Below are 56038 nucleotides of genomic sequence, written 5' to 3' on the forward strand. Positions count from 1 at the left end.
CCGCATCGGGTCCGGCGGGGGCTGGCTTAACCGCCGCAACCCTGGGGGAGCGTCCTGTGACCCGGGACTCGCGGAGGATCGCTCACCCGCTGATCCGGGGGGCCGGGCCTTGTGGCCGCCGACCAAGCCTGCCCCTCTCAAACAGGGGCGGATGCTTTCGGCCTGCGTCCATCGCTGGACTTGCGCCGAGGGACAACCGAGCAATTCCGGCTGGGCGCCGGGGAATTTTTACCGGAGAAACTGTGACCGGGTTGTTGGTACTTCTGAAGATGTGCGCGCAACTCTATTAGTACCAAATTCCCAGATTCTTGTAAAGAACAAAATAGGAACATTTGCATGGAGGAAGCGGCGGGCGATCGCCCGCCCGCCGCCCCCATTTCACCGCCTCGCGTGCCGCCGGAAGAGCGTCCGCAGTTCCAGCGCGGTTGCTTCAAGGTCGGCGGCGACATCGAGATAGGCGCCAGGTGTGCTTGCGCGTCTCGCGAGATCCGTCGCGACCTCGGCTACCAAGTCACGGAGGGCCTGACGAATTTCCGCCTGATTGATGGGGCCACCCAAATGTTCGTTCATGTCGATCCCCTTGAATGCCGGCAACGGGCCGGCGCCACCGTCCGCACGTGCGGGCGGTGGTAAATCGTGGGACGACAACCGGAATAACGGATTGGTTAGTTGCGCGGCGGGGTTGGGTCGGCATTCGCATTCATCGTCGCGACAAATGCCTCAGCCTCGGCAATCGCGGCCATGAGATGCGGCATCCGCTCCAGAATGCCCCCCCATTCCTTCTCGCTTGCCAAGCGTTCCACTTCCTCGCTGTGGCGCACAAGTTCGCGGCCGCCGACGGTCCGCGCCGCGCCTTTCATCCGATGGGCGAACAGCTCTGCTGCTTCCGCGTCCCTTTGGTCCACCGCGCTGTGGATGCCGGCGAAATCCGACTTCAGGCTTTCCACATACATCGACAAGGTCTGGCGGATCGTTACCGGATCGTCGCCGCAGAATTCGGCAATCAGGGCAGGATCCAAAGCGGACTTCCTATCCTGTTCTCCACCGCGACCAGGCGCCGATGGCAAGACGGGTGGCGGCCCCGCACTGCTTGACGGCGACAGCCATCTTTCAATCCGGTCACGCAGCACGCGAAGCTCGACAGGTTTTGAGAGGTAATCATCCATGCCGGCTGCGATACATCGCTGATCCTCGCCTTCCAGCGCATTGGCCGTCAGGGCAATGACCGGCAGATGCGCATGGGGTTTTTCCGCCCGGCGAATGTTCTCCACAAGCTTGAAGCCATCCATCACCGGCATGTTGCAGTCGGTGAGAAGCAGTCCGTACGCGTTCTTTGCCAGTGCCGCCAACGCCTGAGCCCCATCTTCGACGGCATCTGCCGAATAGCCCAGGAAACGGAGCTGGCGAAGAATGACTTCGCGATTGACCGGATGATCCTCCGCCAGCAGGATCAATCTGCCATCCCGGATGGCCTGATCCCGGGATGGCGCCACGGCAGCACCCTGCCTACCATCCAATCCATGCGACATCTCGATTTCTGGGCTTTGCCGCCCGGCCGCAATGGCCACCGCCGTCACGATGCGCGCCCGGGACAGCGCCGTCGTCAAGATCGCATCGCCCGCTTGGAGCTGATCGGCGGCAAGGTCTTCGTGCGTGTAGAAGACGTAGCGCAGGCCCTCGCCCTTCCCCCATTCGCTCGACCCCTCGCCCAAGGCCCCCGCCTCGGTGGCGACTGACGCAGGTGCGAGGACAATGCACAGCGACCCATTCGCCCAATGGCGAAGCCGTTCCTGATCCCTGGGCAAGTCAGAGACGTCGGCGCCCCAATGCGCCAGATAGGCGGTCAAGTAGTTGCGCTCCAGCGCATCGTCGATCATGACGCCAACCTTGATGTCCTGGAGATCGATGTTTGGTTCATCGAGCTCTGCGCGCAGCCGCTTGGCCGGCAGGGTCAAGGCGACTTCAGTCCCGACCCCCTCGGCGCTCTGGAGCTCGATCTTGCCTTCCATCAGATGTGCCAGACGACGGCAGATCGACAGACCCAGGCCAGCCCCGCCGAACTTTCTGGCCGTCGACCCGTCGGCTTGCGTGAATGGCTGGAAGAGCCGAGCCTGTGCCTCCTTGGAGATTCCTATTCCCGTATCGGCCACCGACAGGCGCAGCGATGTCGATCCGTCCCCATCTGGAACGGTATCGGCGATGATCGTGACGCTCCCCCGCGGTGTGAACTTGATCGCATTGCTGACCAGGTTGCTGAGAATCTGCCGCAACCGGACCGGATCGGTGAAATAGGGTCCGCGCACTGTCGGCGAGGTGAAACAGCGAACCGTGATGCCCTTTGCCGCGGCCGCGCCGAGGAAGAGCCGCGCTGTCGTTTCCACGACCTCCGTCACGTCGACCTCGATTTGCTCGATCTTCAGCTGGCCGGCCTCGATCTTGGAGAAGTCGAGGATGTCGTTGATGATTTCCAGCAAGGATTGGGCCGAGCTGTCGATCGTTTGCAGCATCCGCAGCTGATCGGCATCCAAAGCGGTATGGCCGAGAAGTTCGAGCATGCCGATGACGCCGTTCATGGGCGTTCGTATCTCGTGACTCATATTGGCGAGGAATTGGCTCTTGGCCTGGTTTGCCTCCTGCGCCAAGGCCAGCGCATCGGTGAGTTTGCTGTTCAGCGCGCGCAGGCCATCCTCCGCCAGCTGCTGCGCCGTAATGTCGATCGCCAACACAAAGAAGCCGATCACCTCATCGTTCTTGATATCTGGAATATAGTGAACCGACAGATAGCCGGTTTCGCCATTCGGCTTCGCCACCTCCCGCACGAAGTATTGCGGTTCACCACGCAGCACGGCGTCTCTTTGCGACAGCCCTCGTTCCAAATTCTCGGCGCTGGCAATTTCCGGCATCGTGCGGCCGATCAAATCCTCCGGCGCCATGCCGAACCAGGAGATATAGCCCCGATTGGCAAAGCGGCAGCGCAGATCTCGGTCCCAGTAACTGACGATTCCCGGAATATTGTCGGTGACGGCGGTTATCAGCTTCTCACGTTCGAGCAGCTGTGCGGCCGTCTCGGCAATCTTGGCCGTGCGCTGTTCCACCAGCATCTCGAGCTGTTCCTGGTGGCGCAGCAATTCCGCGTGCAGGCGTTTTGCCTCGGAAATATCGCGGACGATCTTTGATGCACCGACGATTCTTTCCGCCGCATCCCTGATCGGCGACACGGTCAATGAGACGTCGATCTGATGGCCGTCCTTGTGATGCCGGACCGTTTCGTAGTGATTGACCGGGATGCCACTTTGAACGCGCGCGATGATATCGGTCTCTTCGAGCAATCTCTCGACGGGGATCAACATCCGTATGTTCTGGCCGATCGCTTCCGATGCGGAATAACCGAACAGCTCCTCGGCCCCGGCATTCCAACTGGTGATCGTGCCGTCCAGTTCCTTGCTGATGATGGCGTCCTGGGAGAACGCGACGATCGCCGCGAGGCGCGCTTGCGTGATCTGGATTTGCTCCAGGGCCGCAACGCGGGCCGACCGTTCCGCGGCGACCGCATCCGCGCGCAAGCGCGATTCACGCGCCTCGCGCTCGCGATAGGATCGGATGGCGACCAGCCAACTCAACGCCGCCAGAATGGCAATGGCGGTTCCGGCGACGGCAACAGTCGGCAGCCAGATTCCCCTTTTCAGCGCGGTCAGGGCCTGTTCGGGGAGACGGGATATGACGATCCAGTGCGGCAGGTTCGGCTGACTGGTTTTGCCGGGGAGGATTTCCTGGAGTGAAACCTCCTGCCACGACCAAAGGCCGCCATCGTCGATATGTTGTCCATTGGGAGCCTGGACGATCTGCTGCCAGATTGCCGGGTCACGCGCCTGCATCGTCACCGGGCGATCGAACATGAAGCCCCATTCGTCCTCCGGAACAGAACTCGACAGCCAATACCCGTCCGCGTTGACCAGCGAAACAAGACGGCCGCTGCCGCTCGTGACTTTGCGGAACCGGTCCAGCAAACCGGCCGCGAGATAATTCACGATCAGAATGCCCCGAGGTTGCCCGGCACTGTCGGCGATGGGCGTCGCAAATCGGATCGTCGGCCTGTAGGGAACGCTGATCTTGCCGTTGTCGATGTTGAGATCGATCTTTGAGATATAGATTTCGCCGAGGGGAAGCTTGACGGATTCCTTGAAGAAATATCGGTCGGATTTGTCTTGCAGCTCTGGCTGCGGAATGACCCGAACGCGCTCTTCATTCTGGCTGCGATCGACACGCACGCGTTCCATGCCGCGTTCGTCGATCCAGCGCGCCTGATCATACTCCGGATTCCGCTGCAGCAGGGTTGAGAGCGATTCCGCCATTCGGTCGATGTCCGCGCCGGATTGCGTATCGATCGCGCGTCGGACGGCCTTTTCACTGCGCAGGGAGTTGAGATGCGCTGGAACCTTCGTCAGATCGCGCAGCAGTTCTTCCGACCCCAGCTCGACACTGGTCGCCTCCCGCACACGAAGATTGTCTATGCCGCTCTCCGTCTCCGATCGCGCGATGAGAAGTGCCGTCGCTGTGGCAAGGGCGGCCAATGGCACGAATACCAGCAGGAAATGCCGCGCCGGTGCCCCTTTGTGCCACGCCAATCGCATGCAGGCCTCCCCTGTCGCGTGCTGGCCGCCCGGCTTTACTCAGCCGGCCTGCCACTCCGCTTGCCCAGCCATGCTCCATACCAAGGCGCCAGTTCTTCCGCCGGCATCGGCTTGGCGATGAAGTAACCTTGGGCAATGTCGCATCCGAGTTGCGCGACAATGTTCCAGTCTTCGTTGGACTCAATGCCTTCCGCCACCGTTTTCAGACCCAATCGGTGGGCCATGCCGATCGTCGTCTCGAGCAAGGCGGCGAGAATGGTTCCCTCCGCCGCGCCGGTCACAAAGACCTGATCGATCTTAAGTTCGCTGAGCGGCAGGCGGGTCAATTGCTGCATCGACGAAAAGCCCGTGCCGTAATCATCGACCGACAGTTCGAAGCCTTTCATGCGGCAGCGGGCCAGGGTTTCGAGCGAATGTCCGACATCGGTCATGGCAACCGTCTCGGTCACCTCGATCGTCAGGCAATTGGGCCTCAGGCCCTCGGCACTGGTCATCGCCTCCAACCGGTCCGGCAGACTGGTGTCGCGCAGGGATTCGACCGAGACATTGATCGCCACCGGGACCGACAGCCCGGCGCTCTGCCATGCCCGGATCTGGGCCAGCACCGTTTTGATCAAATCGAATGTGACCTCGGCGATGAGATGGTTTCTTTCCATAAGGGGAATGAAGGATGCCGGGGGTATGAAGCCGCGTTCCGGGTGGCGCCACCGCATCAGGGCCTCGGCGCCGACCAGCATGCCGGTCTTCACGTCGATCTTCGGCTGATAAAAGGGAAGGAACTGTCGCGCGGCAATGCCGGCGGCAATTTCGGTGAGCGGCATCTGCTCGGCCGCCGCATGCGGCCGGCTGATCTGTCGGGTGAAGTGGCGCAGCAGAAGCGGCATCAGCTTGGCGCGGGAGACCGGCTTGTCGATGGCGCCGACCATGCGAATGCCGTAGCTCTTGGCCATGATCTCGGCGGCGCGCATGATCGATGCATCGACGGCGCTCGCCAGAATGACCGAGCTTGCGCAACCGTGCTCCGCGATATGGCGCAAAAAGGCGAGCCCATCCATGCCCGGCATCTTGAGATCGCAGAGCAACACGTCCGCTGGTGTTGGCGAAGAGCAGACATAGTCGAGCGCCGCGGCACCGTCAGCCGCTTCGTAAACCTCGGTCGCACCACAACTGCGCAAGACCTGGGCACCGACCCGTCGCTGGAAATCGTGATCTTCCAGAATGAGCGCCCGGAATGCCGGCATTTCCACATTTACCATGCTTCACCATGGGTAGAGGAGCGCACACGAAAGCAGCGTAAAAGGCGAGGCATGAAGAATTCGTTTAGCGGGCAGCGGTTTGCAAAGAGGAACCGGATAGGACGGCAATCAATCCTCACTCATTCAGAATGGGAATTCACGCTCGGCTGATGACTGATAGTTGAACAGCGTTGCGCCCAATTTGTTCCACACCCGTGACGGCAAGGACATTTGGGGTGGGGGATTCGCTCTTGCTGGGCACCATCGGTCTCAGGAGCGGGCGGTTGCAAAATGCAACGGCAACCAGAATGATAGGGAGATGGACGGCGCACCTGCCGTCCTCGCCTCGCCCCCCTCAAATGGAATCGCCCACATGTCGCCAAGGATGAAACGCCGCTGGTTGTGGCTGGGGCTCGCCGCGTTGCTGTCCTACGGCGCCGCCTTCGCTGGAATCGCGCTCGACCCCTATTGGGACGATAACGGCGTCACCGCGTTCATCCCGTGGGGCGAGCGCTGGCGCTGGGCCGCGCTCTTCGCACCGGCATTCCTGATCGTGATCGGCCCGGTCCTCTACGCAGTACGCCGACTGATTACACCCGCGCCTGATGCCAGGAGTCGGTGAAGGACGGGCGGCAGGATAGTGTCGGTCCGCAGTCGGCCGGGCGCGCTGCTTGCTGGATCGTTGGCCAAGTGATGACTTGTCGCCTCAGCGGTCGCCAAAACAATCCGCCGCGCTGCCAGCAGATCGGTCGCTTTAGCGGACGCTTGGTGTCATTTGGTAAAAGGAAGAGTCTGCCCCCGATTTATCGAGCATCCAGAATCGGCCGTCAAATAATGACTACTCGGTAGAATGAAGAGCGTTCAGAGCCGCTTCAGCATCTATCGAGCGTGCAACTGAGCGAGACACTTCCCGCAAGACCTCCTGCGTCTTTTCATCGTAAATCATTCCCTTCTTCAAGCGCGGATCGGCCAGTGCCAACAAGACAAGGAGATCGATTTCGGATGGGCTAGTCATGGCAGATTTGATGTCAAAGAGCGTCGGTGACACCGAATAAGTCTCGCTTTCCTGAAAGCCCAGGAGCCCAAAGAGCATCCGATTGGTACAGTTCACCAGCTTTTCGTCCGGTTGTGCGATATTTATGAATGCGAAGGCATACCCGATTTCATAGGGGCCTGACGGTAGTCCCCCCATCGCACAGTCATTTCTCTTTGAAAAGGCGCGCCAAGCGAGCTTGAACTGGAGATCGTATCCGGCAATTGAAGGGTCCAGCACCTTGTAGACCTTCTCCGGCTCGTCCTTGCCGGCGGTAAAGAACACCATTCTCACATTCGCATCAGACACATTGTCGACAACCGACATGTCGTGCCCGAGCGCCGATATCGTTGCTGCGAGTTCGGTTATGTCGTCGGCCACGACCGACCGAGTGCGGTCCATCCCGGCAAGGTTCGTCGCTATGGCGATCGGCGCACCCCAACGAACGATCGGATAGTTTTGTTCGATTTCAGCGGTTGCGCCGACATGTGAAAAATACGTCTCGATAAAGTGAATATATATGGCCTTTGCAAGTCGCTCCGTTGCATCAGCGGCCGCCGAGTTTGGAAATGTTGCCAGTAAAGCCGCGAAGGCAAGGCTGACAAGGCATGTCAGCGAGGCAGACAGCAATCCCTTTGCCCACGGCATCCCCTTAAAGTCTCCCTGCTTCTTCACCAGAATTCGATCAAAGGACATCTATCGCGCAGGACCAGCAGAAAACACACATCTCCGCGGCGAGAATCCGGCGCGGGGTCCGAGTTAAACACAACTTATGATTTCAGGTGGAGAAGGAAAATGGTCGGAGCGACAGGATTTGAACCTGCGACCCCTAGACCCCCAGTCTAGTGCGCTACCAGGCTGCGCCACGCTCCGACGCTGATCGCGGGGTTCCCGCTGGAAGGGGAAGGCCCGGGCATTGGACGATGGGCGGGGATTGCTCCCCGGTCCCCAAGGGGGTGCCGAATGCGCGCCCTATATAGCGGGCGGTTCCTGCCCGTGCAACGTAAAGAAGGCCTGAGGCGGGGAAATAGTTAACGGGACTAGGGTCGCGCCCCAATCCAACGAATTGAGCCCGACAACGAAAAAGCCCGGCCCAGAATGAATCGGGGGCCGGGCTTTCCTATTCAGAACCGAGCGTGGCTGCGTTTCAGCCCAGAACTTTCTTCAGCCGGTCGCGGAGTTCCTCGAGTTCGGCGGTGATCGCCTTCACTTCGCGGATCTGGCGTTCGTCCAGGGACGCGGCCTTGAAGAGCGGCAGGTCGAGCATGGCGCTCGCCTGCCCGAGCTTCGCAGCCAGGGCCGGGTCGGCGATGGTCTCGGCCGGCATTTCGGCCTCGGCGGCATGGCCGTTGGCCCCGTCGGGGGCTAGACCCAGGGCCTCGACCTCCGAAAGGTCGGCGCCGAGGCGCAGGGCGCCCTCGCGGATCAGCTTTTGGACGCCTTTGATCGTATAGCCCTGGTCATAGAGCAGGCCGCGGATGGCGCGCAGCAGATCGACATCCTCCGGGCGGTAATAGCGGCGACCGCCGCCCCGCTTCATCGGCTTGATCTGCGGGAACTTGGTTTCCCAGAAGCGCAGCACATGCTGCGGCACTTCGAGGTCATCCGCCACTTCCGAGATGGTCCGGAAAGCGCCCGCTGCCTTTTCGACGCGGCGCGCATTCGCCCGGCGCTGCGCAGCATCCTGCTTGGCGCTGGTACGGTCCGAACCCGCGACGCGCTCGGCGGCGGGAATGCGTTCAGCGGTCGAGCTCATGATTGCTTGTCAGCCACCAGTTGCTTTTCCATGCCCTTGTTGACGCGGTCCTTGAGGACATGCGAGGCGCGGAAGACGAGGACGCGGCGCGGCTTGATCGGCACTTCTTCGCCGGTCTTCGGATTGCGACCGACGCGCTCGCCCTTCAAGCGCACGAGGAAGCTGCCGAAGGAGGAGATCTTCACGCTCTCGCCGCGCACCAGCGCATGCGAGACTTCGTCGAGCACGGTGTCGACCAGTTCGGCGGATTCGTTTCGCGACAGACCGACTTCCTGATAGACGGCTTCGGCCAGATGCGCACGCGTGATGGTGTTGCCCTTCATCTCCCCCGCCCTTCCTTCAATCAATGCCCGCAAGCTTCAGTATTGCGCTGCGGGCTTCGGCTGTTGAAGGGTGAGCGTATCGTTTACTCTGAAATCAGTCAATTAGAGAGCGACATTGATCTTCGCTCATATGTGTGGGGATTGGTTCAGCAATATCACCAAAGATTCAGTAGCGAATCAGGGCTGAACCCCAGGTGAAGCCACCACCCATAGCTTCCATGAGGACCAATTGGCCGCGCTGGATTCGGCCGTCATTGACCGCCTCGGCCAGGGCCAGGGGAATCGATGCAGCCGATGTATTGGCATGACGGTCGATGGTGACGACGACCTTCTCCGGCGGCAGTTTCAGCTTCTGCCCCATGCTGTCGATGATACGCCGATTCGCCTGGTGCGGGACCAGCCAGTCGACATCCTCGGCCGTGATGCCGGCCGAAGCGATCGCGGCATCCACCGCCGCCGCCAGATTGACGACGGCATGGCGGAAGACTTCCTTGCCTTCCATGTGAACGAAGCCGGTGGTCTGCGTCGCCGACGGGCCACCATCGACATAGAGCTTGTCGTAATAGGCGCCGTCCGAGAAGAGATGGGTGCAGAGGATGCCCCGATCCTTCGCATTGCCCTCGCCCTCACCCGACTCAAGCACCACGGCACCGGCACCGTCGCCGAAGAGGACGCAGGTGTTGCGGTCCTTCCAGTCGAGGATGCGCGAGAAGGTCTCGGCACCGATGACGAGGGCGCGATGCGCCTGGCCGCAGCGGATGAAATTGTCGGCGGTCGCCAGCGCGTAGACAAAGCCGGAGCAGACGGCCTGCACGTCCATCGCGAAACCGCCCTTCATGCCGAGGCGCTGCTGCACCTTGGTGGCGGTCGCCGGAAAGGTATGGTCGGGGGTCGTCGTGGCGACGACCAGCATGTCGATATCGGCCCCGCGGAGCCCTGCATGGTGGAGGGCCTGCTCGGCGGCATGAACGGCCAAGTCCGAGGTCAGCTCGCCGGGGGCGGCGATATGGCGCTGTTTGATCCCGGTGCGCTGGGCGATCCACTCGTCGGAGGTTTCCACCCGCTTGGCGAGTTCTTCATTGGTCAGGATCTCCTTGGGGAGATAGCTGCCGGCGGAGAGGAGGAGTGATCTGCGGACCATTGGAATCTTTGAGAAAAAGTGATCTGGGCGCCGCCAGGAAGAGGTCTTCAGAGAGCCGCGGCGACGGCCTCCGCACCGGGTATCGCCATGAGCTGGGCGAAGTCCTGCTTCATCCGCTCCATAGCGTCGTTCTGCACCATGTTTACCGCAACCCCGATGGCATTGGCAAAGCCATAGGAATCTGTGCCGCCGTGGCTTTTGACGCAGATGCCGTTGAGGCCCATCAGGATCGCGCCATTGTAGCGGCGCGGATCGACCTGGGCCTTCAAGCCGTTGAGCGCCGGCCGGGCGAAGAGGTAGGCGATCTTGGAAAAGAACGAGCTGGTGAAGGTCTGGCGCAGCCAATGGCCATAGAGCTTCACCGTGCCTTCGATCGCCTTCAAGGCGATGTTGCCGGTGAAACCGTCGGTCACAATGACGTCGACAGTGCCCTTGGCGATGTCGTCGCCTTCGACGAAGCCGATGAATTTTCCAGGCAGCGGCACCTCGCGCAGGATCGAGGCCGCGACCTTGACCGCGTCATGACCTTTCAGCTCCTCGGCGCCGACATTGAGGATGCCGGTCGAAGGCTGCTGCACGCCGAGGACAAGGCGCGCGAACACGTTCCCCATCACCGCGAACTGGACCAGATTGTTGGCGTCGCACTGCACGTTGGCGCCGAGATCGAGCATGACGCTTTCCGAACGCATGGTCGGAAAGAAGGACGCAATCGCCGGCCGGTCGATGCCGGGCATCGTCTTCAGCACGAACTTCGCCATCGCCATGAGGGCGCCGGTATTGCCGGCCGAGACGCAGGCCAAAGCATCGCCGTTGTGGACGGCATCGATGGCCAAGCGCATCGAGGATTGCCGGCCGGCACGCAGGGCCTGGCTGGGCTTGTCGTCCATGAGGACGACGGAGTCGGTGTGGTGAATGGTGCTGACTTTGGCGAGCTCCGGCAAAGCATCAAGCATGGGCTTGAGCTTCGCCTCGTCGCCGAACATCAGGAAATGGACGTTGGGAAAACGCTTGCGCGCGATATCGGCGCCCCTGACCACCATGTCAGGCGCGTTGTCGCCACCCATCGCATCCAAAGATATAGCCAGGCTGGTGTTCGCCACCCCGTTACTCCTTCCCGGCCATCATAGCAGCGGGTTCGGAGTTACGCTGCGTCCGCCTCGGTACCCTGCGCGACGACCTCACGGCCATCATAATGACCGCAGGAGCCGCACACATGGTGCGGGCGCTTCAGCTCGCCGCAATTCGGGCACTCGGCCGAAGCCGAAACCGTCAGCGCGTGATGGCTGCGACGCATGTCACGGCGCGACTTGCTGACCTTTTTCTTGGGGACTGCCATGATCCACTCTCTTCACAAAAAAATAGCGGCGGCATACGCCGCCAATGGGCGGGTAGATATCGAAAATCCCCAGCCAACGCAAGTAGGGCAAACGCATGTTGGGGCCTTGGGGCGCCGACTTTGGCCCGGCGCGCCCGGCGGCGGTGCCACCAATAGCGCTATTTCTTCAATTTATCCAGACCGGCGAAGGGCTTACGCGTCGCCGCCGCACCGATCTCAGTGACTTCACCCAATTTAGGCTCATATTCCTGCGGCAGAACCGCCCCTTCCTTGCGCGGATAGGGGTCGAGACCCAGCGACAGCTCCTCCGCCACCACTTGGCCCAAGTCGATCTGCCCATGTTCGATCGGCTCAGGCGGGTCCGAATCGCCGAAATCGATGTCGATCTCCCCCAGCACCGGCTCCGGCTCGACATCGCCGAAGGTCCAGCGGAAGGATTCATGGACCTCGGCCGGGACCGGTTCCAGGGTGACGACACAGCGCTGCACCAGCTTGGCGTCGAGCTCGCCCTTCACCTCGATGAGGCCCGAGGCGAGACGGCGCAAACTGAGCGTCGCCGTCAGCGTGTCGAGCGAGATGAGGTCCAGTACCTCGGCCAGCTGGGCCCGTTCTTCCGCATTGGCCTCGATCTGCCGAGCAGCCGCGCGCGCGGTGACGGTCGATGCCTCGAAGGGCCTCGAAAAAACCGTAATATCAATATCTTGATCTGACATCTTTATTCCAAACCGAAACTCTGTGACCCCCGCGACGGGGCCGGCGGAAACTCGAAAATACCACGCAGGATGCGGTCGACCGGCTGGCTGTCGGCCAGTTCCTTGCCCCGGCGCAGATAGGCTGCAACAGTCCGCACCGCCTCCATGTCGGGGTCGGTGGTGCCGTAAAGATTGCGCCGCAAGGCGCCCTCGAGATCGAGCTGGTTACCGGCCAAAGCGGCTTCATAGGCCCTCACCCGGCCCTGCAGCGCCTCGGTCATGACCCGGATCCGCTTCCCGACGCCGACATCCCCCGCGCCCAATTGCCGGAGCGAGGCCTCGAAATCGTTAATAAGCGTGTCGTAGAGCGCTTGGGAGAGGCTCGCCGCCAGGTCGCCCTGACCGCGCAGGCGCTGGAAAATGAGGAAGGTATGTAGCGCCACCATGTCAAAGCGCCCGTCGACCGTGTCCGGCACCCCCAGCTGCTCATAAAAGACCCGCTGCCGCGCCTGGGCGACGAGACGGTCGAACAGCTTGGCCGCGACCTCCTTCACCGCGCCGGGTCCCTGCAGGATCCTTGCGATCAGACTGCCCAATGGTGATTCAGCCACGCCATTCGCCTTTCATCGACATCCACAACCCTTGAGATCCGCCCCGAAAACTTGACGGCGCCAGCACCCAGTGCGAATTTGCACGCCGCGCGCCGCGCCGTCTCATGCCGGGCCGCCCATCTCGGCGGACCGTACTTTCGGGTCGGAACCAGCGCAACATGTTTGGCACAATACCGGATCCGGCCCATGGCTCGTCTTTTCCACCCCACCCGCTCCCGCCGCGCCGGCTTCGCGGGCGCGATTGCCCTGGGATTGCTGCTGGGCGCCTGCACGCCCAAGATCCTCCAGCACGGCAATGTCCCGGACGAGGAACAGGTTGTCCAGATCCAGCCTGGACAGGATGACAAGACGCGGGTCGAGCAGCTCCTCGGCTCACCCTCGACCACGGGTACCTTCGGCGACGACGTCTGGTATTACGTCTCCAAACGCACCGCCCAGACCGCCTTCTTCGAGCCCGACATCGTCGACCAGGGGGTTCTGGCCATCTCCTTCGATGCCCAGGGCATTGTCCAGGACCTCAAGGTCTACGACAAGGACGACGGGCGCCTGGTGGCGATGGTCGACCGGGTGACACCCACCCACGGCAACGAGCTGACGATCATCCAGCAGATGCTGGGCAATCTCGGCCGCTTCAGCCCGGATGAGAAGGGCCCGAAATCGGGCACGAGCGGCGCCCCTGGCGGCGTCTGATCACCCTTACCTGACGATTCTAAGTACCCTTTTCTTCCCCGCCGCGCCGGGCGCGGACGGTCAGGGTCGTCCCAACTGAAGCCAGAACGACAAGGCCGATCGCCAGCCATTGGCTGGCCGGCAGCATCTCGCGCAGGATGACGAGACCCGAGAGGGCACCGATCGCCGGCTCCATGCTGGTGAGCGTGCCGTAGGCCTGCGGTGGCAAATGGCGCAGCGAGACCATCTCGAAGGCAAAGGGAACGGCGCTGGAGAGGGCGGCGACCGCCAGCGCCAGCAGCAACAGGTGGATATCGGCAAAGACCGTCACCGCTTGCACAGCCCCCAGCGGCAGCGTCACCAGGGCGGCAACGATCATCCCGACCGCCGGCGCCGGCGTCCCGAAGGCGTGGCCGGCCCGCCGGCCCGTGAAGATATAAAGCGCCCAGCCCAACCCGGCGCCCAGCGCATAGATGACACCGAGCGGGTCGAGCGAACTCCCCAATCCTTCGACCGGCAGCAGCAGCGCGATGCCGGCCAGGGCCAAGGCCGCCCACAGCAGATCGAGCTTCGAGCGCGAGGCGAAGATGGCGACAGCGAGCGGCCCAGTGAATTCAAGAGCCGCCGCGATCCCGACCGGGATACGGGCGACGGCCAGGTAATAGAGGAAGTTCATGGCGCCGAGATTGACGCCGTAGATAAGAGCGAGATGCCAATTGCTGCGCCCGATCCGAACCCGCCAGACGCGCAACGCCAGGCCCAGCATCAATGCCGCCAATGAGAGGCGCAGCACCACGGTGCCTTCGGCCCCGATGATCGGAAAGAGCGTTTTGGCAAAGGCGGCACCCGCCTGCACCGAGATCATGGCAATGATCAGGGCGCCGATCGCCCATAGAAGCGATTTCGAAGACGGCATCGGTGCACGCATCGGAATATCCAGCAAAGAGAAACCCCGGCCGGTTTCCCGGCCGGGGTCTTAGGCGCAGGCCCTTTGGGGGCCTTCTTGCTTAGTGGGCGAGTGCCGCGAGGAGCAGCAGCGCCACGATGTTGGTGATCTTGATCATCGGGTTGACGGCCGGACCGGCGGTATCCTTGTAGGGATCGCCGACCGTGTCACCGGTCACCGCGGCCTTGTGGGCATCCGAGCCCTTGCCGCCGTGATGGCCGTCTTCGATGTACTTCTTGGCATTGTCCCAGGCGCCACCACCCGAAGTCATCTGGATGGCGACGAAGAGACCCGTGACGATGGTGCCGAGCAGCATCGCACCCAGCGCGATGAAGCCTTCAGCCTGACCCGCGACGATCGACACCACGAAGTAGAGGACGATCGGCGCCGCGACGGGCAGCAAGGACGGAATGATCATTTCCTTGATCGCCGCGGAGGTCAGGAGGGCGACCGCCTTGCCGTATTCGGGCTTGGCCTTGCCTTCCATGATGCCGGCGATTTCCTTGAACTGACGACGCACTTCGATGACGACCGAACCCGCCGCACGACCCACCGCCATCATGCCCATGGCACCGAACAGGAACGGCAACGCGCCGCCGATGAACAGGCCGATGACCACATAGGGGTTGTTGAGCTCGAACTTGATCGTCTCAACCAGCTGCGGGAAGTAGTGCTTCAGATCCTCGGTATAGGCCGCGAACAGCACCAGTGCCGCGAGGGCCGCCGAACCGATGGCATAGCCCTTGGTCACGGCCTTGGTGGTGTTGCCGACCGCGTCCAGGGCGTCCGTCACCTTGCGCACTTCCGGCGGCAGCTCCGCCATTTCGGCGATGCCACCGGCATTGTCGGTGACCGGACCATAGGCGTCGAGGGCGACGACGATGCCGGCCAGCGACAGCATGGTCGTGGCGGCGATCGAGATGCCGTAGAGACCGCCCAGGCTGAAGGCGGCGACGATGGCGGCCGAGATCACCAACACCGGGAGCGCGCAGGCTTCCATCGAAACCGCGAGACCCTGGATGATGTTGGTGGCATGGCCCGTGGTCGACGCCTGAGCCACCGACTTCACCGGACGGTAGGCCGTCGAGGTGTAGTATTCGGTGATCCAGACCAGGAGGCCGGTCACGGCCAAGCCGATGACGGCGCACCACAGCACGTTCATGCCGGTGAGCGTGCCTTCGATCATGCCGAAGCCGACCACCTGATTGACCAGCACGGCGATGATGACGATCGAAATGACGCTCGCCGCGATGAGGCCCTTGTAAAGGGCGCCCATGATGTTGTTGCTCGATCCCAGCTTGATGAAGAACATGCCGACGACCGAACCGATGACGCTGGCGCCGCAGATGAGAAGCGGCAGCAGCATCAGCTGTTCCTGCGCGGGGCCGGTGAAGAAGATCGAGGCCAGCAGCATGGTGGCGACCACCGTGACCGCGAAGGTCTCGAAGAGGTCGGCGGCCATGCCGGCGCAGTCGCCCACATTGTCACCGACATTGTCGGCGATGACGGCGGGGTTGCGGGGATCATCTTCCGGAATACCGGCTTCGATCTTGCCGACGAGGTCGGCACCCACATCCGCACCCTTGGTGAAGATGCCGCCGCCCAGACGCGCGAAGATCGAAATGAGCGAAGCGCCGAAGGAGAGGCCAACGAGGGCTTCCAGCATGGCGCGCATTTCGACGCCCATGGATTTGAGGAAGATGTAGTAGCCGGCGACGCCGAGGAGGCCGAGGCCCACCACCAGCATGCCGGTGATGCCGCCCGACTTGGCCGCGACCGCGAGCGCCGGGGCAAGGCCCTTGCGCGCCGCTTCCGCGGTGCGGACGTTGGCGCGCACCGAGACGTTCATGCCGACATAGCCGGTGAGGCCCGACAAGACGGCGCCGATGACGAAGCCGAGGGCCGAAAGGCCGGAGAGGAAGAAGAACAGGATGACAGCGACCACGACGCCGACGATGCCGATCGCCGTGTACTGCTTGTTGAGATAGGCGCCGGCGCCTTCCTGTACGGCTGCCGCGATTTCCTGCATGCGGGCCGTGCCGGCGCTTTCAGCGAGGACCGACTTGGTCGCCCACGCGCCGTAGAGCAGCGCCAGGACGCCGCTCGCAATTACTGCCCAAAGCCACGAATCCATTCTTGCATCCCCTAATTTGTGAATCGAGTTCGGCTTGTCGCCGCTTGGGGTTGCTCGATGGGCCGATTGCGGACCTCGAGGTCACCTGCGGCGATCATTTAGAAGTGCCGGGAACATAATGGAATAGGTATGTCCTTGCAACCAAGGGACCCGCTTGCGGCCGGAATTCCGGCTTTCGGGGCGGGGCCCAAGCGCCCGTTTTGCCTGGAAAAATCGACTCGGGCTGCGTTGCTGCGCCGCAGCGAAAAATCAGGCAGCGGGCTTCCGTGCCCAAATCTGCGCCGGGCGCAGTTCGCCCTTGTCGAGGACAACGGTGAGCGACCGCCAATCCTCGATGAAGTGCGCGTTCCCCGCCTCGCCCAGCTCGGCCAGCATCATGCCCTTGAGCTCGCCCTGCATGCGCGCGAGTTCCTCATGGGCATCCCGGCGATACTTGTCGGTGATGTCCTTGAGCGAGACGTCGACGAAGCCCGCTTCGTGAATGTGCCGGCCATATTCGGCGAGTGTCACGAGATGATAGGTGAGCCCCTCCATCTCGAAGAAATAGTCCATGTCCTTGCTGTAAGGCCCCGGCGACTTCATCCAGTCACCGGCGGCGAGCCGCCCGCCTGGCTTCAGGACGCGGAACAGTTCAGCGAAATGCGCCGCCTTGTCGGGGATGTGCAGCCAGGCATCCTTGCCGAAGACGATATCGAAGCTGGCGTCGGGAAAAGGCAGCGGCCCCGGCGCGACCAGCTGGATATCGATCTTGTTGTTGAGGCCCGAGCGGCGGATACGCTCCTTGGCGCCTTCGACGATCAGCGGCGCCACGTCGATGCCCGTCACATGCCCGGCGCCCAGGGTCAGCAGCACCTGGTCCAAGCCACCGAGGCCGCAGCCCACATCCAGCACGCGCTTGCCGTGCAAATCGATGCCGCCCGCAATCTCTCGCACCGCCTGCGGCCCGCCCGGCGACAGAAACCCCTCGCCCCAGATCATCTGCAGGAGCGTCAACATGCGCGGGTCATATTCTTCGTGGGTCTCGGTCATGTTGCGGCTCCGGTCTTCACTCACTCAATATTGTCATGGTCTGCGAAGGCGGACCATGACGGTGGGTCACGCCACCCGCTCCCGCCGCCACCCGACAAAGAGTGCCACGGCGATGAGCGCCACGGGCACGATGGCGCCGCGCAGCACCCAATCCCAGCCGAAGGCCTGCTCGACCATGCCGGCGATGAAGGAACAGAGGGCCACACAGGAAAAGACCATGCAATCGTTGAAGGCCTGGATCTTCGCGCGTTCCGACGGCCGGTAGCATTTGGTGAGCTGCGAGGTGCCGGCGACGTAGAGGAAGTTCCACCCCAGGCCCAGCAACACCAGTGCCAGCCAGAAATGGTGGATGTCGATCCCCGCCATGCCGATGGCCAAACATCCCACATAACAAACGACGCCAGCCGCCATCACCCGGTATTCGCCGAACTTCTTGATGATATGGCCGGTGACGAAGCTCGGCGCGAACATCGCCAATACATGCCCCTGGATGACGAAGGAGATGCCAGTCTTGAGTTCGAACCCGCAGAATGTCATGGCGAGCGGCGTCGCCGTCATGACGAAGGACATGACACCGTAGCCCAGCATCGCCGCGACGATGGCCGAAAGCGCCCGCGGTTGCAGCACGATCTCCAAGAGCTGCCGCGAGGGTTCGCCGGCATGGAGCGACGGTCCGCCCGCCGCGTGCGGCAGGCGGAGCGGCAACAGCAGAATGACGACCAGGATCGAAAGACCGACGATGAAGACGAAGCCGCCGGTGAAGAGGTGTGGCAAGAACAGCTCCTGCCCCACCCGCGCGAGATAGGGCCCCAGGATGGCCGAGACCACGCCCCCCGCCATCACCAGCGAGATGGCCTTGGGCCGGAACGCCTCGTCCGCCACCTCCGCGGCCGCGAAGCGATAGAACAAAGTGAAGGCCGCCGAGACGCCGAAGATCGTGTTGCCGAAGGCGAACAGCCAGAAACTCGCGAGATAGGTGGCGACCGCCATGATGAGGCCACCGACGATGCCGATGAGGGCGCCGGTCATGAAGCCTTGCCGCCGCCCCACCCGCTTCATCAGGAACGAGGCCGGGAAGGTGGTCAGCATCGTGGCGATGAATTGAAAGGCGAGCGGCACCGTCGCCCAGCCCTTCTGCTCGGCCAGCATCTGCCCGGTGAGGCCCGAGGTCACGATCATGATCGAATTGCAGATCATCGCCGTCGCCTGAGCCAGCGCCAGCACGAAGACGGTGCGATGGGCGCTCACGGCCGGTAGGGCGCCAGAGTCGCCGGAGTTGCTGCCGGAACTCATGCCGCCCTCATTTGTAGATCTGCATGTCCTTGATATAGATCTTGTAGACCGTGCCCGCGCCGAAGCGCGCCGCCACGGCCTTGGTCAGCCGTTCTTCGAGATAGGTCCGGTCGAACCCGCCCTGCTCCACCATCTTCCTGGGCAGGATGCCGTGCAGTTCCGAGATCACGGTATCGAAGAGACGCGGCAGGCGCTCCTCGACCTTCTTCTGCTTTTCCGGATCGTCGAAGACGACCGTGATGAGGAAGTCGATGCGCTGCGTCTTCGTGTTGCTTTTTACGATCGCGATCGAGGTCAGCGGCAAATCGATCTGGGTGAGGACCGGCGGCGGCACCTCTTCCACCACGGGCGCTGCATCCTCGGGCGGGCGCAGGAAATACCACCAGACGGCGGCAGCACCGCCGCCCAGCAGCAGCAGAATGACCAGCAGGATGACGAGTTTTTTCATGCCCTAATCGATTTCGCGCCCAAAATTGCCATAATGACCGAGCAAGTTGCGGGCCACTCTACACGACCCCCCTGATTCCTTGAAACAAGACTGATTCCCTGAAACAAGAGGATTTTCATGACCATAGGCGCGGTCATCTTCGATTTCGGCAATGTCCTGGTGGGCTGGGACCCGGAAAATCTCTACCGCCGCCGCATCCCGGATGCCGAGGTGCGGCGCCATTTCCTCACCCATATCTGCTCGCCCGCCTGGAACCTCGAACAGGATCGCGGCCGCCCCTGGGCCGAGGCGATCGACCTCCTCGTAGCTGCGCACCCGCAGCACACGGACCATATCCGCGCCTTCTACGACGAATGGGACGACATGATCACCGGCCCCGTCGCCGAGGGGCACGACATCCTCGAGCGCGTGCTCGATGCCGGCATTCCAGCCTACGGCCTCACCAACTGGTCCGGCGAGACCTACGACACGCGCCAGCACCATCTGCCCTTCACCAAGCGCATGCGCTACGTCGCCGTCTCAGGCCATCTCAAAATGGTGAAGCCGGACCCGGCGATCTATCACCATCTCCTCGAAAAGATCGCCCTCCCACCCGAGCAATGCGTCTTCCTCGACGACAGCGAACGCAACATCGAAGCCGCCGAACAGCTCGGCATCAAGGGCGTTCACTTCAAGAATGACGGCACGACGCTGGCGAAGCTGCGGGAGCTGGGTGTGGGGATATGAGCGACCCACTCCACACTCGAACTTAATCCCCGCCAAAACAATCTTGTCATGCCCCGGCTTGACCGGGGCATCCACTGCCTTGTCTCGCCGGCGATCCCATGGATCCCCTCCTTCGCGGGGATGACATTTGTGCGCCATCGCCCCAATGTCTCACCCGCGAGGGGAGAGGCTGACGCCTCAAAAGCGCCGATAGCTCTTGGCCCCGAGCCCCAGCGGCGCCGGTACGCGCCTTGAACTCGCCCACAACGGTAAGCTAGCTCGTGGAAAGAAATTCACTCTGAGCCCGATTTCTGCGGTCAATGGTTGCAATCAAAGCCCCAAGAATTCGCCATTATGGCGCAAACGCCCCAAAACTGACTTCAATGCATTGATATGTAATCAGAATTCGGTCGAGAAACTTTCCCGATTTTCTCAGACAAGAACCCAGTCTTAAGTTCGATTTCGCCACCTGACAGCAGGCTCGCCGCAGCCAGTTAGGCAGGCTTTCAGGACACTCCAGCACCCGCCTATAGCTTCGCCTTTGCTGCCTCACGGCGACCAGATCATGGCCTCTGACATCGCCAATCTGTCTCGGGTTCCACGTGCGGATGCCAGAAGGCAGCCAAAGAGTAATTGGTGCGACAGCGCCCAACCTAGAGGCGCAATATCTTGGCGCCGTGGTGTCTGAAATCGGCATCGTCAGGTAGATCGGCGAGATCATTTCGGCGGCCGCTACTTCTGAGGCGGCCGATATCGGATGACAGCGAAGGCGGCGGATGCCGCAGCACCCGCCGCCGATGGGCTACTTCGCCATAGCCCTCAGCTTCCTGGCTTCTGCGGCCAGATCAGAGCTGATGTCGAGCAAGACTGCCGGGTCGTTGGCTCGCTTGCTCAGGCTCACGGCGACCTCATGCACTGTGAGGACCAGCTCCTGCCGGACATGGACGATGTCTTCGGAGTTTCGATTTTCTTTGGTTTCCATAGCAGTTCTCCATCTTTGCTTGCGGGATTTCCCCGGCGAGCCGATGCAAGTGCGATCGGCAGGAAGATGGTGGAGAAGACGCCCCCTAAAGTTGTAAGTTGATTGGCCCAACACTTTTGGGATTACTAGCTTGTATGCTTCCAGGTTTGTCAGGCAGGCTTTAGCGATAGGTGCAGCGATAGAGTTAGCCCAGGTCGACCTGGATTCTGATCATCCCAGAAAAAATGATGAGAACTAGCTTGGACGGGATGGAGATATCGGTACAGAAAGAAGCGGCGGGGGATAAGTGATGGCCAAAATAATGGGCGGAGATTTCAAGAAGAATGGGTATGCAAAGGTGAATGTGGGATTCACCGGGAAGTTCAAGAATCTGCAGCTTCAGATCGGCGTGTTCGATATCCCTACAATCTCCCCGTCGAGCATTGCATCAGTTCGGCCCGTCGATGGCGTGGACAAGAAAGCAAGCGTCATTGAGGTAACGTTTAAGGACGGTCGCCGACTTCTGATGTCCGGCACAGCAAAGGAGTTCTCTCCTTTAATCGGATACGCTTTTGATGAGCGCATTCTGGGTGATTCTCAGGGAGGGAGAGAGCAGCCACGAGCGCCCGATTATCTTGAGGTCCCCCTAGCGGACCTGGCAGAGACCAAAAAGCCAGAGCGAACCATTGTATACGAGGATGCTGAAGCTGCGGCCTCCATCTCAAAGAAGGCCGAAAAGCCAAAAAGCATAGGCAAGGCAATTGCGGCTACAATTCTTGCCTTCATTCTGGCTCCCATCACCGTAGCGATCGCTTCAGCGATCAACCCAGACATTCACACCGCTTCTGCTGTGGTCATCGGCTTACTGGGTCTTGCGTTTGCATATCTGAGGCCGGATATGCCGATTTTTCGACACCGGGCGGCCGCAGTTGTGTTTTCCATCTGCGGGTTGGTTCTAGCCATATCGTCGACTGGCCCCGCGACTCAGGCCCCACAGAAACAAGCAGCAACGAATCCCGCTACGGCGGAGCAAGCAGTTACTCAGCCACATGCTGCAGTACCGGATACCTCTCAGGCAGCCATTTCCTCTCTATCTCCCGCACTGCCAGTATTCGCCTGTGGCGACCGTGGAATTGCCACAAAGGAAATCATGGGAGTTGTTGGAGAGGTCCAGTTCCGCGAGAAGCCAGACAAGTCCGCCAAACGCGTTGTGAACGTGAAGGCAACCAATGTCATAGGGGAAACCCAATATCAGCAAATAGATGGCACGACGACTGTACGCGAGCTCTGCAAGCAAGGGGATTGGTCTGAGGTTCAGATCGTCGAACCGGATTGGCTGACTTCCCATCGAGGATGGGTTCCCTCGAAGTATCTCAAGCTCATCGTCAAGGACGCATCGGGAAAGCGCGTATACAGCGAAGAAAACTTCGTCTGGGATGACAAGATTGCAAAACACAAGAAGACGATTATCGCGGGCGTCAACAAGGTGGCCAGGGAAAATGCCCAATGTGTCAAGATCGACCCTGGCAGCGCCTATCTTTCCGGAAGCAAAGGCACCGCCAAGAACCCGGTCTTCTATGTCACTTGCGAGGATTCGGCGGGGAGAGCTTTCAATGTGTTTTTCTCGGCAAGTGATGTGAAAGAGGACAAAACACTGGCGGCGATTCAACCACTCGAACGTGGCCAGGCGATTCAACGCTGCGAGAGCGCTGCTAAGGACGCGGCGGTACATCCATCGACAGTTGACTTTTCCAGGTTCTTGGATGTGGCTATTCAGGAATGGGCGGGAGGGCGTGTTCGGGTGTTGTCGAAGTTCACAGCGAAAAACTCTCTTGGTGTCGAACTCACCTTCGATATTGCCTGCCTTTTCGCAGGCGAGCGCATGCTTGAAGCATTGGTTTCGGAGTCTCGTGATTAGCCGATCTGCGACTTCAAGGAAGGCTCTCGATATCGTACCCAGTCTCGCTGATTTCGACCACCGCGAGGGGAACCGGATGCATGTATATTTGGAGTTGTGATGTAAGCAATATGAGCGCTATCGCAGGTAGGCTGCCAGCTTCAGCCGAATGATATTCTCGTCGTCGTGACAATGCCGTAGGAGCCTTTGCCGACGATGAGCGAGGTCGGCAGCGTGGAGGACAACCAGATGAATTCCATGCTTGGGAAGCACAGTCATCCGGCGCTCATCATAGAGGCGCCTCTGCTCCGACCGAGGCATTCCAGTACCCGTGATGCGACGATCGAAAAATGGCACCGCCTCTGAGTGCTGCCGCTCCATAAACTCCACAACGAGGTTCAAATCGGCGTAGTAGGCGTCTACAGGAAGCCGCGCGCATCTCCCGGACCGGATACTGGGATCACCCAGCAAGAAGTCGAACCGATGCTGTCGTGACGACTTTTGGCCGAGAGCGGCATCACACAAGTCGATCACATAGGCTTCGTCGGATGTTGCCCTGCCTTTCATAGTGATCTTGCCCCTATCTGCTCATCAATTTTGCGCCATTATGGCGAAAACGCCCAGAATCTGCGCCATTATGGCGCAGATTACCTTCAGAAGTACCTCTTCTCTCAACAACTTAGTGCGTGATGGCTAAGCGTAGACGCAGAAGGGAGATGGCGGGTCGAAAGGTAGATATCGTTTACTGATAGAAACGCTTTCCGTTGCTATATGCGAACCGTAATGAAGAGTCGGATGCCGAGCTTCTGCCGCCTTGGCATGGGCTAGATACTCTAGGATCACTGATCCTTGGCCCCTGCCTGTTTTCTGGCAAGAAAGATCAGTCCTCTGCGGCGTCTGCGGGACTTCCCATCATCCACAAGACTTTATCGAGCATCCGCATTCTGTTGCCTGCCAAGTCCCCTGGGACTGCCATGTGGTCAGCGGCAAACAGCGCAGGGAGTTGTTGCAAGCAATCGTCCAATTGATCGGCGCACACGTCGGCAATCTCCGCCACCAGCGGGTAAAACGCTGCGTAATAATCAACAACGGCTTGTGTTCTCGCTGCAGTGCGTCCGTTGGCGGAGTTGGATGGGCAGCCTCGTATCGCGGATACGCATCCCAGATTCGAGAGCATCGTCAGTGCCGCAATGGCCTTGCTGTCGTAAATGGCGATCATTGTCGGCTTAAGCAGCCAGGAAACCTTGGTCGACAAAGAAAAGCAACTGAACACACCGTCATCTATCAACGTTCGGTACACTTGTCCGACGAACGCAGCGGGCGCAGCGGGCGAAGCGATCCACTCAGCGCGATGTTCTGCGATGCGCGCCAGAATGAGTCTCTTGTCCCCGTATGCATATTGATCCTTGAAAACCCGATAGTAGGCCAGCCACGAATACATGCGGTACGAGTCGTATTCTTGAGAGCGCAGCATTTCGATGGTCAAGCTGTCTCCGGCATAAACGGCGCTCTCGCACCAACTGGCTTTCAGGTGTTCCGCTGCGGTCAAGCCTTCCACGGTAACCTGCCCTGCATATCGGGCGACGATGGCTTGTAAGTGATCAGGATTCAATACGGGCACGCCGATGCTCCTCTCTATTGAACGTCGACTGTGGGCAGCCTTTGGCGGCACAGCGACTGATTGATTCAGTCTGGAGAAAATCGTTGTCGAGTTTCGCGAAGTCCATCTCCGGGCGTATCGGCGCCCTTGCGCCAAATCGGAACGATCGTCGCAAGGGCGCTAGATGATGTGACGCCTACTTCAAAAAGAGCGCGAGGCCTCACGCTTCGATCGATTACCTTTCGCATCAGTTTCCCTTGTACTCCCCGGATTCGGTAAACGACCAAGAACATTCGTATCCAAAGGCATTAAAGAAGAGGTCGCAGAGCGGCATGAAATCCTTGTCTGTGATCTTCGTATCCTGCAGCTCCAGTTCCGGAAATAAATACGCATCTCTCCCAAGAGAGCGCATTGGATCTGCATGTCTTTGTCTATTTAGAAGTGAATAGCCACGCACATCCAAGAGCGTTGCAAGGACATAAAATGGTCCTTCCACCCCATCCTTTTTGAGCCTTTGAAGATACAGAGGAACATCCCCAACGATGTAACTCTCGAAATCCCCAGGAACCATGACGCGGTTGCGATTTTCGCCAAACTCAATTCCGGCAACGGCTTCGACAATTCCATTGCGGAACAACAGCCCGTAGGCTCGACATGGACCAGATTGCTCTTCGGGACCGGAATAGCTGCCGATGCCTTCGAACGCATGTCGTTGATTCCACCCGCTCGCACCAGGTGGGCGAATACCCGGATCGCGTCGGTCATTGAATGTCAGTTGGACGGGATTCACAAACGCCGATAATGGAACGACATGAAGCACTAGTTTGGCACCACTCTTGATAGGCACCATTCCTTCATTGGCGGCGATCAGGGCGAGGCGATCTGAGCGGAACTTTCTGATGCGATCAAAGACACCATCCGCAGTGGTGAACGCCTGGTGCAGCTCTGTCACGTCCATCTCGTACTTGCCTTTGCTATTCCTAGCCCAAAACTTTCGACCATTTACGACTCTGTGAGGGCCAATCCAACTCCGGGGTGTTCGGATAACGATCACGCTCCGGCCACTATCAAGCTTGACGGCATGGATTGAAACGCCGGGCAGGCGTGGTTCCACTCCATCTCTGATGATGCCTTCGAGCTTTAGGATTTCGGCGTCTGAATCTTCTAGGTCGAGACCAGCAACATTGGTTGCCTCTCCAGCGACTTCACTAACGCCTAACACCAGGTCCCCGCCCAATGTATTTGCAAACGCACTGACATCGGCAAGAAGCTCCTTCTTGGCATCGTCGTTGATTGCACGTTTGCGGCCATCGTCGCGGCCGTACTCCGTCTTGAAATCGAGCACCCTGCTTTCTGACACCTTGTTCTCGACAAGGTCCTGCAAATCCGAGGCGGATAAGTCTGTCAGTTTCTTGGCCAGCAAGTGGATCTCCAGCAATTAACTCCAGAGGTGGATGTGTAGTGGCAATAATCAACTATTGCATTAGTAAGAGGTCTCGCCAAGGCGAGAATGAGACCGGGGAAGATTGGGAATTACAATCCCTGTCCTTTCTTGCTTCGTGGGATGCGATCCTTGGGATTCTTTCTCAGTGGAGAGGACATTGAGATCATAGAGTTTCGGGTCGAAGTCGATGACAAAAGAACAGGCAGAATGGGTTGAAAGGCGTTCGCGAGTAGTCGGCCAGTGCTATTGGCTGCGGTTAGATTCATGGCCGATGAATAAGTGGGTTGCCTTTCAGCGAGGAGACCAAGGCGACTGGTCTTGGAGAACGTGGAAATTGGACGGTGGACATCCCATCGTTACATGTGACGGCCTCTATGACCCTGCCGATGTGGTTGCTGAGCTCGATCGTGCATCGACGGAGTGGGCATCCGCAGATGGAAGCGACTGCCTCCGCGGAAACGTGGAAGCCATTTCAATGACTATGGCGGTAGACACGATGGATAGCCACATCATCGGAAATGAAAGATTGATCGACGCTCTTTTGATATTGAATGGAGCGAGATCGGCGGGTAGTTCGGACGAGATACTGGCTGCTCAGATGATCTGGCATAGCTCTTCTGCAGTTCAGGCCCGGATCAACTGGCGCACATCACTACCGCTCTCATCAGAGGTCCATCGACTCCCAAATTAGCTAAAATATTGTATTTTGCGCTCTATCTGCATCAATGCTAGTCAGCGTGCTTCAGCAGTTTTGAGCGCGATCCATGCCGACCATTGAAGAAATTGTTGAACGCGTCTTGTCAAAGCACAGGGACAAGGTCGTTCGATTCCATGACGACATACCGTCGAAACACGTCGAAGCTTTCAAATGCGTGTTTGGGAAGACACCGACGGCGCTGCCGCAAAATTGGACCGCATTGGCAAATCGCTATTACGACAGAATTAGGAATGATAATCGATGGCTGGGATGCGACTGTCGCGACTCGTCGAATGGAGATGTACCTCGCCTAACAACGGTCGAAGGCCGCATCGTTCGTCGAATGGAGGGAGCCTCTCATGAACCTCACACAACGACGTGTGCATTCTACCGAGGTGCGACCGATCATGCCTCCTATAGCGCATCTTACTCTGGTGGCCCAGTAACCTACATTTTGCGTTCAAACTTCCGCGAACGAGGAGATGCTCGTGCCGCAGTGGGGGTGAAGCGTTTGAGTAAGCGGAAACCCGCAAATGGCTTGCAAAGGATTATGTGGGATTTGCTTGCCAGAAGCCGTCGTAACGAAATCTACTGCAGCCCATCAGAAGACATACTGATGCCGTCAAGGGAACAAGAGGTTTCGGCCCTGACGCAGGCGATCTCGCAGATAAATCTTGATGGTCCGAATGGCCGCGTACCACTCATCGATGTATTATCGTTCTCCATGTTCTCATCGGATCGATTTTCCCGGAAGATCAGAGAGATGCCTTGGCATAATGACATGCGGCCACAGGGATTCTTGCTTGGCTATGCGACAGGTCATCGACCAGGGTTTGTAGAATTCGGGAAACGAACAATACAAATTGATGGGAAGATCAGTGTGTTCGGCGAACAAGTTGGAGAAACGGTACTTGCCAGACCTCCGTATCTTGCATTGGTAAGTGTCGCACAGCTCACACGAAACAACCCGTGGGTCGGTGGGGTCGCCGCCTACTTGCATCCGATAATGAGCAGCGAGCATTGGTGTCCGGTCGATAGCGACGCGGAACGAGTAACGCTTCGATGCTTGTTCCAAATTCAATATGAGTTGGCGCGGATGGGCATGAAAAGCACCATTCGCAAGCCCCTATTCAATATGAATCCAGTTCACGGGAATGGGGCGGAAGTGCTGATCCCGGATTTCGAAATCAAAATCGTCAGAGTTGCAACTGGCGAACGCGCTTCAGTTCTGATCGAGACCATGGGGTACGCTGATGCCTGGTATCACGACACCAAGGCCGCTATTCATCGAGCGCTTGAGCAAAATAGTTTCGGCAGGGTAATTCCATTCAATGCGTTCGACCGACCGAGAAGCGAAAGAACGGCCACGGAGTTCGACGCTGCTTTTGTGAGCGAGGCGCTGAAGATAATTTCTTTTGAACTTCGATAGGCACCATTCCAGCACCTAGAAAGACATCAAGTCTGTGGCCAACAAGACTACTTGTTGCGAAGGCAGGCAAGATCACCCAACCTTCGAGTACGGATACGACGGCTTGATATAGACATTCAAGAATTGCCCCTTCGACGGCGCTTGCATGAACTGCTCGTACATGGCTTCGTCGACGTTGTAATACTGATAAATTGAGCTATTGGTGAATTCTACTTCGAGCGTCTGTGACGCCGCATCATATCCAACTGATGCCACATTCGTGGAAGCCACTGGATCGCGATTCATTTCACTTCTCCGCCATTATCGGGTCCATCCTGCACGGGGTTGCGTGTAATAGGCACTGTGACCGCAACAGCAGTGGTCCTCTGGGCTCTCCAGGACGCGACCACGCGATCGTATCCCTCCGCAACGCGCTTAGTTGCCCAGGAACCAGACACATCGGGGTCATTGCTCTTTGGTTGATGCTCGGCCGCAGGCAGCGCTACTCGGCATCGGACGGGAAGCCGGGCTGCTTCGCCCGTGACTATGGCTTCCCCGGTTCGAAGAACGGGGAGCAGGTCCATCAAGCCGGACAAGTTATCCGGCAATGCGCCCTTTACGCGGGAACGATCTGCCGGGTTTGAAAGCCTCAAGGCGATAAGAGTTCCTGCCTGAGAGAGCACGGTCTCGTCGATCTCGGCAGGGCGTTGGGAGACAATCATGGCGCCAATGCCGTACTTCCGTCCTTCTTTCGCGATTCTTTTGACGATGTCGGCCGCAACTGTCCCACTTTCCGGTCCGAGATATCTATGTGCTTCTTCCATGACGACGAGCAAAGGACGGAGTATGCCGCCTTCCGTCTTCTCTCGGCTCCAGAATAGTGCCTCGTAGATCAGACGAAGAATCGATCCGATCAGGCGCTCCAGAATGGCACTTGGCACACCAGAAAGATCGAGGATGGTGATCGGTTTGTCATGCCCCAGCCACCCTTTCAGAAGGACATCCAGGTCAGCCCGGACATTGCCATTCAGGTCTGGTTCCCATGGGCCGGGATGCAGGATGAAATCATATCGCTTGTCGAGAAGACGCGATCGAAGCAGGTTGAGTTGACGGCGAATTCCTTTGGCGGCGGTGTTCAGAAACGGTCCTGCATTCCCCATCGCATGTGGTGTGTACCTGGGCTGAGTTAGCGTTTCTGCGTCGCCAGGATCTTGTCTTGCAGGCTGGTCACGTTGTTGTCCGACGAAGGTTGTGACCTCAAAGTCGATAAGGTCGTACCACAGCTTCTTCAATGAAAACGGAATCGGGCTATCGACGGTAACGGACTGGGGATCGATCCCCGGCAGCGCGGGTGGTTGCCCGACACGCGCCACCTTCATTTCCTGAATTTTGTCGGTGAATGCAATTTCCTGATTTTCATTCAGGCCGCCAGCAACGAAGTCTAGGAGTTCGCCAGCTTCAAGTGCCCAGTACGGAACATATAGATTATCCTGATCCGGCTGAGGCAGCGCGCTAAACACTTGGGCGACATCCGATAGAGCCGACGTGTATTCACCGTGGATATCGAGCAGCAGGATGCGCGCCCCAGGCATCTTCTTGTCGCTGCCTGTCGGCTTTACAATTGACCGCAGAAGGCTGGCTATGGTGGTCGATTTGCCGGAACCAGTGGAGCCAAGGACGGCTGAATGACGGGTGACGAGACTATTGAGAGACAGGCGAACCGTGATGTTTTCCGCACTCGATAGCGTCCCGATTGGGATTTGGTCGTCACCTGCAGAATTGTAGATGCGATGAAGGTCACGATCCGTCACGAGATGGACGTTGTCATTTATGTTTGGATGCTGGCTGATACCGCGCTCGAAATGGTCTCCAATAGCCTCGCCAGCCAACTCGACCCGCATCCATCGTGCTGGATCAAGTTGCGCGTCCTGTACCTGTTGAGGAGCTGCTGACGCGCCGACCTCACAGACGACGCCATACAAGTCTTGATAGCCTTGAGGAATTCGAACAAAGCTACCAACTTGGCCGACACGGTAGGTGTGGCCGCCAATGATAGCCAGGCCGGACGCCAAGGACTTAGCCAGACGAACGGTAACTGAAGCACCTGTAACGGTGCTTACGGTTCCGAGAAATGTCGGATCGGTCTTCGACACTATGCTTTGGCCTTCTCGTCGGCAGGAGAATCGGCGTCAGCCTTTGCGTCGAGTGTCGCCGCGAAGTCTTGAGCCTGCGATAAGGCGCAGAATCTGGAGAACATTGAAAAGTCGCCCAGCAGAAAGCTCGGAGCGGCGTCCTTTGTTCTTGGCCCCCAAAAACTGCTACGTATCTCCGCCCAGTTCTTGGGTAGCTCGCCCGGTTGCCATTGCCCTCGCACACCCCCGACTACTGCACCATCCGACGCATACACCGTGAGGTTCGGCCTTTCAAAGGCAAGCTTTGCGGCAGGCTCTTCCTCTTTTAGCGTCTTAAATTGGAATGCCAATGCGGCAGTGTTGGCATTCATTGCAAGAGCTTCATCAAGGATGGCGCAAACGTGTGCGTCACGAAACGAAAACCCGGCGATCAGCAAGAGCGTGTCTGGCGTCAAAAGGAATGTCTTTAAACGCTCGAAAAGTGCGGCGTACGGTTGCTTCTGTGTGAGGTCATACTTGAGGTGATCTGGATAGACCAACTGAGTGGCGTCCTTACCTCGCCCGCGGATGACCCGGTCGAATTCAAGTGCCCAACCGATCGATCCGTGCAGCTTCCATAGTCTCGACCAACGCGGTGGCAAGTCGTCACCTGCTACCGTGACTGGGTCAAAGAAGGGAGCATGGCCTCCCGAGAAGCCATCGAAGTATGGGGCGTGAACGGCTTCAAACGCCTCCTCAAACAGCAGATCGTAATTGGTTGTGAATATCTCGACTGGGTGACTCCTTAGTGTTCCACTGATCCAGCCAACAAGTTCGTTGTAGCCATTACGCTCTTTAGGAAGACTGACTCCGACGATCGCTCCGATGTGCTTGCATATGCTCTTCCCAAGATCTTTGTAACCCTCGCCGTCGAGGCTATGAATCTTGGTCGTTCCGAGCGCGGTTTCCAGCAATCTAATCCGCGATAGAATCGTCTCGATATTCGCGGTTTTGCCAAGGGCGTCCTTAACTGCAACTGCGGCCTTCTGTTCATCGCCTTTCAGCCCGCCAAGAACTTTCGAGGTAAGGTCGTCGACACCTGGAATAAGCGGGGTGCCCTTGGCGTCCAACTTACCGTCCTTATCCACCCGCAATGCCAATGGTGCGCCCGCACCGACAAGCAGCGCGATGCGCTTTCTGCCTTGAGACAGCACTTGCCGGAGGTCGGCCATAAAGCGGTCAGGATTGTGTACGGTGTCCAAGCATTTCTCCGAGTTTGGCAGGGATAATGTTGACAATTTCTACAATTAAATAACGTAGAAATACAGGGTTGCCCAACCAAAATCGGCAGTTAGAGCCGTCTTGACACCTTGAGATTGTTCCTCATATGTTCCAAGTCATGAAATGCTATACCCACATCGCCGCCCCGATGGCTCTTCCCACCCGCACCCTGCGAATACGCCGGGCCGCAGGTGGCGTCGTGGCTCTGTAACCGCTCCATTCCCCGTTCACCTGCATAGCCGCCGCCCTGGGCCGTCCCAGGGCCACCAGAACCCCATTGCAGGTGAAACCGATGAAGTCCCCTTACCAAGGGCGCATGCTCACCGCTGCGCACCAAGAAATCAAAGCTCTCGAAGCTCTCCTCACCGATCTCAAGAAGATCGCCGCCGGAGAAGTCCCGACCGATGACGACCTGAAAGACGCTCCACTGCTGGTCGGATGGCGGGAATCCGCCCGGATGGCCCCATGTTTGCTCGGCACGGTCGTTGAACACCCGTTATTTGGAACTCAGGAAATCACGACCTCGCAAGTCTGGTCGGCTAACCTTCCCGCACGCTGGGCCAGAACCTATTCGCGCTGGTATCGCCTTGGTGCCTCCCACAAGGAGTTGGAGGCAGACCAATGAGCGAAGTAGCCCAAGAAGAAATCATCGCCCGCGCCAGGCGCGCCCGAGCATTCCAACGCCGATCCGCGGCGGCCGAAACAGGCCTCCATCTGCCGTCACTGCAGGAGCTGTTTCAGATGCAGCCCTTCTGCGGTGGCGACATGCAGCATGATGCCAAAATCTTCTCGCAGCGCCTGATGACGCGCCAGAAGCCGCATTGGGGAACGTTCGAACCCACTCGCGATGCCCTCCTGGCTCTCACGCTGGCGATCGATGTCGAGACCTGCCAGACAGCGGCGTCCGCAATGAGATTCACCATCGAGGACGACCAGAAGCACGCGCTGCTCTGGGAGGAAGGCGCTCGGCGATGTGAACTTTATGCCGCCATTCTCGGCAGCGTCGAAATGGCCTGGAAGGTCTCTGGATACTGCTTCGCCCTCGCTGATCACTTGGAAACCCCAGGCGAACAGGCTCTCGACTTCGCCACGGTCGGCGTTGGCTGGATTCTCGTTGCGGCAGGTAAGGCAAACAGCTTCCCACGTTATTGGCGGCCGCGCCATGTCATCGCGCATGAACTCGGTAGCAGAATGGTCGAACGTATTGTCGCGGAGACCGACACGGCGTCGAAGATTCTCGTGCAAACCGCTGCGCAACAGGCACTGGAGGAAAGCAAGTCGACTTCCAGGCTGGCAGAGATCAAGAAGAAAGCGGTCTTCGATGAGGAAGCCGATGAATTCGATGTAGATGCCGTTCCCGCGGTTGTCGTCATGAAGGAAATCGGCAGCCCGGAAACAACCGAGGGAAAGGCCATCGCCAAACAGTTCAAATCAGTTTTGAACACAGCGCTACCGCTGATTCCCGTGCGAGACCTGCCTGCTATTCGGAAGACATTGGTGACAGAATTTCCATACGCTGCACATGTCGTCGAAACTGTCATCAACGATCTGTCAGGGCGTGACCATGTGACCTTCCGGCCGACCATCTTCGTCGGCGAACCAGGTGGCGGCAAGACAGCATTCGGCCGGAGACTGTTCGAGCTGCTGAACGTCCCCTACGAACTCTATGGCTGCGGCGGCGTGAGCGACGCTTCTCTCGCCGGAACAGCCAGGCGTTGGAGCTCTGGAGAGGCAAGCCTGCCAGTCAACCTGCTGAAGCGGCACATGCTGGCATCGCCAGGCATTCTGCTCGATGAGGTCGAGAAGGTCGGCACTAGCAAACACAACGGAAGCCTGCTGGATGCGCTCCTCAGCATGATGGAGCCACAGTCATCTGAGCGGTGGCATGACCCCTATATCCAGGCAGGTGTCGACCTTAGGCATGTGTTGTGGATCGGCACGGCGAACTCGATGAATGGCATTCCGGCACCATTACGTGACCGCTGCAGGCGCATCGTCTTCCCGTCGCCCACGCCTGAACATCTGCTCCCCCTGGCGAACCGCATCCTTGTCTCGCTCTACGAGGAACAAGGACTGGATGCGGTGTGGGCAACACCCTTCGACCAGGTCGAGATCGAGGCGATGCAGTCAGCGTGGTCCGGCGGATCAATCCGGAAACTGCAGCTCCTGGTTCGCGCGATCCATAAAACTCGCGACAAATTCAATGTATGTCATTGAATAACAATGAGAAAAATTCGATTTCGATCGACATTTGCGAAGGGATCTGTTAGGGGAATAGCCATGCTTCAGACCATGCACATAGCCAAGTAACCCCGAACGGCGCTCCGGCGCGGTTCCGCTGTGCATTTCTATTCGGAGTCTGAAGATGATCCCTTCCATCGTCGCCATCATGCCTGTGTCCATCGCGAAGCCCTTCATCGGGGGCTTGGCTATACGCGGCCGTCGCCCAATGCGGACGGTGGCGTTGAGCCATGGGACAGCACTTTCTTCTTTCAACGGCAGCCCGAGAACTGTCTGTTCATGACGTTGCCTGCATGCAGGAGCGGACCGCCTACAACTGGTTCCTGAAGGCGCGTTGGGGCGAGGGCAAACCTGCTTGCCCTGAATGCGGGCGGCCTAACGCCTATAACATGACGCGGCAGCGCTTCCGCTGCTCGGATGTCCATTGCCGTCGGGACTTCACTGCGACCAGTGGGACGGTCTTCGCTTCCCGCAAGCTCTCTTTCAAGAAAATCCTCCTGGCGCTGCTGCTCTCTGCCAATAGCGTGAAGGGCAAGGCTGCGCTCCAGCTTAGCCGAGAAATCGACATCAGCTACAAATCCGCTTGGGTTCTCCTGATGAAGATTCGCGAAGCCATCAGCATGGAGCGTGAATGGATCAAGTTGTCCGGGGTCGTCGAGATCGACGGCATGCACATCAATCCGCATATCCGCAAGGAGAACAAGAAAGAGGACAACGAGACTCCCGAAGCCAAGGAAAAGCGGAAGAATATCCGAGAGCAGCGGCATAGGCTCGTCATGGGTCTTCGCGCCCGTGGCGGACGGACGGTGACGGCCATCACCACTTCAGAAAACGCTCGCGACGCAAGCTCCCTTGTGACGACCTTCGTGGATGAAGACGCGGTGGTCGTGTCCGATCAGAACCGAGCTTACGATAGCCTGGCATTGCTTCGGAAAACTGAACGGACCGATCATTCCAAGCACTACGTCGGCGAGAACAAGGAATCGACCAATCAGATCGAATCCTTCTTCAGTCGCGCCCGGCGCTCGATGAAGGGCATTCATCACCGGATGTCGGACAAGTACAGGGATTGGTACATGGCCGAGCTCGCATGGCGAGAAGACATGCGGCGGAAAACCAACAAGTGGCAAACCAGGAGATTCCTTGAGTCCGTCCTTTGGCTCCCGCAATCGCGCCATATGACGGGGTACTGGCAAGGAAACAAGCTGCCTGGCGAAATCATCTGGAACTCGGGAGGGTAGCGGTCAAGCCGCTACCCTCCACAGAATGGCGCCATCGTTTGCGACGCGCTCCACGACCTTCATCCGATAGAGATGTGACAGCAGAGCGCTCACGTCTCGCCGGAGCAGTATCCTCACGTCGTTCGATGCCTGATCCGTCTTGGCTTCCAGAACGCGGTCGGAGATGACCGATGCTGGCAATGGTTCCGCCGCTTGCCGCAATTGATTCTGCACGGAAGTTAGAACCTCTTTGCGCGCAAACAACTGTTTCAGCGTGGCCCTGGCGCTTGCCGCGGTGCTCTTGTTGAGTTCAACTTCCGGGTCGATCAGCTTGATCGCACTCGACAGCGTCAAAAGACTGGTGTCGATCTCTTTGATGCGAGCCTGCAAATTTGCTCGCTCGTCCTGTAGCTCGCTGTACTTCTGTTTAAGTCCGCTGATTGCGTATGTGGTCATGATCTCTGCTTCCTAGTGGTGTTAGATGACACCTTCTAGGATGCATGAACCTATGCCCCGAGTCTGGGGGCGTTTGCGCCATAATGGCGCAAGAATTGCATCAAACTTTACGGTCGCCATTGTTCATAAACTCCAACTTCAATTCGGACTAACCAATCTATCTAGCGAACACTCAGCTCATTGAGCAGAGCTCGATAACACTGCTGAATCGCGTGCTTCGATTGCGTCAATCGTGCGAGATCCGTCGAGACTGTCGCTTGAGGAAATGCAGTGATACGAAATGAGGCAATTCTGTTCAGGCTAATCTCAAGAACTGCCATCTTGTTATGCTCACCCCACATTATTATCTCGCAATCTACTTGCGAGGCGGTAGCGAGAGTCTTTCTGATCTGACGTCCGCTAGGACTGTGCAACAGGTCTGAGGGGGATGGAATGCCAGACGCCATCGCGCCACTATCAATGTCACCTGTCGATGGGAGGTCCGCTTGCTGATCACTTCGGTAATCTCCTGCTATCGGCAACCGATAGGAGCTTATACGTACTACAGCTCTAAGACCTTTTGCAGGTTGGGCGTCGCTTTGACTTCCTGAGGGCCCGAAAAGCGCAGATTCTTCATATGCTGCAAATTGAATATCAGGGGAGCCAGCCAGCGATGATCTGAGCGCTTGCTCTTCCTCAAGCCAACCAAGAGTTTGGTTGATAGTCTGGCTATCAAGGGCGATGCCATAGGCAGCTACACGCGAACTCTTGAATTTGTCTGGATGTACTTCCGCGGTGCAACCGAAAATCAAAACTACGACTGCAAGCAAAGACAGCATGACGAGCATGCGCCAAAGGGCACGAGGTCCCCTTAAGAAACAGGATACTAACCCCTGACCGTGTTGCGCGACATGCCAAATAGCGAATCCAAGAGCGGTATCTCTTTTGTAAGCATTGTTCTGCTCTAAGGATTGACGACCGACTGTGAGTGATGTCATTGCGCTTTTCCGCAGTTCGTGGGTTTGCATCTAACTTCTCCCGTGCCCTGACAGGAAGGTCATATTGCGCTTCTCGCAGGAGCAGAGATGAAAACCGCTCTCTTCGTGTGGGGAAATCGCATAGAAAACGGGGGCAGAGTGCGATTTTCGTTCGTCAAAGCAGCCTTGCCTCTCTTTGATCTTCCTGCGCGTTGCGCGGGAGCCGGGCGGGAAATTAGGGGCAGAGTGCGATTTTCGTACATCGTTCAACCGAGATGGATGTCCCATTGGTCGTCATCGACCACGACATTGTCTGGCTTTGACGCCAGGTAGTAGAACATCGCCCGACGGATATCTTCAGCCGCCTGCACCATGTCGGCCCGGTTCAGTCCGGTCAACTTTTTGAGCGCCGTATAGTCGGGAGCATCTGGATCCATACCGAGATCTGCAACATGCCAGATTCGGCTGTCATAGGCTCCATTTAACCTCCATGCGCGGAAGCGAAAACGAATTGGACCACGGGAATACTGGATATAAAACCAGATTACGTCGGTTGGCTCACGCTCTTGCCCGCCGCCTCTTATCTCAAAGCCACTCTCATGGACGATCCATTGCCCATCTGGCAGGCGCGGATCATATTTCTGTGCGCCCCCCCATTTAAATCCATTGGCGGGAAGCATCTTGGCCCATTCCACTGCGTATTGATTTTCTTCGACCATTCAATCCACCCTGTCAGTGCGGCGCTTCATGGAAAATCGGGGACTGGAACTCGGGAGCAAAGTGCCATTTCCGATCGTCACGTCATGCCCGGGCGTGACCCGGGCATCAGCCGGCGACTGATAGACATAGCCCAGTCGAACCCGATCCCCGGGTCACGCCCGGGGATGACGATAGAAAGGGCAGCACAAGAGAAATCTAACTCTGACCCCGATTTCGTTGCCCCGATTTCATTGCGGCCCTGGCTCCGATTTCCGGTTAATGCTTCTTGAATGTCTCGTAGATATGCCTTCGCAAACGGAACAGCGTTCTGTTCAAGATATATGAGCCGTTGACACTAAGATGTGCTCTTAGAAAATTAGTCAGTTTTACAGGCAGTTCTTCATGATCTGATAAAGTGCCAACTGACAGCTCCAAGCTTATCCAGATATCATACAGTTCAGCGTCCTCGTATCTCAGCCAGGCCAAGAGTAAGTCGCATTGTTCCGCCGTGATGGTGACATCTGGCTCGTTTTGAATCACTTTCGTGCCCATTCTCATTGCTCCGAAATTGGTCGCTCGAGCAGATCACTCTTCCAAGGAAAATCAGGGTTGGGAAGTTCGGTGGAAATCGTTCGGAGGAGATCGGAGGCAGAGTGAGATTTTCGTTCATCACATAGCCGATGGCTTTCGGGCCGGATTCAAGTTCAAGGGAACATTATGGAATTGCGCCTTGCACAAGCCTATCAGAAGCTGGGACTTCTTCCTGACGACCAACTTGCGCAAAAAGTTGGGATCGAAGGGTTAGAAGCGGGATTGGATACTGAAACGCTCCGTATACTGGCGGGCTTGACGCCAGACGAAGCGTGGGAAGCACGAAAGTACTTCGAAGCTCTATTGGAAGAGTTCGGCTTGCCGGCGTTAAGTACCCCAGATGCTGCCCGTATTTGTGCGAGCGAAATTTCTCGGCTGATCCTAAGTCGTGAGCTAACCCCATATGATGGGGCAAGAGAAATTTGGGAGATATCACGTCGGGTAGACACTCCAGACTTTCATGACTTTGACACGTTTATTTATGCAGCAAGTGAGATGGAAGATCGACCTGACCATACCAAGTTTTTTGTCGATGTGATTCTAAAGGAAGCCACTTGCTGGGCTGGGTTCGAGGATAACGAAAAGTAGACTTTATCGTAGTATATTTGTCTGTCGTCAGAATATTTGAGACACGCGAGGCCGAAATTTGATGGAGAGTTTGGCACATCGCTGAGTCGCTGCATTCAAGAGTGGCAATCTTCGCCGGGCAATGGCGTCGGTCTCAATCCTCATGAAGGAAATCGGCGTCAAAGTGCGATTTTCGTACATCGTTCAACCGAGATGGATGTCCCATTGGTCGTCATCGACCACGACATTGTCTGGCTTTGACGCCAGGTAGTAGAACATCGCCCGACGGATATCTTCAGCCGCCTGCACGACGTCGGCCCGATTCAGGCCGGTCAACTTTTTGAGCGCTGTAAAATCGGAAGCATCTGGATCCATGCCAAGATCTGCAACATGCCAGATTCGGCTGTCATAGGCTCCATTCCATTTCCACGCGCGGAAACGAAAGCGGATTGGGCCACGAGAGTACTGGATATAGAACCAAGTTACGTCGGTCGGTTCACGCTCGTTACCACCGCCCCGTATCTCAAAGCCACTTTCATGGACGATCCACATCGCATCAGGCAAACGTGGGTCATACTCATTTGCCCCACCCCAGTTGAATCCATTGGCAGGAAGCATCTTGGCCCATTCCACTGCGTATTGATTCTCTTCGACCATTCAATCCACCCTGTCAGTGCGGCGCTTCATGGGAGTCGGGGACTGGAACTCGGGAGCAAAGTGCCATTTCCGATCGTCACGTCATGCCCGGGCGTGACCCGGGCATCAGCCGGCAACTGATAGACATAGCCCAGTCGAACCCGATCCCCGGGTCACGCCCGGGGATGACGATAGAAAGGGCAGCACAAGAGAAATCTAACTCTGACCCCGTATTCCCTATCGCTGATTCCTGAATGATCTGTCGTCCTCAAAGCCAACAAATCGGCCGGGACAACTTATCAGAGAGAATGGCGGGGCAACAATACCAGACCGCAACGCATGACGGCATGGTTGGGCCCGGTGGCCCAGCGCATGTCAATGGGGGCGAATGCTTGGGCCAAAACCAAGGCATGACGAGGATGGATGGAAGCAGCGCGCACTTCGGAAGCGCCGCACTTTCCCTCTCCCCTCGCGGGAGAGGGTCAGGGTGAGGGTGAGGGTGAGGGTGGACCGACCGGACTCGTTGAGAGATCCCCCTCACCGCTCGGCTCACGCCTCGCCGCCTCCCCCGCGAGTGGAGAGGCTGACGCTCTTAAAAATGCCGATAGCCCTTGGCGCCGAGTTCGAGGGGGGTGCCGTCGCGGTCGACGATGGTGACGCCGCTGCCCTTTTCGATCTCGCCGATTTCGGTCAAGGGCAGGTCGAGTTCGGCGGCCAAGCCGAGCAGGGCCGGCACGTCGTCGGGCGCGGCCGTCAGCAGCAATTCGTAATCGTCGCCGCCGGTGAGGACGAGGGGCAGCCAGCTCATATCATCGGCGAGGATCGCGGCCGCCGCTTCCGAGACGGGGACGGCGCTGGCGCGCAGGGTGGCTGAGACCTGCGAGGCTTCGGCGATATGGGTAAGGTCGGCGGCGAGGCCGTCGGAAACGTCCATCATCGCCGTCACGCGCCCGCTTTGCATGAGGGCGCGGCCGAGATCCACGCGGGGCTGCGGCAGGTGATAGCGGTTGGCGAGATGGCGGCGATGCGCCTCCTCAAGCCCGAGGAATTCGTGGCGCAGGACCTTCAAGCCGAGCGCCCCGTCGCCAATCGATCCGGAGACGAGCACCTTGTCGCCGGGCCTGGCGCCGTTGCGGCGCGGCGCGCGGCCCTTTGGCACCGTGCCGATCGCGGTCAGCGACAGAGTGAGCGGGCCGGGTGTCGCCACCGTGTCGCCGCCCATGAGGCTGAGGCCGAATTCATCCTGGTCGGCGGCAAGACCTTCGCAGAAGAGCTTCACCCACGTCTCGTCGATCTCCGGCGAAAAGGCGCTGGTCATCAGATAACCGATGGGCGTCGCCCCCTTGGCGGCAAGGTCGGAGAGGTTGACCCGGAGCATCTTGCGCGCGACGAAATCGGCCGGATCGTCGGGGAGGAAATGGATGCCGGCCACCAGCGCATCGGCGGTGAGGACGATCTCCTGATCCGCTTGCGGGCTCCAGGTGCAGACATCGTCTTCGAGGCCGACGGCGCCCGGCATGCGGCGCGCCAGCGGCTTGAAATAGCGGGCGATGAGGTCGAACTCACCCGGCAGCTTTGCCACCGCGCCCCGCTCCCTTGTCGGCTTTCTCCAACCCGCCGGGCCGCAAGGTCTGCGCCAGCTTGTCGAGGACCGCGTTGGTCATGCCGGTCTCCTTCTCGCTGAAGAAGGCGTCGGCGACGGCGAGATATTCGCTGATCACCACCTTGGGCGGCACGTCCTGGCGGTGGGCGAGTTCGAAGGCGCCGCAGCGCATGATGGCGCGCAGGATCGATTCCAGCCGCTCGATGGTCCAATCCTCGGTGAGGACGGCCGAGAGCATGTCGTCGAGTTCCTCGACCCCGGCCGAGACGCCGCGCACCAGCTCGGCAAAGAGCTTGCGGTCGGGGGCCGGCAGGCCCGGCTCCTCGGCATTCTTGCCCAGGCGATGGGTCCCGAATTCCGAGATGATGGCTTCCGGGCGGGTCCCCGTCTGTTCCCATTGATAGAGCGCCTGCACGGCGGCAAGGCGTGCCGCGCGGCGTTCCAGCGCCAGCTGCTGGCTGCGTTCCTTGGGCGTCGGTTGCTTGTCGTCGCTCACGTCAGGCGCCCAGCTTCTTCTTGAGGGCGATGAGGCTGAGCGCCGCGAGGGCCGCCCCGCCGCCCTTGTCGAGTTCGTTGGCCTTGGCGCGGACCCAGGCCTGCTCGTCATTCTCGCAGGTGAGGATGCCGTTGCCGATGCAAAGCCCATGTTCGGTGCCGAGGTTCATGAGGCCGCGGGCGCTCTCGTTGCAGACCGTATCATAATGCGTGGTCTCGCCGCGGATGACGCAGCCCAGGGCGACGTAGCCGTCGAACTTCTTCGGGTCGGCGAGGTGCGCGATCCGCATCGCAATGGGAATCTCCAGGGCGCCCGGCACGGCGACGCGTTCGTACGTTGCGCCGGCCGTTTCGAGGGCGCGCTTGGCGCCTTCCCACAACGCGTCCGAGAGGTCCTCGTAGAAGCGCGCTTCGACGACCATGATATGCGGCTTGTCGGTCATAATTCCTACAGCTCTGTCCAATGATTGCGCCGGGTTTTAGCGGCTTCGGTGCCGGAGGTCGAGGTGCTTAGTTGCCGTCCTGGCCAAGGAGCCGCGCCACATACCGGGCGATGAGGTCGATCTCCAGATTGACGCGCTTGCCCACGACGGCTTTCCCGAGATTGGTCGCTTCCTGTGTAATCGGAATGAGGCAGACGCCGAAGCGGCGGCCGCTCACTTCATTCACCGTCAGTGACACGCCATCGATCGTCACCGAGCCTTTCGAGGCGATATATTTTGCCAGATTTTCAGGGGCTTCGACGGTGAGCCTCAAGCTGCCCTGATCGTCCACCGCCTGCACCACGGTGCCGATGCCATCGACATGGCCGGCGACGATGTGGCCGCCCAGCTCGTCGCCCACTTGCATCGGGCGTTCGAGGTTGATGCGATCGCCGACTTTCCAATCTTTCAAAGTGGTTACGGCCAGTGTTTCCTGCGCCGCCTCAAACGCGAACCAGCCAGCCCCCTTCTCCACCACGGAGAGGCAGCAGCCATTGCAGGCAACCGAGGCGCCGAGAGCGATGTCGTCGGTGTTGAAGGCGGTCGCGATCTCAAGCCGCGTGACGGCGCCGGGCTTCAGCGCGCGCAAGGTGCCGAGGTCGGTCACGATGCCAGTGAACATGCTTTATAATCCGTGAGTTAGATTTGATGCCTCAATCGACGCAGGAATAGAGCCGATAGCTGTCCGGGCCGATCTCTTCGGCGGACAAGAGCTTGAATCGGCTGATCCGGTCAAGCGCGCCCCGCCCCAATTCGCCGATGGCTGCCATGCCGTCATTGCCGATCACGAAGGGAGCCTGGAACCAGGCGATGCGGTCGACGAGGCCTTCCTTGAGAAGGCTGGTGGCGAGGCTGGCGCCCCCTTCGACCAGGACCCGGGTCAGGCCACGTTCGCTCAATTTATTAAGAATGATTCTTAATTTGGCCTCTCCGGAATCACCCCGAAAGGCGCCCAAAAGAGTGGCATTCGAGCGCCGGAATCGCCCCTCGGCGATGCCCAAATTCTCTTCCGACGTCACCAGCCAGGTCGGGAACCGATCCTGATCCGCAAGCAGTTTGGCGGTGGGCGGAGTCCTGAGGCGCGTGTCGAGGACGATCCGGATCGGCGACCGATCTTCGAGACCCGGCAGTCGGCAGGTCAGTTCCGGATCGTCGGCGAGCACCGTCCCCGACCCCACCATGATCGCATCGTGGGTCGCCCGGAGCTGATGTCCGGCGGCCCGCGCCCCCGGCCCGGTGATCCATTTGCTCTCACCCGAGAAGGTCGCGATCCGCCCGTCGAGGGTGGTCGCCAGCTTCAGCGTGACGAGCGGCCGGCCCGATTTGATCCGGGTGAAAAAGCCGGCATTCGCCTCCCGGGCTTGCGCGTCGAGGACACCTTCCGTGATCTCGATACCTGCCGCCTTCAGGATGGCGACGCCGCCCCCGGCAACGCGGGGGTCCGGATCGCCGGTCGCGATGACGCAGCGCTTGATGCCGGCCGCCACCAGCGCCTCGGCGCAAGGCGGGGTCTTGCCGTGATGGGCACAGGGTTCGAGGGTGACGTAAGCGGTGGCGCCGCGCGCCTCGGCGCCGGCTTCTGCCAGCGCTTCCGTTTCAGCATGCGGGCGGCCGCCGGGTTGCGTGAAACCGCGCCCGACGACGCGACCGTCCTTGACGATGACACAGCCGACCGATGGGTTGGGCCAGGTGCGGCCGAGATTGCGAGCGCCAAGCCCCAACGCCGCGCTCATATGAGCGCGGTCGAGGTCGGTATGGGCTTTAATCGTTCTCGCCACCGAGCTTGCCGATGAAGGTCTCGAAATCCTTGGCTTCGCGGAAGTTGCGATAGACCGAGGCGAAGCGCACATAGGCCACCTTGTCGAGGCTGGCGAGAGCGTCCATGACGGCCTCGCCGATCATCGAGGTGGGGACTTCGGTTTCGCCGGAGCTTTCGAGGCGCCGGACGATGCCGTTCACCACCCGCTCCAAGCGCTCGGCATCGACCGGGCGCTTCCTGAGCGAGGTCTGCATCGAGCGCATCAGCTTGTCGCGTTCGAAGGGTTCACGCTGCCCATTGCTTTTCACCACCACCAGCTCGCGCAGCTGCACGCGCTCGAAGGTCGTGAAGCGGGCGCCGCAATTGCCGCACTGGCGACGGCGGCGGATCGCGGCGTTGTCGTCGGTCGGCCGCGAATCCTTCACCTGGGTGTCTTCATTGCCGCAAAATGGGCAGCGCATTTGTCCCCTCTTCCCCCTTTAGGCCCGATTACCGGTTCGGGTAGATCGGGAACTGGCGGCACAAGGCTTGAACTTCCTTGCGCACTTCAGCTTCCGTCGCCGAGTTGTTGTCGGGATTGGCCGCGAGCCCATCCAGCACGCGGCAGATCAGTTTGCCGATCTGACGGAATTCGCCCGTACCGAAGCCGCGCGTCGTGCCCGCGGGCGTACCCAGACGGATACCCGAGGTGATCATCGGCTTTTCGGTGTCGTAGGGAATGCCGTTCTTGTTACAGGTGATGCCGGCGCGGTCGAGCGCATGTTCGGCAGCCTTGCCGGTGAGCTTCTTCGGCCGCAGATCGACCAGCATCAGATGGTTGTCGGTGCCGCCGGTGGTGATGGCGTAGCCGCCTTCGATGATGGTGTCGGCCAGCACCTTGGCATTATCGACGACCTGCTGGGCATAGACCTTGAATTCCGGCTTCAGCGCTTCGCCGAAGGCCACGGCCTTGGCGGCGATGACATGCATCAGCGGACCGCCCTGCAGGCCCGGGAACACGGCCGAATTGATCTTCTTACCAATCTCTTCGTCATCGGCGAGGATCATGCCGCCGCGAGGGCCCCGCAGCGTCTTGTGCGTCGTGGTGGTGACGACATGGGCATGCGGGAACGGGCTTGCGTGCACGCCGGCCGCCACGAGACCGGCAAAGTGCGCCATGTCGACCATGAAGATCGCGCCGATCTGATCGGCGATCTTGCGGAAGCGGGCGAAATCCCAGAAGCGCGGGTAAGCGGAACCGCCGGCGAGGATCAGCTTGGGCTTGTTCTCAAGCGCCAGCTTCTCGACTTCGTCCATGTTGACGGTGAGGGTCGCCGGATCCACCGTGTAGGAAACGACCTTGAACCACTTGCCCGACTGGTTGGCGGGCGAACCGTGGGTCAGGTGACCGCCGGCCGCGAGGTTAAGGCCCATGAAGGTGTCGCCCGGCTGCAGCAGCGCCATGAAGACGCCCTGGTTGGCTTGCGCGCCGGAATGCGGCTGCACGTTGGCGAACTTGCAATTGAACAGCTTCTTGGCGCGGTCGATCGCCAGTTCCTCGGCGATGTCGACATATTCGCAGCCACCGTAGTAACGGCGCGACGGATAGCCTTCGGCGTACTTGTTGGTGAGGACGGACCCTTGCGCTTCCATGACGGCGCGCGAGACGATGTTTTCCGAGGCGATCAGCTCGATCTGGTCGGCCTGACGGGTGAATTCCTTGCCGATCGCGTCGAAGATCGCGGCGTCCTGGTCGGCCAGGGGCTTGTCGAAGAAGCCCGGCATCGGCTTGTAGTTCTTGGTATCCTTGTTCATGTCCTCTAACCTTTCCTGGCCATCACCCGGCGCCTTCAAGCGGCTGCCGATCTTAAAACCTGTCCCAAATCCTAGCTGAACTTGGCGACGCGATTTTGGTGACGCCCCCCTTCGAAATCTGTCTCAAGAAACACCCGCAAACAGTCTTTAGCGACATCGGGACCGGTGGTCCGGCCCCCTAGGCAAAGGACGTTGGCGTTGTTGTGCTGGCGCGAGAGCTTGGCTGTCAGATGATCGTGGCAAAGGGCCGCCCGCACATGCTTATGGCGGTTGGCCGCCATCGAGATGCCGATCCCCGACCCGCAAACCAGCACACCGCGCTGAACCGTGCCGGCCGCCAGAGCTTCGGCCATCTTGCCGGCGAAATCCGGATAGTCGACCGAGGCCGGGCCGTCGGTACCAAGGTCGAGCACATCGAAGCCGAGCTGTCCAAGCTCTTGCTTCAATTGCGTTTTCAGCTCAAACCCAGCATGGTCGCTGGCGATTGCGATCTTTTCCGCCATCTTTCCGGCCCAACATACGAAATACCGGGTCCAGCGGCAGGCCGCGGCTCCGGAAGGGCGCTACCATATAGCCGGGGCGGGGTTTCAGCCAACCACAATCTATGCCGGGAGAGGCCGTTAACCGGGCCTATTGCCGGACGGCAAGGCCGTCCTGCCAGACATACCAGATATAGTTCGGCGCCGTGAGATCGCCCTTCTGGTCCCAGCTGAGGTCGCCGAGCACGGTTTTGACGCTGTTCTGGCGCAGATATTCGGCAAGCTTGGCGGCATCCGTGCCCTTGGTCGCCTCGGCCGCAGCGGCAAAAACCTGGATCGCGGCATAGGCGTTGAGTGAATAGTTCGAGGGCTGAATGCCGGCGGCCTGAAGCTTGGCCACCACATCGGCCGCCTCCGGCCGCTCGATGGCGGGGGCGAAATCACTGAAGCGGACACCGCTGCCCCGCCCTTCCGAGAAGGACCAGAATTCGGTGTTGTTGAGGACATCGGGACCGACCACCTCGGTCTCCAGCTGGGCCACACGCATGCCCCAGGTCAGGCGGCCGATATCGTCGTGATAGGCGGCGACATAGAGCAGGCGCGGCTTCACGTCCTTCATCTTGTTGATGAGGCCGTTATAGCTGGTCTGACCTTGCACGAACTCGCCCTGGATCACCGGTGCGATGCCCTTTGCCTTGAGCCTGGCGATGAGGCGCGCGGCAATGCCCTTGCCATAGATGCTGTTGTCGCTGACGATTCCGATCCGCTCGCCCGCGAAATTGGCGGCAATCCAATCGGCGGCAAAATCGCCCTGGCGATCGTCCCGGCCGACCACGCGCAGCAATGTGGTGATTTTCTTCTGCACGGCGATATCCGTGACCAGATCATTGGTCGATGAGGGCGTTATCTGCAGGACATCGGCCGGGCCGTAGACTTCGCTGCCGCGAATGGTCGAGCCGGAGCAGAAATGACCGTCGACGAAGACGACACCCTTGCGCACCAATTCGGTGGCGGCACGGCTCGCATCCTCGATGCCGCAGCGATCGTCCGCCTCTTCGAGAACCAGCTTGCGACCGAGCACCCCGCCGGCCGCGTTGAGGTCGGCCACCGCCATCTCGGCACCCTGGCGCATCTCGAGGCCATAATCCTTAAGATCGCCGGAGAGCGGCGCCGCGAGCCCTATGGTGATTTGCCCATCGGCATCCGCCGCATTGCGCGCCGACGCCGCGTCGGCGACGACCTTCGCCTTTTCGGCTGCGATTTCCTCCTGCGTCGGGCCGCTGGGGCCGGCGCAGGCCGACAGCAAGAAAGCCGACATCAACGACGCGAGTAAAAGGCGGCCGGCTGTCACAATTTTAGAACCTTCAAGACGTCTCCCCTGCCGCCTACGATTAATGAGCGATCGAGCCGGGCGCAAGAGGCTGCCTGACGAATTGAATGATGATCGGGCTGAGGGATAGGTTGGAAACTGACAATCGCAAATCGATTGATCCAGGTCAGCCCGGCTCCCCTGGCGCCACGCATGATGGGGATGCCCGATGAGTCGTGACGAAAGATTTCTAGAAGGAGAGGCAGATGCCAAAGATGAAAGCCGCCATTTTCGTGGAACCGGGGCGAATCGTACTGGATGAGAAGCCCGTTCCGGACGTTGGCCCGCTGGACGCCCTGATCCGCGTCACCACGACGACCATCTGCGGCACCGACGTCCACATACTCAAAGGTGAGTATCCGGTGCGCAAGGGCCTGACCATCGGCCACGAACCGGTCGGCATCATCGAGAAGTTGGGCTCGGCCGTGCAGGGTTACAAAGAAGGGCAGCGGGTCATCGCCGGCGCGATCACGCCGAGCGGTCACAGCAATGCTTGCCTCTGCGGCTGCCATTCGCAGGATGGCGCCGGCACGGCGCATGGCTGGAAGGCGATCGGCGGCTGGAAATTCGGCAACACGATCGACGGTGCCCAGGCCGAATATCTGCTGGTGCCGGATGCGATGGCGAACCTCGCCCCCGTGCCCGAGGGCCTGAGCGATGAACAGGTGCTGATGTGCCCCGACATCATGTCGACCGGCTTCAGCGGTGCGGAAAGCGGCAAGGTCCGCATCGGCGACACGGTCGCCGTCTTCGCCCAAGGCCCGATCGGCCTCTGCGCCACGGCGGGTGCCAAGCTCTCTGGCGCAACGACCATCATTGCCGTCGACAGCATCGCCAAGCGGCTGGAGATCGCCCGGCATATGGGCGCCGATCACGTGGTCAATTTCCGCGAACAGGATCCAGTCGAAGCGATCATGAAGATCACCAACGGCCGGGGCGTCGATGTGGCGATCGAAGCATTGGGCACGCAGGCGACGTTCCAAGCTGGCTTAAGCGTCATCCGCCCCGGCGGTACGCTTTCCAGCCTCGGCGTCTATTCGAGCGACCTCACCATTCCACTCAGCGCCTTTGCCGCCGGTCTCGGCGACCACAAAATCATCACGACGCTGTGCCCCGGCGGCAAGGAACGCATGCGGCGATTGATGGATGTGGTTGCCGCACAGCGCGTCGATCTGAAGCCATTGGTGACGCACCGCTTCAAGCTCGATGATATCGAGAAGGCCTACGACCTCTTCGCCAACCAGCGCGACGGCGTGCTGAAAGTTGCGATCGTGCCGTAAGGGCACGACTGGCCGAATACCACGCACAAACAAAAAGCCCGGGCATTGAGCCCGGGCTTTCTTCATCAGCTCCTAAGAGCGGATGATCAGTTCAGCGGCTCCTGGATGGCCTTGCCATCGTGCCAGACGTACCAGGCGTAGTTGACCTTGGTCAGGTCGCCCTTGGCGTCGAAGCTGAGGTCGCCGATCGCGGTCGGGACCGGACCCGCACGCAGAGCTTCCGCAACCTTGGCACCGTCGGTCGAGCCGGCCTTGGTCGCCGCAGCGGCCCAAGCCTGGATCGCGGCGTAGGAGTTCAGCGTGTAGCCTTCCGGCTCGTAATTGTCGGCGCGGAACGACGCCACGACATCCTTGGCGGAGTCGAGGTTGACGGCCGAAGCGCCATCCGAGTAACGGAGGCCTTCGCCGGCCGGACCGGAGATCGACCAGAACTCGGCGGTGTTGAGCGCGTCGGCCGAGATGAACGCGGCTTCGAAGCCCTGCTCACGCGCCTGACGAACCATCAAACCCACGTCGTTGTGGTAGCCACCGATGTAGACGGCGTCGATCTTGGCGTCCTTCAGCTTGCTGATGAGCGCCGAGAAGTCCTTTTCCTTGGCAGTGTAGGTATCGCGCACCGCGACCTTGCCGCCGGCGGCTTCGAAGTTCTTCGCCGTTTCATTGGCGAGACCCTGACCGTAGGCCGACTTGTCGTCGAGGATGGCGATGTTCTTGCCGGGATAGGTCTTGGCCAGCCACGGACCGGCGAACACGCCCTGAGCGTCGTCACGACCGCAGGTGCGGAAAATCGTGTTGATGCCCTTGGCAGCGGCGTCTTCGGTCAGCGCCGGGTTGGTCGAGGCAGGGGTGATCTGCACGATGCCTTCTTCGGCATAGACCGCCGAAGCCGGGATCGACGAACCCGAGCAGAAGTGACCGGCGACGAAAGCGACGCCCTTCTTCACGAGGTCGTTGGCAACCTGCACGGCCTGCTTCGGGTCGCACTGGTCGTCGCCGATCTCGAGCTTCAGCTGCTCACCATTCACGCCGCCCTTGGCGTTGATGTCGGCAACCGCCTTTTCAGCGCCGCGCTTCAGCTGTTCGCCGAACGCCGCGAGCTCACCGGTCATCGGACCGGCAACGGCGATGGTGATGTCGGCTTGAGCCGACGACACGCCGCCGAACGCACCGATAGCCAACACGGCGGCAAGCGCCGTCGAGCCAATCAGAGTCTTGAACATAGATCCCTCACATAAAGCCTGAGTTTCACTTACCCCTGCGGTCTTCCGCCGCCCGGTTAAGCTGGCAGCATCTTCCCGCCTTACTACAGCCGGGTCAATCCAATCCGGCTGCAAAACTCCGTGATCCGCCGTAACGACACCTGATTCCGGCGTTTTGCCGCACTTAACCAGCGGTTGTATCCTTGGCACGCCACGTAAAGAGGCCGGCGCGCTCGAACAGCCAGGGATATTGGCTGACCATCTTTCGTACCTGTGTCAGGCGGTAGGCCAGCAAGGCAAAGCCGATGATGACCGCCGCATTGAGCAGGATGGCAAAGGGATTGAAGGGTGGCGCCTGGAAGAGCGCCCAGGCAAAAAACCGCTCGGCCGCGACCAGGGCGACACCATAGACGATATTTTGCCAGATCGGCCGCCAGGTCTCGGCGATGGCCTGCCCCATCAGGAAAGCGGCACCGCCGAAAATGAAGACGGTGACGATCAGGAAGACAAAGATTTCCTTCATCCTTAATGTCCTCCCTCGAGATAGGCGGCGCGGACTTCCGGATTGGCCAGCAACTCGGCGCCGGTGCCGGACAGGGTGATCTGACCGTTCACCATCACATAGGCGCGGTGCGCCAGCTTCAGCGCGTGGTTGGCATTCTGCTCGACCAGGAAAACGGTCATACCCTGCTGCTGGTTGATCTCGCGGATGATGGAGAAGATCTGCCGCACGATGATGGGTGCGAGGCCCAGCGACGGCTCGTCGAGGAGCAGCAGGCGCGGCCGGCTCATCAGCGCGCGGGCGATGGCCAGCATCTGCTGCTCGCCACCCGACAGCGTGCCGCCGCGCTGGCCGGCGCGTTCCTTGAGGCGCGGGAAGATCGCGAAGGCGCGTTCGACATCCTGATCGAAGAATTTCGCCTCGGACGTGATGGCACCCATGCGCAGGTTTTCCATCACCGTCATGCGCGGGAAGATGCGCCGACCTTCGGGCGATTGGGCGATGCCCATCCGCATGATTTCGAAGGTCGGCATCTGAGCGATGTCCTTGCCTTCGAAGATGATGCGGCCGGACCGCGCGCGCGGCGTGCCGCAGATGGTCATGAGCAGGGTCGATTTGCCGGCACCGTTGGCGCCGATGAGGGTCACGATCTCGCCTTGGCGGACGTCAAGGTCGACGCCCTTCAGCGCTTCGATATGACCGTAAAACGTATGAACGCCTGAAATCTTGAGCATCGCGTCCGCCTATTCCGTGTCTTCTTCGCCGAGATAGGCGCGGATGACGGCCGGATCGTTGCGGATCTCGGCCGGCGTGCCGTCGGCGATCTTGCTGCCGTAATCCAGCACGACGATGTGGTCGGAAATGCCCATGACGACGCTCATATCATGTTCAATGAGCAGGATGCCGATACCGAACTCATCGCGGATGGAGAGCAGCAGCGCGTTGAGCTCGGCCGATTCCTTCGGATTGAGGCCGGCCGCCGGCTCGTCGAGGCAGAGCAGAACCGGTTCGGTACACATGGCGCGGGCGATTTCGAGGCGCCGCTGGTCGCCATAGGGAAGGCTCCCCGCCGGATCGTCGGCAACGCGGCGCAGATTGACCCGGTCGAGCCAGCCGATCGCCAAATCGCGCGCCGCCTCTTCCGCATGGCGGAACGCAGGCAGGCCGAGAAGGCCCAGAATGGTCCAGCCGGAAGCACGCATCAGCTTGTTGTGCTGCGCCACCATCAGATTCTCGAGCACCGACATGCCGGGAAAGAGGCGGATGTTCTGGAAGGTACGCGCCACCTTGGCCTTTTGGCCGATGCGGAACCCGTCCATCTGTTCGAGGAGGTAAGGGGCGCCACCATCACCATCACGATTACGCAACGCGATGCGACCGACCGTCGGCTTGTAGAAGCCGGTGATGCAGTTGAAGAGCGTCGTCTTACCGGCACCGTTCGGGCCAATGACGCCGGTGATCTGCCGTTCCTTGGCCTGGAAGCTCACATCGTTGATGGCGACGAGGCCACCGAAGCGCATGGTGAGACGCTCGACCTCAAGCAGCGCGCCCTCATTGAGGCTCTGAAGCGACCGGGCGTTCATTGCGCCGCCCCCGTCTTCTTGGCTTTGCCCGAATTCAGGAGGATCGTCGGGATGCGGAAGGAGAGCAGGCCCTTGGGCCGCAGCAGCATGATCAACACCATGACGCCGCCGAAGACCAGCATGCGGTAGAGCGACAGTTCGCGCAGGGCCTCGGGAAGGCCGATGAGCAGGATCGCCGCCAAGGCAACGCCCACCTGGCTGCCCATGCCGCCGAGAACGACGATGGCGAGGATCACCGCGGATTCGATGAAGGTGAAGCTCTCCGGGCTGACGAAGCCCTGGCGTGTCGCGAAGAACGAACCGGCGAAACCCGCGAACATCGCCCCCAGGGCAAAGGCCGTGAGCTTGGTGTTGGTGGGATTGATGCCAAGCGCGCGGCAGGCGGTTTCATCTTCGCGCAGCGCTTCCCAGGCCCGGCCGATCGGCATCTTGCGCAGGCGGATGGTCACGAAGTTCGTGATCAGGGCCAGTGCGATGATAACGTAATAGAGGAAGTAGATGCGGTGCACGGGGCTGAAATCAAGGCCGAACAGCGTGTGGAAAGCTAGCTCGCCCTCCTTCGGGTTGCGCTCGAACGGCACGCCGAAGAAATCGATCTTGGCGATGTTGCCGATGCCGTTCGGGCCGCCGGTGAAGACCTGCCAGTTGACCAGGATGATACGGATGATCTCGCCGAAGCCCAAGGTCACGATGGCCAGATAGTCGCCCCTCAGCCGCAGGACCGGGAAGCCGAGCAGCACGCCGAAGCTGGCTGCAAAGACGCCGGCCAGGGGCAGGCTTTCCCAGAAATTCAGCCCCAGCGTGGTCGAGAGCTTGGCATAGGTGTAAGCACCGACCGCATAGAAGGCGACGTAGCCGAGATCGAGGAGCCCTGCGAGACCGACGACGATGTTGAGCCCCCAGCCCAGCATCACATAGGTCATCACCAGGATGAGGCTGTCGACCAGCTTGCGATCGCCGAACGGTGTCCAGGGAAGGATTAGTGCCACGATGATGAGGATGGGCCCCAGAATGCCGGAGAGGTTGCGGGCGAAACGTTGCTGCTTCGCTTCGGCCTCTTCGCGTGCCTCAACGGTCTGCAGCCCCAGCGCCTTCTTGCGGCGCGCTTTGGCAGCGGCCGCGAAGACGAAGAACGCACCGAGGCCGAAGATCACATTCACCATCGGCTGCTCGAACGGCAGGAAATCCGGCTGCAGCGGATCGGGCGTCACGAGGAATTCGGTGTAGACCGGGAGTTCGAGCACACCGAGCACGCCGGCGCCGAAGAGATAGAGGAAGCCGATACCGCCCAGGATGATCGCCGGCAGTGTCCGCTCGAAACGCGTCAACGTCAGCAGGAAGCGGCCCGCCGGGATGAGGAGCACCGCCCAGACGACATCGCTGTAGCGCGTGACATAGCTCATCGGCTGGCCCTGCAGGACCTGGGTCTGATAGCCGACCATCAGCCAGCCCAGCAGGAAAACGAGGATCGCGGTGAAGACGGTTTCCTTGGCTGCCTCGACGAGGGGCGACGGTGCCTTGGGTGCTGTGGAAAGGGTCATGTCGGTCATGGCGTCAGACCTTTTCCACTTCAGGCCGGCCGAGGAGTCCGGTCGGGCGGAAGATCAGCACCAAGATAAGAACTCCGAAAGCAGCGACATCCTTGTATTCAGCAGAGAAATAGTTCGACCACATGGCTTCGATCAGACCGATGAGAATGCCACCCAGCATGGCGCCGGGGAGCGAACCGATACCGCCGAGCACCGCCGCAGTGAAGGCTTTGATGCCGGCGACGAAACCCATGTAGAAATCGTTGTTGCCCCAATAGAGCGTCACCATCATGCCGGCGACGGCGGCAAGCCCAGCGCCCATGACGAAGGTGAGCGAGATGGTGCGGTCGACATTGACGCCAAGCAGGGAGGCCATCTTCATGTCTTGTTCACACGCACGCTGGGAACGGCCCAACGCCGTGCGGGAAATCAACAGGGCAAAACCAGCCATCAACACAATCGTCAGCACGAAAATGATGATCTGCATATAGCCCAGCTGGACGACGAAAGAGCCATCCGAACGGGTCATCAATTCGAAGCCGCCACGAATAATCGGTTCGACCGGTTTCGGGCGTGGCCCCTGCAGCAACTGCACATAGTTCTGCAGCACGATCGACATGCCGATGGCGGAAATGAGGGGTGCCAAGCGCGGTGCGCCGCGCAACGGTCGGTAGGCGACACGCTCAACCATCCAGCCATAGGATGCCGTCAAGACAATTGCCACCACCAGCATGATGAGGAGCTGCAGGGGCACCCAGCTGATTCCAAGCGTACCGCACAGCAGCAGCACAATCATCGCTTGGAAGGCACCGATCATATAGACGTCGCCATGGGCGAAATTGACCATGCCGATGATGCCATAGACCATCGTGTAACCGATGGCGATGAGCCCGTAGATGGATCCGAGCGTCAGCCCATTGATCAATTGCTGGACGAAGGGAGGAAATTTATCGTCCAGAAACGGCGATAAAGACAGAAACCAATCCATCTCGCGCGCAGTCTCCTCTGCCCCCGGGGCCAAGGCGGCCCCATCACGTTGCCTTGGGCCAATCGGCCCACCAAGTGCCGTATGCCAGGGAGATGGTCGGAAAGGGCAATGCCCGATACCGGCACGCGGAACCGAGACCCACATCCGGGCTCCGGTCCATTCGTACCGACGTCACGTCAAACGAAAGGCCCCCATTCCGGCCGCTTCTCGCAGGGTCGTTAACCACCCTGTCGGCATGCAGCTCGTCATTTCGGCGGACCCTATCGCGACAATCAGGGGGCTACAAGGTGTTATTTGCGTTCGCCGGCCGTTCCATCGGCGGCTGCGCCGTTTCGCCGGGCCAGCACGAATTTCAGCTTGCGGATCGCCGCCTGGGCCGCCTGATGCTGCGGCAGACTCGCCGGAACGGGAATCGAAACCTCGGTCAGGGTCGCCGGGTCCATGGCCGACACCTTGACGTATGCGCCGACCTGGTGAAATTCGATGATGTAGCCGTCGTCGGACAAGATCGGTGCCCTTTTGGGATCAGGTTCGGCAGCGCCGCGCATGGCTCGCATGCATCGGGGGCGGACCTCACCCCACAGCACATGCGCCCTAGGCGGCCGGCGGGTCTGTCGCCCGCCGAGCCTGCATGATATAGCATCGCCGCCCGCCAGGAAATTAACGCCTTTGGAGTACGAAATATGAGTTCCCGCCAGGCCAAGCCAGAGTTCAAGTGGGAGGATCCCCTCCTCCTCGATCAACAGCTCTCTGAAGAAGAGCGGCTCGTGCGCGATACCGCGCGCGCCTATGCCCAGGACAAGCTGATGCCCCGCATCGTCCAGGCCAACCGGCATGAGCGCTTCGACCGCGAGATCATGAACGAGCTTGGCGAACTCGGCCTTCTCGGTTCGACCATCGATGGCTATGGCTGCGCCGGAACCAACTATGTCTCCTACGGCCTCGTCGCCCGCGAGATCGAGCGCGTCGATTCCGGCTATCGCTCGGCCATGTCGGTTCAGTCGAGCTTGGTCATGCACCCGATCAACGCCTACGGCACCGAGGAACAGCGCCAGAAATGGCTGCCGAAGCTCGCGACCGGTGAGATCGTCGGCTGCTTTGGCCTCACCGAGCCGGATCACGGCTCCGATCCGGGCGGCATGAAGACCCGCGCCAAAAAGGCCGATGGCGGCTATATCGTCACCGGCGCCAAGATGTGGATCACCAATTCGCCGATCGCCGACATCGCCGTCGTCTGGGCCAAGACCGAGGATGATGTCATCCGCGGCTTCGTCCTGGAACGCGGCATGAAAGGCTTCTCGACCCCGAAGATCGAGGGCAAGTTCAGCTTGCGCGCCTCGATCACCGGCGAGATCGTCATGGACAATGTGTTCGTGCCGGAAGCCAATCTTCTGCCCAACGCCAAGGGCCTCGGCGGGCCGTTCGGCTGCCTCAACAATGCGCGCTACGGCATTGCCTGGGGCGCACTGGGTGCAGCCGAATTCTGCTGGCACGCGGCGCGGCAATACACGCTCGATCGCAAGCAATTCGGTCGTCCGCTCGCTGCCAATCAGCTGATCCAGAAGAAGCTTGCCGACATGCAGACCGAGATCGCCCTTGGCCTCCAGGCTTGCCTCCAGGTCGGGCGCCTGAAGGATGGCGGCAATTGCCCGCCGGAAGCCATCTCGCTCATCAAACGGAATTCCTGCGGCAAGTCTCTCGATATCGCCCGGACGGCCCGCGACATGCACGGTGGCAACGGCGTTTCGGACGAGTTCCATGTCATCCGGCACGTCATGAACCTCGAGGCGGTCAACACCTATGAGGGTACCCATGACATCCACGCCCTGATCCTGGGCCGGGCGCAAACCGGATTGCAGGCCTTTACCGGCGCCTGAACCGCCTGGATTTGACCTTCTTTCCGAGGGGCGCGCTTTTGTCGCGCCCCTTTTTCTTTGTCATGGGCCCGCCGGCGCCAGTGCTGATTGACACCACGCCTGCCCGCCGATACGCCCATGACATCCAGTTCCTCCATGAAAGCGGCAACGAGACATGTTTGAGACGGCACTCCCGGATTTGAACGGGAAATCGATTCTTGTGACGGGTGGGACGGGCTCGTTCGGGAAGGCGTTCATCCGGCGCGTGCTGAAGGACTGGAAGCCGAAGCGGCTCATTGTGTTCTCGCGCGACGAGCTGAAGCAGTGGGAGATGCAGCAGGATCTGGCGCCGGAGAAGTATCCGGCGCTGCGC

54 protein-coding genes, 1 tRNA gene and 1 pseudogene are annotated in these 56038 nt (G+C 59.8%); 12 read left to right on the forward strand and 44 right to left on the reverse strand.

Going from position 1 to position 56038, the window contains the following annotated elements; translation table 11 throughout:
- Positions 1-378 precede the first annotated feature (378 nt).
- From ACE3PP_RS06220 to ACE3PP_RS06235, 4 genes and pseudogenes are all read right to left on the reverse strand, one after another.
- Positions 379-570, reverse strand: coding sequence for a hypothetical protein (locus tag ACE3PP_RS06220; protein ID WP_374379276.1), 192 nt, complete (start codon positions 568-570; stop codon positions 379-381).
- A gap of 95 nt (positions 571-665) precedes the next feature.
- Positions 666-4352, reverse strand: coding sequence for a PAS domain S-box protein (locus ACE3PP_RS06225; RefSeq protein WP_374379417.1), 3687 nt, complete (start codon positions 4350-4352; stop codon positions 666-668).
- Positions 4353-4507: 155 nt separating this feature from the next.
- A pseudogene (locus ACE3PP_RS06230) lies at positions 4508-4621 on the reverse strand (hypothetical protein); the annotation flags it as partial.
- A 45-nt stretch (positions 4622-4666) separates the two neighbouring features.
- Entirely contained in the window at positions 4667-5872 is a 1206-nt protein-coding gene (locus tag ACE3PP_RS06235; protein ID WP_374379279.1) for an EAL domain-containing protein, read from the reverse strand.
- A 313-nt stretch (positions 5873-6185) separates the two neighbouring features.
- Between ACE3PP_RS06235 and ACE3PP_RS06240 the strand changes: the two genes are divergently transcribed.
- The gene (locus ACE3PP_RS06240; protein WP_374379282.1) at positions 6186-6488 is read left to right on the forward strand and encodes a hypothetical protein; all 303 of its coding nucleotides are present in this window, start codon (positions 6186-6188) and stop codon (positions 6486-6488) included.
- 216 nt (positions 6489-6704) lie between these two features.
- Here ACE3PP_RS06240 and ACE3PP_RS06245 read toward each other — a convergent pair whose 3' ends face one another.
- The 9 genes from ACE3PP_RS06245 to ACE3PP_RS06285 all read right to left on the reverse strand — a co-directional run bounded on the left by ACE3PP_RS06245 (position 6705) and on the right by ACE3PP_RS06285 (position 12758).
- Positions 6705-7595 (reverse strand): DUF2927 domain-containing protein, encoded by an 891-nt coding sequence (locus ACE3PP_RS06245; RefSeq protein WP_374379285.1) that lies wholly within the window; start codon positions 7593-7595, stop codon positions 6705-6707.
- 100 nt (positions 7596-7695) lie between these two features.
- Positions 7696-7772, reverse strand: a tRNA-Pro gene (locus ACE3PP_RS06250).
- Positions 7773-8046: 274 nt separating this feature from the next.
- Positions 8047-8655, reverse strand: coding sequence for a MerR family transcriptional regulator (locus ACE3PP_RS06255; RefSeq protein WP_374379287.1), 609 nt, complete (start codon positions 8653-8655; stop codon positions 8047-8049).
- Entirely contained in the window at positions 8652-8978 is a 327-nt protein-coding gene (locus ACE3PP_RS06260) for an integration host factor subunit alpha (RefSeq protein WP_374379290.1), read from the reverse strand. The genes ACE3PP_RS06255 and ACE3PP_RS06260 overlap by 4 nt, the downstream gene beginning before the upstream one ends.
- Positions 8979-9144: 166 nt before the next feature.
- Positions 9145-10119, reverse strand: a complete 975-nt coding sequence (locus ACE3PP_RS06265; RefSeq protein WP_374379293.1) for a beta-ketoacyl-ACP synthase III — start codon at positions 10117-10119, stop codon at positions 9145-9147.
- A 47-nt stretch (positions 10120-10166) separates the two neighbouring features.
- A complete protein-coding gene (gene plsX, locus ACE3PP_RS06270) occupies positions 10167-11219 on the reverse strand; it encodes a phosphate acyltransferase PlsX (protein ID WP_374379296.1) in 1053 nt (350 codons plus the stop codon).
- A gap of 41 nt (positions 11220-11260) precedes the next feature.
- A complete protein-coding gene (gene rpmF / locus ACE3PP_RS06275) occupies positions 11261-11455 on the reverse strand; it encodes a 50S ribosomal protein L32 (protein ID WP_374379298.1) in 195 nt (64 codons plus the stop codon).
- Between the two features lie 158 nt (positions 11456-11613).
- A complete protein-coding gene (locus ACE3PP_RS06280; RefSeq protein WP_374379301.1) occupies positions 11614-12168 on the reverse strand; it encodes a DUF177 domain-containing protein in 555 nt (184 codons plus the stop codon).
- A gap of 2 nt (positions 12169-12170) precedes the next feature.
- On the reverse strand, positions 12171-12758 hold the full coding sequence (locus tag ACE3PP_RS06285) for a ubiquinol-cytochrome C chaperone family protein (RefSeq protein ID WP_374379303.1): 588 nt from the start codon (positions 12756-12758) through the stop codon (positions 12171-12173).
- A gap of 186 nt (positions 12759-12944) precedes the next feature.
- Between ACE3PP_RS06285 and ACE3PP_RS06290 the strand changes: the two genes are divergently transcribed.
- Positions 12945-13448 (forward strand): outer membrane protein assembly factor BamE, encoded by a 504-nt coding sequence (locus ACE3PP_RS06290; RefSeq protein WP_374379306.1) that lies wholly within the window; start codon positions 12945-12947, stop codon positions 13446-13448.
- Between the two features lie 19 nt (positions 13449-13467).
- Here the strand turns inward: ACE3PP_RS06290 and ACE3PP_RS06295 are convergent, their stop codons facing one another.
- The 5 genes from ACE3PP_RS06295 to ACE3PP_RS06315 form a co-directional block, all read right to left on the reverse strand.
- Positions 13468-14355 (reverse strand): EamA family transporter, encoded by an 888-nt coding sequence (locus ACE3PP_RS06295; RefSeq protein WP_374379309.1) that lies wholly within the window; start codon positions 14353-14355, stop codon positions 13468-13470.
- A 79-nt stretch (positions 14356-14434) separates the two neighbouring features.
- A complete protein-coding gene (locus ACE3PP_RS06300) occupies positions 14435-16507 on the reverse strand; it encodes a sodium-translocating pyrophosphatase (RefSeq protein WP_374379312.1) in 2073 nt (690 codons plus the stop codon).
- A gap of 249 nt (positions 16508-16756) precedes the next feature.
- The gene (locus ACE3PP_RS06305) at positions 16757-17536 is read right to left on the reverse strand and encodes a methyltransferase domain-containing protein (RefSeq protein ID WP_374379315.1); all 780 of its coding nucleotides are present in this window, start codon (positions 17534-17536) and stop codon (positions 16757-16759) included.
- A 66-nt stretch (positions 17537-17602) separates the two neighbouring features.
- Positions 17603-18829 (reverse strand): MFS transporter, encoded by a 1227-nt coding sequence (locus ACE3PP_RS06310; RefSeq protein ID WP_374379318.1) that lies wholly within the window; start codon positions 18827-18829, stop codon positions 17603-17605.
- 7 nt (positions 18830-18836) lie between these two features.
- The gene (locus ACE3PP_RS06315) at positions 18837-19277 is read right to left on the reverse strand and encodes a hypothetical protein (RefSeq protein WP_374379321.1); all 441 of its coding nucleotides are present in this window, start codon (positions 19275-19277) and stop codon (positions 18837-18839) included.
- A gap of 117 nt (positions 19278-19394) precedes the next feature.
- Between ACE3PP_RS06315 and ACE3PP_RS06320 the strand changes: the two genes are divergently transcribed.
- Positions 19395-20003: an HAD family hydrolase gene (locus ACE3PP_RS06320; protein WP_374379324.1), complete on the forward strand. Its 609-nt coding sequence runs from the start codon at positions 19395-19397 to the stop codon at positions 20001-20003.
- Between the two features lie 781 nt (positions 20004-20784).
- On the opposite strand, the gene ACE3PP_RS06325 is transcribed toward ACE3PP_RS06320, so the two are convergent.
- Positions 20785-20964 (reverse strand): hypothetical protein, encoded by a 180-nt coding sequence (locus tag ACE3PP_RS06325; protein WP_374379326.1) that lies wholly within the window; start codon positions 20962-20964, stop codon positions 20785-20787.
- Between the two features lie 289 nt (positions 20965-21253).
- On the opposite strand from ACE3PP_RS06325, the gene ACE3PP_RS06330 reads away from it, so the two are divergent.
- Positions 21254-22861, forward strand: a complete 1608-nt coding sequence (locus ACE3PP_RS06330) for a hypothetical protein (protein ID WP_374379329.1) — start codon at positions 21254-21256, stop codon at positions 22859-22861.
- Positions 22862-23720: 859 nt separating this feature from the next.
- On the opposite strand, the gene ACE3PP_RS06335 is transcribed toward ACE3PP_RS06330, so the two are convergent.
- Both ACE3PP_RS06335 and ACE3PP_RS06340 read right to left on the reverse strand, forming a co-directional pair.
- Positions 23721-24461 (reverse strand): hypothetical protein, encoded by a 741-nt coding sequence (locus tag ACE3PP_RS06335; protein ID WP_374379332.1) that lies wholly within the window; start codon positions 24459-24461, stop codon positions 23721-23723.
- A gap of 226 nt (positions 24462-24687) precedes the next feature.
- Entirely contained in the window at positions 24688-25863 is a 1176-nt protein-coding gene (locus ACE3PP_RS06340; RefSeq protein WP_374379335.1) for a helix-turn-helix domain-containing protein, read from the reverse strand.
- Between the two features lie 785 nt (positions 25864-26648).
- Between ACE3PP_RS06340 and ACE3PP_RS06345 the strand changes: the two genes are divergently transcribed.
- A complete protein-coding gene (locus ACE3PP_RS06345) occupies positions 26649-28010 on the forward strand; it encodes a hypothetical protein (RefSeq protein WP_374379338.1) in 1362 nt (453 codons plus the stop codon).
- 72 nt (positions 28011-28082) lie between these two features.
- On the opposite strand, the gene ACE3PP_RS06350 is transcribed toward ACE3PP_RS06345, so the two are convergent.
- From ACE3PP_RS06350 to ACE3PP_RS06360, 3 genes are read right to left on the reverse strand one after another with little or no spacing between them, the layout of a single operon-like run.
- Positions 28083-28295, reverse strand: a complete 213-nt coding sequence (locus ACE3PP_RS06350; protein WP_374379341.1) for a KTSC domain-containing protein — start codon at positions 28293-28295, stop codon at positions 28083-28085.
- A complete protein-coding gene (locus ACE3PP_RS06355) occupies positions 28292-30142 on the reverse strand; it encodes an ATP-binding protein (RefSeq protein WP_374379344.1) in 1851 nt (616 codons plus the stop codon). Before ACE3PP_RS06355 ends, ACE3PP_RS06350 begins: the two co-directional genes overlap by 4 nt.
- Positions 30142-31362 carry an SIR2 family protein gene (locus tag ACE3PP_RS06360; RefSeq protein WP_374379347.1) on the reverse strand — a complete coding sequence of 407 codons (1221 nt, stop codon included), beginning with the start codon at positions 31360-31362 and terminating at the stop codon, positions 30142-30144. Before ACE3PP_RS06360 ends, ACE3PP_RS06355 begins: the two co-directional genes overlap by 1 nt.
- Before the next feature lie 311 nt (positions 31363-31673).
- On the opposite strand from ACE3PP_RS06360, the gene ACE3PP_RS06365 reads away from it, so the two are divergent.
- The 3 genes from ACE3PP_RS06365 (at position 31674) to ACE3PP_RS06375 (ending at position 34863) form a co-directional block, all read left to right on the forward strand.
- A complete protein-coding gene (locus ACE3PP_RS06365; RefSeq protein ID WP_374379349.1) occupies positions 31674-32006 on the forward strand; it encodes a DUF6634 family protein in 333 nt (110 codons plus the stop codon).
- Positions 32003-33598, forward strand: coding sequence for an AAA family ATPase (locus ACE3PP_RS06370; protein WP_374379352.1), 1596 nt, complete (start codon positions 32003-32005; stop codon positions 33596-33598). The genes ACE3PP_RS06365 and ACE3PP_RS06370 overlap by 4 nt, the downstream gene beginning before the upstream one ends.
- 254 nt (positions 33599-33852) lie before the next feature.
- Positions 33853-34863: an IS1595 family transposase gene (locus tag ACE3PP_RS06375; protein WP_374379355.1), complete on the forward strand. Its 1011-nt coding sequence runs from the start codon at positions 33853-33855 to the stop codon at positions 34861-34863.
- A gap of 3 nt (positions 34864-34866) precedes the next feature.
- On the opposite strand, the gene ACE3PP_RS06380 is transcribed toward ACE3PP_RS06375, so the two are convergent.
- From ACE3PP_RS06380 to ACE3PP_RS06390, 3 genes are all read right to left on the reverse strand, one after another.
- A complete protein-coding gene (locus tag ACE3PP_RS06380) occupies positions 34867-35298 on the reverse strand; it encodes a hypothetical protein (RefSeq protein ID WP_374379358.1) in 432 nt (143 codons plus the stop codon).
- A gap of 161 nt (positions 35299-35459) precedes the next feature.
- Positions 35460-36275, reverse strand: coding sequence for a hypothetical protein (locus tag ACE3PP_RS06385; protein ID WP_374379361.1), 816 nt, complete (start codon positions 36273-36275; stop codon positions 35460-35462).
- Between the two features lie 245 nt (positions 36276-36520).
- Positions 36521-36973, reverse strand: a complete 453-nt coding sequence (locus ACE3PP_RS06390; protein ID WP_374379364.1) for a hypothetical protein — start codon at positions 36971-36973, stop codon at positions 36521-36523.
- Positions 36974-37670: 697 nt separating this feature from the next.
- On the opposite strand from ACE3PP_RS06390, the gene ACE3PP_RS06395 reads away from it, so the two are divergent.
- Positions 37671-38132: a hypothetical protein gene (locus ACE3PP_RS06395; RefSeq protein ID WP_374379367.1), complete on the forward strand. Its 462-nt coding sequence runs from the start codon at positions 37671-37673 to the stop codon at positions 38130-38132.
- A 183-nt stretch (positions 38133-38315) separates the two neighbouring features.
- On the opposite strand, the gene ACE3PP_RS06400 is transcribed toward ACE3PP_RS06395, so the two are convergent.
- From ACE3PP_RS06400 to ACE3PP_RS06445, 10 genes are all read right to left on the reverse strand, one after another.
- The gene (locus ACE3PP_RS06400; RefSeq protein WP_374379370.1) at positions 38316-38768 is read right to left on the reverse strand and encodes a hypothetical protein; all 453 of its coding nucleotides are present in this window, start codon (positions 38766-38768) and stop codon (positions 38316-38318) included.
- Positions 38769-39339: 571 nt separating this feature from the next.
- The gene (gene thiL, locus ACE3PP_RS06405; RefSeq protein WP_374379372.1) at positions 39340-40329 is read right to left on the reverse strand and encodes a thiamine-phosphate kinase; all 990 of its coding nucleotides are present in this window, start codon (positions 40327-40329) and stop codon (positions 39340-39342) included.
- Positions 40310-40846 (reverse strand): transcription antitermination factor NusB, encoded by a 537-nt coding sequence (nusB, locus tag ACE3PP_RS06410; protein ID WP_374379375.1) that lies wholly within the window; start codon positions 40844-40846, stop codon positions 40310-40312. The genes thiL and nusB overlap by 20 nt, the downstream gene beginning before the upstream one ends.
- A 1-nt stretch (position 40847) precedes the next feature.
- Positions 40848-41288 carry a 6,7-dimethyl-8-ribityllumazine synthase gene (locus ACE3PP_RS06415; protein WP_374379377.1) on the reverse strand — a complete coding sequence of 147 codons (441 nt, stop codon included), beginning with the start codon at positions 41286-41288 and terminating at the stop codon, positions 40848-40850.
- A gap of 67 nt (positions 41289-41355) precedes the next feature.
- Positions 41356-41949, reverse strand: a complete 594-nt coding sequence (locus ACE3PP_RS06420; protein ID WP_374379379.1) for a riboflavin synthase — start codon at positions 41947-41949, stop codon at positions 41356-41358.
- A gap of 31 nt (positions 41950-41980) precedes the next feature.
- Complete coding sequence (gene ribD / locus ACE3PP_RS06425) at positions 41981-43060, reverse strand: bifunctional diaminohydroxyphosphoribosylaminopyrimidine deaminase/5-amino-6-(5-phosphoribosylamino)uracil reductase RibD (RefSeq protein WP_374379420.1); 1080 nt, start codon at positions 43058-43060, stop codon at positions 41981-41983.
- A 28-nt stretch (positions 43061-43088) separates the two neighbouring features.
- Entirely contained in the window at positions 43089-43547 is a 459-nt protein-coding gene (nrdR, locus tag ACE3PP_RS06430; protein WP_320501545.1) for a transcriptional regulator NrdR, read from the reverse strand.
- Positions 43548-43575: 28 nt separating this feature from the next.
- Positions 43576-44880, reverse strand: a complete 1305-nt coding sequence (gene glyA / locus ACE3PP_RS06435) for a serine hydroxymethyltransferase (protein WP_374379382.1) — start codon at positions 44878-44880, stop codon at positions 43576-43578.
- Positions 44881-44951: 71 nt separating this feature from the next.
- The gene (gene rpiB, locus ACE3PP_RS06440; RefSeq protein WP_374379384.1) at positions 44952-45383 is read right to left on the reverse strand and encodes a ribose 5-phosphate isomerase B; all 432 of its coding nucleotides are present in this window, start codon (positions 45381-45383) and stop codon (positions 44952-44954) included.
- Positions 45384-45510: 127 nt separating this feature from the next.
- On the reverse strand, positions 45511-46677 hold the full coding sequence (locus tag ACE3PP_RS06445) for a branched-chain amino acid ABC transporter substrate-binding protein (protein WP_374379387.1): 1167 nt from the start codon (positions 46675-46677) through the stop codon (positions 45511-45513).
- A 257-nt stretch (positions 46678-46934) separates the two neighbouring features.
- On the opposite strand from ACE3PP_RS06445, the gene ACE3PP_RS06450 reads away from it, so the two are divergent.
- Positions 46935-48008, forward strand: coding sequence for an NAD(P)-dependent alcohol dehydrogenase (locus ACE3PP_RS06450; protein WP_374379389.1), 1074 nt, complete (start codon positions 46935-46937; stop codon positions 48006-48008).
- An 86-nt stretch (positions 48009-48094) separates the two neighbouring features.
- Here ACE3PP_RS06450 and ACE3PP_RS06455 read toward each other — a convergent pair whose 3' ends face one another.
- The 7 genes from ACE3PP_RS06455 to ACE3PP_RS06485 all read right to left on the reverse strand — a co-directional run bounded on the left by ACE3PP_RS06455 (position 48095) and on the right by ACE3PP_RS06485 (position 54357).
- Entirely contained in the window at positions 48095-49228 is a 1134-nt protein-coding gene (locus ACE3PP_RS06455; RefSeq protein ID WP_374379392.1) for a branched-chain amino acid ABC transporter substrate-binding protein, read from the reverse strand.
- Positions 49229-49391: 163 nt separating this feature from the next.
- Positions 49392-49730: a DUF6867 family protein gene (locus ACE3PP_RS06460; protein ID WP_374379395.1), complete on the reverse strand. Its 339-nt coding sequence runs from the start codon at positions 49728-49730 to the stop codon at positions 49392-49394.
- Between the two features lie 2 nt (positions 49731-49732).
- Positions 49733-50443, reverse strand: a complete 711-nt coding sequence (locus ACE3PP_RS06465; protein WP_374379398.1) for an ABC transporter ATP-binding protein — start codon at positions 50441-50443, stop codon at positions 49733-49735.
- 9 nt (positions 50444-50452) lie between these two features.
- Positions 50453-51292, reverse strand: a complete 840-nt coding sequence (locus ACE3PP_RS06470; RefSeq protein WP_374379400.1) for an ABC transporter ATP-binding protein — start codon at positions 51290-51292, stop codon at positions 50453-50455.
- On the reverse strand, positions 51289-52842 hold the full coding sequence (gene livM / locus ACE3PP_RS06475) for a high-affinity branched-chain amino acid ABC transporter permease LivM (protein ID WP_374379403.1): 1554 nt from the start codon (positions 52840-52842) through the stop codon (positions 51289-51291). Before livM ends, ACE3PP_RS06470 begins: the two co-directional genes overlap by 4 nt.
- 4 nt (positions 52843-52846) lie before the next feature.
- Complete coding sequence (locus ACE3PP_RS06480) at positions 52847-53809, reverse strand: branched-chain amino acid ABC transporter permease LivH (RefSeq protein WP_374379406.1); 963 nt, start codon at positions 53807-53809, stop codon at positions 52847-52849.
- Between the two features lie 290 nt (positions 53810-54099).
- Positions 54100-54357, reverse strand: coding sequence for a hypothetical protein (locus ACE3PP_RS06485; RefSeq protein WP_374379409.1), 258 nt, complete (start codon positions 54355-54357; stop codon positions 54100-54102).
- Positions 54358-54492: 135 nt separating this feature from the next.
- Here ACE3PP_RS06485 and ACE3PP_RS06490 point away from each other — a divergent pair, with 135 nt between their 5' ends.
- Together ACE3PP_RS06490 and ACE3PP_RS06495 are read left to right on the forward strand one after the other, a co-directional pair.
- Complete coding sequence (locus tag ACE3PP_RS06490; protein WP_374379412.1) at positions 54493-55686, forward strand: acyl-CoA dehydrogenase; 1194 nt, start codon at positions 54493-54495, stop codon at positions 55684-55686.
- A gap of 154 nt (positions 55687-55840) precedes the next feature.
- On the forward strand, positions 55841-56038 hold a 198-nt coding region (locus ACE3PP_RS06495), incomplete at its 3' end, for a polysaccharide biosynthesis protein (RefSeq protein WP_374379415.1).

The sequence above is a fragment of the Dongia sp. genome (assembly GCF_041910485.1).
Lineage (GTDB): Bacteria > Pseudomonadota > Alphaproteobacteria > Dongiales > Dongiaceae > Dongia.

Excerpts from the sequence above, each read along its gene's own strand:
- ACE3PP_RS06220 (WP_374379276.1), bottom strand. The coding sequence starts at position 570 with ATGAACGAACATTTGGGTGGCCCCATCAATCAGGCGGAAATTCGTCAG.
- ACE3PP_RS06290 (WP_374379306.1), top strand. The coding sequence starts at position 12,945 with ATGGCTCGTCTTTTCCACCCCACCCGCTCCCGCCGCGCCGGCTTCGCG.
- rpmF (WP_374379298.1), bottom strand. The coding sequence starts at position 11,455 with ATGGCAGTCCCCAAGAAAAAGGTCAGCAAGTCGCGCCGTGACATGCGT.
- ACE3PP_RS06415 (WP_374379377.1), bottom strand. The coding sequence starts at position 41,288 with ATGACCGACAAGCCGCATATCATGGTCGTCGAAGCGCGCTTCTACGAG.
- ACE3PP_RS06390 (WP_374379364.1), bottom strand. The coding sequence starts at position 36,973 with ATGGTCGAAGAAAATCAATACGCAGTGGAATGGGCCAAGATGCTTCCC.
- rpiB (WP_374379384.1), bottom strand. The coding sequence starts at position 45,383 with ATGGCGGAAAAGATCGCAATCGCCAGCGACCATGCTGGGTTTGAGCTG.
- ACE3PP_RS06315 (WP_374379321.1), bottom strand. The coding sequence starts at position 19,277 with ATGAAAAAACTCGTCATCCTGCTGGTCATTCTGCTGCTGCTGGGCGGC.
- ACE3PP_RS06325 (WP_374379326.1), bottom strand. The coding sequence starts at position 20,964 with ATGGAAACCAAAGAAAATCGAAACTCCGAAGACATCGTCCATGTCCGG.
- ACE3PP_RS06480 (WP_374379406.1), bottom strand. The coding sequence starts at position 53,809 with ATGGATTGGTTTCTGTCTTTATCGCCGTTTCTGGACGATAAATTTCCT.
- ACE3PP_RS06280 (WP_374379301.1), bottom strand. The coding sequence starts at position 12,168 with ATGTCAGATCAAGATATTGATATTACGGTTTTTTCGAGGCCCTTCGAG.
- ACE3PP_RS06450 (WP_374379389.1), top strand. The coding sequence starts at position 46,935 with ATGCCAAAGATGAAAGCCGCCATTTTCGTGGAACCGGGGCGAATCGTA.
- ACE3PP_RS06465 (WP_374379398.1), bottom strand. The coding sequence starts at position 50,443 with ATGCTCAAGATTTCAGGCGTTCATACGTTTTACGGTCATATCGAAGCG.
- ACE3PP_RS06240 (WP_374379282.1), top strand. The coding sequence starts at position 6,186 with ATGGACGGCGCACCTGCCGTCCTCGCCTCGCCCCCCTCAAATGGAATC.
- ACE3PP_RS06395 (WP_374379367.1), top strand. The coding sequence starts at position 37,671 with ATGGAATTGCGCCTTGCACAAGCCTATCAGAAGCTGGGACTTCTTCCT.
- ACE3PP_RS06485 (WP_374379409.1), bottom strand. The coding sequence starts at position 54,357 with ATGCGCGGCGCTGCCGAACCTGATCCCAAAAGGGCACCGATCTTGTCC.
- ACE3PP_RS06400 (WP_374379370.1), bottom strand. The coding sequence starts at position 38,768 with ATGGTCGAAGAGAATCAATACGCAGTGGAATGGGCCAAGATGCTTCCT.
- ACE3PP_RS06260 (WP_374379290.1), bottom strand. The coding sequence starts at position 8,978 with ATGAAGGGCAACACCATCACGCGTGCGCATCTGGCCGAAGCCGTCTAT.
- ACE3PP_RS06310 (WP_374379318.1), bottom strand. The coding sequence starts at position 18,829 with ATGAGTTCCGGCAGCAACTCCGGCGACTCTGGCGCCCTACCGGCCGTG.
- ACE3PP_RS06380 (WP_374379358.1), bottom strand. The coding sequence starts at position 35,298 with ATGACCACATACGCAATCAGCGGACTTAAACAGAAGTACAGCGAGCTA.
- ACE3PP_RS06460 (WP_374379395.1), bottom strand. The coding sequence starts at position 49,730 with ATGAAGGAAATCTTTGTCTTCCTGATCGTCACCGTCTTCATTTTCGGC.
- ACE3PP_RS06235 (WP_374379279.1), bottom strand. The coding sequence starts at position 5,872 with ATGCCGGCATTCCGGGCGCTCATTCTGGAAGATCACGATTTCCAGCGA.
- ACE3PP_RS06305 (WP_374379315.1), bottom strand. The coding sequence starts at position 17,536 with ATGACCGAGACCCACGAAGAATATGACCCGCGCATGTTGACGCTCCTG.
- ACE3PP_RS06330 (WP_374379329.1), top strand. The coding sequence starts at position 21,254 with ATGGCCAAAATAATGGGCGGAGATTTCAAGAAGAATGGGTATGCAAAG.
- ACE3PP_RS06420 (WP_374379379.1), bottom strand. The coding sequence starts at position 41,949 with ATGTTCACTGGCATCGTGACCGACCTCGGCACCTTGCGCGCGCTGAAG.
- ACE3PP_RS06265 (WP_374379293.1), bottom strand. The coding sequence starts at position 10,119 with ATGGTCCGCAGATCACTCCTCCTCTCCGCCGGCAGCTATCTCCCCAAG.
- ACE3PP_RS06345 (WP_374379338.1), top strand. The coding sequence starts at position 26,649 with ATGCCGACCATTGAAGAAATTGTTGAACGCGTCTTGTCAAAGCACAGG.
- ACE3PP_RS06445 (WP_374379387.1), bottom strand. The coding sequence starts at position 46,677 with ATGTCGGCTTTCTTGCTGTCGGCCTGCGCCGGCCCCAGCGGCCCGACG.
- nrdR (WP_320501545.1), bottom strand. The coding sequence starts at position 43,547 with ATGCGCTGCCCATTTTGCGGCAATGAAGACACCCAGGTGAAGGATTCG.
- ACE3PP_RS06300 (WP_374379312.1), bottom strand. The coding sequence starts at position 16,507 with ATGGATTCGTGGCTTTGGGCAGTAATTGCGAGCGGCGTCCTGGCGCTG.
- ACE3PP_RS06350 (WP_374379341.1), bottom strand. The coding sequence starts at position 28,295 with ATGAATCGCGATCCAGTGGCTTCCACGAATGTGGCATCAGTTGGATAT.
- ACE3PP_RS06470 (WP_374379400.1), bottom strand. The coding sequence starts at position 51,292 with ATGAACGCCCGGTCGCTTCAGAGCCTCAATGAGGGCGCGCTGCTTGAG.
- ACE3PP_RS06370 (WP_374379352.1), top strand. The coding sequence starts at position 32,003 with ATGAGCGAAGTAGCCCAAGAAGAAATCATCGCCCGCGCCAGGCGCGCC.
- ACE3PP_RS06455 (WP_374379392.1), bottom strand. The coding sequence starts at position 49,228 with ATGTTCAAGACTCTGATTGGCTCGACGGCGCTTGCCGCCGTGTTGGCT.
- glyA (WP_374379382.1), bottom strand. The coding sequence starts at position 44,880 with ATGAACAAGGATACCAAGAACTACAAGCCGATGCCGGGCTTCTTCGAC.
- ACE3PP_RS06295 (WP_374379309.1), bottom strand. The coding sequence starts at position 14,355 with ATGCGTGCACCGATGCCGTCTTCGAAATCGCTTCTATGGGCGATCGGC.
- livM (WP_374379403.1), bottom strand. The coding sequence starts at position 52,842 with ATGACCGACATGACCCTTTCCACAGCACCCAAGGCACCGTCGCCCCTC.
- ACE3PP_RS06375 (WP_374379355.1), top strand. The coding sequence starts at position 33,853 with ATGGGACAGCACTTTCTTCTTTCAACGGCAGCCCGAGAACTGTCTGTT.
- ACE3PP_RS06490 (WP_374379412.1), top strand. The coding sequence starts at position 54,493 with ATGAGTTCCCGCCAGGCCAAGCCAGAGTTCAAGTGGGAGGATCCCCTC.
- ACE3PP_RS06245 (WP_374379285.1), bottom strand. The coding sequence starts at position 7,595 with ATGTCCTTTGATCGAATTCTGGTGAAGAAGCAGGGAGACTTTAAGGGG.
- ACE3PP_RS06365 (WP_374379349.1), top strand. The coding sequence starts at position 31,674 with ATGAAGTCCCCTTACCAAGGGCGCATGCTCACCGCTGCGCACCAAGAA.
- ACE3PP_RS06225 (WP_374379417.1), bottom strand. The coding sequence starts at position 4,352 with ATGGCGGAATCGCTCTCAACCCTGCTGCAGCGGAATCCGGAGTATGAT.
- ACE3PP_RS06320 (WP_374379324.1), top strand. The coding sequence starts at position 19,395 with ATGACCATAGGCGCGGTCATCTTCGATTTCGGCAATGTCCTGGTGGGC.
- ribD (WP_374379420.1), bottom strand. The coding sequence starts at position 43,060 with ATGAGCGCGGCGTTGGGGCTTGGCGCTCGCAATCTCGGCCGCACCTGG.
- ACE3PP_RS06385 (WP_374379361.1), bottom strand. The coding sequence starts at position 36,275 with ATGACATCACTCACAGTCGGTCGTCAATCCTTAGAGCAGAACAATGCT.
- ACE3PP_RS06255 (WP_374379287.1), bottom strand. The coding sequence starts at position 8,655 with ATGAGCTCGACCGCTGAACGCATTCCCGCCGCCGAGCGCGTCGCGGGT.